The sequence below is a fragment of the Thalassospira sp. UBA1131 genome, from assembly GCF_002311515.1.
GTDB lineage: Bacteria > Pseudomonadota > Alphaproteobacteria > Rhodospirillales > Thalassospiraceae > Thalassospira.
The window spans coordinates 77986-127493 of the sequence record NZ_DCAO01000036.1 but is presented as its reverse complement, the minus strand read 5'-3'; the positions used below and the strand labels follow the sequence as shown (position 1 = coordinate 127493).

General features: G+C 53.2%; 44 protein-coding genes. 11 read left to right on the top strand and 33 right to left on the bottom strand.

All coding sequences use genetic code 11. The features are described 5' to 3' along the window. Positions 1–345: 345 nt before the first annotated feature. Together B3Z49_RS05690 and B3Z49_RS05685 are read right to left on the bottom strand one after the other, a co-directional pair. Positions 346–1377 (bottom strand): FecR family protein, encoded by a 1032-nt coding sequence (locus B3Z49_RS05690; RefSeq protein ID WP_296988780.1) that lies wholly within the window; start codon positions 1375–1377, stop codon positions 346–348. Between the two features lie 81 nt (positions 1378–1458). Next, on the bottom strand, positions 1459–2028 hold the full coding sequence (locus B3Z49_RS05685; RefSeq protein ID WP_296988778.1) for an RNA polymerase sigma factor: 570 nt from the start codon (positions 2026–2028) through the stop codon (positions 1459–1461). 135 nt (positions 2029–2163) lie between these two features. On the opposite strand from B3Z49_RS05685, the gene B3Z49_RS05680 reads away from it, so the two are divergent. Further along, the gene (locus tag B3Z49_RS05680; protein WP_296988775.1) at positions 2164–2994 is read left to right on the top strand and encodes a 4'-phosphopantetheinyl transferase family protein; all 831 of its coding nucleotides are present in this window, start codon (positions 2164–2166) and stop codon (positions 2992–2994) included. 210 nt (positions 2995–3204) lie between these two features. Here the strand turns inward: B3Z49_RS05680 and B3Z49_RS05675 are convergent, their stop codons facing one another. Continuing rightward, positions 3205–4131 carry a LysR family transcriptional regulator gene (locus tag B3Z49_RS05675; RefSeq protein WP_296988772.1) on the bottom strand — a complete coding sequence of 309 codons (927 nt, stop codon included), beginning with the start codon at positions 4129–4131 and terminating at the stop codon, positions 3205–3207. A gap of 201 nt (positions 4132–4332) precedes the next feature. On the opposite strand from B3Z49_RS05675, the gene B3Z49_RS05670 reads away from it, so the two are divergent. The 6 genes from B3Z49_RS05670 to B3Z49_RS05645 all read left to right on the top strand — a co-directional run bounded on the left by B3Z49_RS05670 (position 4333) and on the right by B3Z49_RS05645 (position 10861). After that, positions 4333–5328, top strand: a complete 996-nt coding sequence (locus B3Z49_RS05670) for a Bug family tripartite tricarboxylate transporter substrate binding protein (RefSeq protein ID WP_296988771.1) — start codon at positions 4333–4335, stop codon at positions 5326–5328. 73 nt (positions 5329–5401) lie between these two features. After that, positions 5402–5896 carry a tripartite tricarboxylate transporter TctB family protein gene (locus tag B3Z49_RS05665; protein WP_296988769.1) on the top strand — a complete coding sequence of 165 codons (495 nt, stop codon included), beginning with the start codon at positions 5402–5404 and terminating at the stop codon, positions 5894–5896. A 3-nt stretch (positions 5897–5899) separates the two neighbouring features. Then, positions 5900–7411, top strand: a complete 1512-nt coding sequence (locus B3Z49_RS05660; RefSeq protein ID WP_296988766.1) for a tripartite tricarboxylate transporter permease — start codon at positions 5900–5902, stop codon at positions 7409–7411. Beyond that, complete coding sequence (locus tag B3Z49_RS05655; RefSeq protein WP_296988764.1) at positions 7408–8262, top strand: shikimate dehydrogenase family protein; 855 nt, start codon at positions 7408–7410, stop codon at positions 8260–8262. The genes B3Z49_RS05660 and B3Z49_RS05655 overlap by 4 nt, the downstream gene beginning before the upstream one ends. Next, on the top strand, positions 8259–10148 hold the full coding sequence (locus B3Z49_RS05650; RefSeq protein WP_296988762.1) for a bifunctional sugar phosphate isomerase/epimerase/4-hydroxyphenylpyruvate dioxygenase family protein: 1890 nt from the start codon (positions 8259–8261) through the stop codon (positions 10146–10148). Before B3Z49_RS05655 ends, B3Z49_RS05650 begins: the two co-directional genes overlap by 4 nt. Positions 10149–10465: 317 nt before the next feature. After that, a complete protein-coding gene (locus B3Z49_RS05645; RefSeq protein ID WP_296988759.1) occupies positions 10466–10861 on the top strand; it encodes a hypothetical protein in 396 nt (131 codons plus the stop codon). Positions 10862–11327: 466 nt separating this feature from the next. Here the strand turns inward: B3Z49_RS05645 and B3Z49_RS05640 are convergent, their stop codons facing one another. The 7 genes from B3Z49_RS05640 to B3Z49_RS05610 all read right to left on the bottom strand — a co-directional run bounded on the left by B3Z49_RS05640 (position 11328) and on the right by B3Z49_RS05610 (position 18906). After that, on the bottom strand, positions 11328–12374 hold the full coding sequence (locus tag B3Z49_RS05640; RefSeq protein WP_296988758.1) for an aldo/keto reductase: 1047 nt from the start codon (positions 12372–12374) through the stop codon (positions 11328–11330). A gap of 97 nt (positions 12375–12471) precedes the next feature. Further along, positions 12472–13107 (bottom strand): dihydroxyacetone kinase subunit L, encoded by a 636-nt coding sequence (locus B3Z49_RS05635; RefSeq protein WP_296988756.1) that lies wholly within the window; start codon positions 13105–13107, stop codon positions 12472–12474. A 12-nt stretch (positions 13108–13119) separates the two neighbouring features. Continuing rightward, positions 13120–14121 (bottom strand): dihydroxyacetone kinase subunit DhaK, encoded by a 1002-nt coding sequence (locus B3Z49_RS05630; protein ID WP_296988753.1) that lies wholly within the window; start codon positions 14119–14121, stop codon positions 13120–13122. 11 nt (positions 14122–14132) lie between these two features. Next, on the bottom strand, positions 14133–15179 hold the full coding sequence (locus B3Z49_RS05625; RefSeq protein ID WP_296988750.1) for an ABC transporter permease: 1047 nt from the start codon (positions 15177–15179) through the stop codon (positions 14133–14135). Next, on the bottom strand, positions 15176–16723 hold the full coding sequence (locus B3Z49_RS05620; RefSeq protein WP_296988747.1) for a sugar ABC transporter ATP-binding protein: 1548 nt from the start codon (positions 16721–16723) through the stop codon (positions 15176–15178). Before B3Z49_RS05620 ends, B3Z49_RS05625 begins: the two co-directional genes overlap by 4 nt. Before the next feature lie 94 nt (positions 16724–16817). Beyond that, positions 16818–17828, bottom strand: a complete 1011-nt coding sequence (locus tag B3Z49_RS05615; RefSeq protein WP_296988745.1) for a substrate-binding domain-containing protein — start codon at positions 17826–17828, stop codon at positions 16818–16820. Positions 17829–17880: 52 nt separating this feature from the next. Beyond that, the gene (locus B3Z49_RS05610) at positions 17881–18906 is read right to left on the bottom strand and encodes an ABC transporter permease (RefSeq protein WP_296988742.1); all 1026 of its coding nucleotides are present in this window, start codon (positions 18904–18906) and stop codon (positions 17881–17883) included. Between the two features lie 186 nt (positions 18907–19092). Here B3Z49_RS05610 and B3Z49_RS05605 point away from each other — a divergent pair, with 186 nt between their 5' ends. Next, positions 19093–20130, top strand: coding sequence for a LacI family DNA-binding transcriptional regulator (locus B3Z49_RS05605; protein ID WP_296988739.1), 1038 nt, complete (start codon positions 19093–19095; stop codon positions 20128–20130). 83 nt (positions 20131–20213) lie between these two features. On the opposite strand, the gene B3Z49_RS22075 is transcribed toward B3Z49_RS05605, so the two are convergent. After that, a complete protein-coding gene (locus tag B3Z49_RS22075) occupies positions 20214–20477 on the bottom strand; it encodes a hypothetical protein (RefSeq protein WP_414716245.1) in 264 nt (87 codons plus the stop codon). 144 nt (positions 20478–20621) lie between these two features. On the opposite strand from B3Z49_RS22075, the gene B3Z49_RS05600 reads away from it, so the two are divergent. Continuing rightward, entirely contained in the window at positions 20622–21443 is an 822-nt protein-coding gene (locus B3Z49_RS05600) for a M55 family metallopeptidase (RefSeq protein ID WP_349676364.1), read from the top strand. Between the two features lie 101 nt (positions 21444–21544). Here B3Z49_RS05600 and B3Z49_RS05595 read toward each other — a convergent pair whose 3' ends face one another. From B3Z49_RS05595 to B3Z49_RS05575, 5 genes are all read right to left on the bottom strand, one after another. Continuing rightward, on the bottom strand, positions 21545–22582 hold the full coding sequence (locus tag B3Z49_RS05595; protein ID WP_296988737.1) for a P1 family peptidase: 1038 nt from the start codon (positions 22580–22582) through the stop codon (positions 21545–21547). Positions 22583–22606: 24 nt separating this feature from the next. Beyond that, on the bottom strand, positions 22607–23509 hold the full coding sequence (locus B3Z49_RS05590) for an ABC transporter permease subunit (protein ID WP_296988734.1): 903 nt from the start codon (positions 23507–23509) through the stop codon (positions 22607–22609). Between the two features lie 9 nt (positions 23510–23518). Continuing rightward, positions 23519–24439: an ABC transporter permease subunit gene (locus B3Z49_RS05585; RefSeq protein ID WP_296988731.1), complete on the bottom strand. Its 921-nt coding sequence runs from the start codon at positions 24437–24439 to the stop codon at positions 23519–23521. Between the two features lie 67 nt (positions 24440–24506). Then, positions 24507–26048, bottom strand: a complete 1542-nt coding sequence (locus tag B3Z49_RS05580; protein WP_296988728.1) for a glutathione ABC transporter substrate-binding protein — start codon at positions 26046–26048, stop codon at positions 24507–24509. A gap of 77 nt (positions 26049–26125) precedes the next feature. Further along, complete coding sequence (locus tag B3Z49_RS05575; protein ID WP_296988726.1) at positions 26126–27955, bottom strand: dipeptide ABC transporter ATP-binding protein; 1830 nt, start codon at positions 27953–27955, stop codon at positions 26126–26128. 343 nt (positions 27956–28298) lie between these two features. On the opposite strand from B3Z49_RS05575, the gene B3Z49_RS05570 reads away from it, so the two are divergent. Next, positions 28299–29249: an isoaspartyl peptidase/L-asparaginase family protein gene (locus B3Z49_RS05570; RefSeq protein WP_296988725.1), complete on the top strand. Its 951-nt coding sequence runs from the start codon at positions 28299–28301 to the stop codon at positions 29247–29249. A gap of 34 nt (positions 29250–29283) precedes the next feature. Here B3Z49_RS05570 and B3Z49_RS05565 read toward each other — a convergent pair whose 3' ends face one another. Then, on the bottom strand, positions 29284–30180 hold the full coding sequence (locus tag B3Z49_RS05565; RefSeq protein WP_296988723.1) for a LysR family transcriptional regulator: 897 nt from the start codon (positions 30178–30180) through the stop codon (positions 29284–29286). 709 nt (positions 30181–30889) lie between these two features. On the opposite strand from B3Z49_RS05565, the gene B3Z49_RS05560 reads away from it, so the two are divergent. Beyond that, the gene (locus tag B3Z49_RS05560; protein ID WP_296988721.1) at positions 30890–31837 is read left to right on the top strand and encodes a cyclase family protein; all 948 of its coding nucleotides are present in this window, start codon (positions 30890–30892) and stop codon (positions 31835–31837) included. Between the two features lie 103 nt (positions 31838–31940). Here the strand turns inward: B3Z49_RS05560 and B3Z49_RS05555 are convergent, their stop codons facing one another. The 16 genes from B3Z49_RS05555 to B3Z49_RS05480 form a co-directional block, all read right to left on the bottom strand. Beyond that, complete coding sequence (locus B3Z49_RS05555) at positions 31941–33095, bottom strand: iron-containing alcohol dehydrogenase (protein ID WP_296988720.1); 1155 nt, start codon at positions 33093–33095, stop codon at positions 31941–31943. Between the two features lie 21 nt (positions 33096–33116). Next, a complete protein-coding gene (locus tag B3Z49_RS05550; RefSeq protein WP_296988719.1) occupies positions 33117–34592 on the bottom strand; it encodes an NAD-dependent succinate-semialdehyde dehydrogenase in 1476 nt (491 codons plus the stop codon). Positions 34593–34610: 18 nt separating this feature from the next. Continuing rightward, a complete protein-coding gene (locus tag B3Z49_RS05545; protein ID WP_296988718.1) occupies positions 34611–35765 on the bottom strand; it encodes an iron-containing alcohol dehydrogenase in 1155 nt (384 codons plus the stop codon). Between the two features lie 47 nt (positions 35766–35812). After that, on the bottom strand, positions 35813–36475 hold the full coding sequence (locus B3Z49_RS05540) for an ABC transporter ATP-binding protein (RefSeq protein WP_063089116.1): 663 nt from the start codon (positions 36473–36475) through the stop codon (positions 35813–35815). Next, positions 36472–37248 carry an ABC transporter ATP-binding protein gene (locus B3Z49_RS05535; protein WP_296988715.1) on the bottom strand — a complete coding sequence of 259 codons (777 nt, stop codon included), beginning with the start codon at positions 37246–37248 and terminating at the stop codon, positions 36472–36474. Before B3Z49_RS05535 ends, B3Z49_RS05540 begins: the two co-directional genes overlap by 4 nt. After that, complete coding sequence (locus B3Z49_RS05530) at positions 37245–38192, bottom strand: branched-chain amino acid ABC transporter permease (RefSeq protein ID WP_008889929.1); 948 nt, start codon at positions 38190–38192, stop codon at positions 37245–37247. Before B3Z49_RS05530 ends, B3Z49_RS05535 begins: the two co-directional genes overlap by 4 nt. A 1-nt stretch (position 38193) precedes the next feature. Next, positions 38194–39093 (bottom strand): branched-chain amino acid ABC transporter permease, encoded by a 900-nt coding sequence (locus tag B3Z49_RS05525; protein ID WP_008889930.1) that lies wholly within the window; start codon positions 39091–39093, stop codon positions 38194–38196. Between the two features lie 94 nt (positions 39094–39187). Beyond that, entirely contained in the window at positions 39188–40501 is a 1314-nt protein-coding gene (locus tag B3Z49_RS05520) for an ABC transporter substrate-binding protein (RefSeq protein ID WP_063089113.1), read from the bottom strand. Between the two features lie 21 nt (positions 40502–40522). Continuing rightward, positions 40523–41860, bottom strand: coding sequence for an ABC transporter substrate-binding protein (locus B3Z49_RS05515; RefSeq protein ID WP_296988713.1), 1338 nt, complete (start codon positions 41858–41860; stop codon positions 40523–40525). A 244-nt stretch (positions 41861–42104) separates the two neighbouring features. Then, positions 42105–43475, bottom strand: coding sequence for a sigma-54-dependent transcriptional regulator (locus B3Z49_RS05510; RefSeq protein WP_197146669.1), 1371 nt, complete (start codon positions 43473–43475; stop codon positions 42105–42107). Then, complete coding sequence (locus tag B3Z49_RS05505) at positions 43444–45198, bottom strand: sensor histidine kinase (RefSeq protein ID WP_296988712.1); 1755 nt, start codon at positions 45196–45198, stop codon at positions 43444–43446. The genes B3Z49_RS05510 and B3Z49_RS05505 overlap by 32 nt, the downstream gene beginning before the upstream one ends. Before the next feature lie 112 nt (positions 45199–45310). Beyond that, complete coding sequence (locus B3Z49_RS05500) at positions 45311–46933, bottom strand: acyl-CoA dehydrogenase family protein (protein WP_296988711.1); 1623 nt, start codon at positions 46931–46933, stop codon at positions 45311–45313. Positions 46934–46944: 11 nt separating this feature from the next. Then, the gene (locus tag B3Z49_RS05495; RefSeq protein ID WP_296988710.1) at positions 46945–47406 is read right to left on the bottom strand and encodes an acyl-CoA thioesterase; all 462 of its coding nucleotides are present in this window, start codon (positions 47404–47406) and stop codon (positions 46945–46947) included. A gap of 22 nt (positions 47407–47428) precedes the next feature. Further along, the gene (locus B3Z49_RS05490) at positions 47429–47908 is read right to left on the bottom strand and encodes a MarR family winged helix-turn-helix transcriptional regulator (protein WP_158586134.1); all 480 of its coding nucleotides are present in this window, start codon (positions 47906–47908) and stop codon (positions 47429–47431) included. A 26-nt stretch (positions 47909–47934) separates the two neighbouring features. Continuing rightward, the gene (locus tag B3Z49_RS05485; RefSeq protein WP_296988709.1) at positions 47935–49257 is read right to left on the bottom strand and encodes a TRAP transporter large permease; all 1323 of its coding nucleotides are present in this window, start codon (positions 49255–49257) and stop codon (positions 47935–47937) included. After that, positions 49254–49508: TRAP transporter small permease subunit (locus tag B3Z49_RS05480; protein WP_296988708.1), on the bottom strand; the 255-nt coding region annotated here is incomplete at its 5' end. The genes B3Z49_RS05485 and B3Z49_RS05480, both read right to left, overlap by 4 nt.

The following is a 49508-nucleotide window of genomic DNA, read 5'->3' as shown; positions in this document are numbered from 1 at the left end:
CGGATGCTGCGTCACTTTGTGTTTCTGTATTTTGCTGTGCGGCTGCAGGCGTGGATACTCCAGCAACAAAAATACCCGCAGCCAATGCGACCAAGCTGACACTATGTGCCAGACGATGGCCAAACCCGTTTACCAATCCAGCTTTGCCGGTTTTTATTACCTGCATTACGCAGACCCCCATTCTCGAAAGTTTTTTCCCAAAACGCAAATGATTGTCATTTGCTTGTGTTGGGTGAGACGGGATTTGCGTTCAGACTCAGTAAGATAAATTTCAGTTTTTTTGATTTTTGTGTCGATAAAGACCGGAAACCGAAGAAATCCGGGCTTTTCAGATTGCTGCTATGCTCAGTAAATAACGGTCATTAGGGGTGTTATCGAGATATTTTGGACACCAAGTTCCCGTGAAATCAGTTCAAGTCCAGCCTGAGGATCGGTCATATCGAAGACACCACTGACAAGCTTGCGTGCCGCAGCCTCGTTCGCAATCATGATTTTGCCGCGCTGATACCGTGAGAATTCCGAGACAACTTCGCGCAGAGTAACGCGATCAAATATCAGCTTGCCTTTTTGCCAACTAAGCGCCCTTTCAGGATTGATTGTCGAAACTGGGCTGATTGAACGGCGGTTATAACGAGCGGCCTGATTTTCCGCCAAAATCGCTATTTGTTTTGATGTTGCCGAGTTCGGTTTGACTTCAACCTGATGTTCCAGCACGGCCACATTGGTGTGGCCATCAAAACTGTTAACGATAAACCGTGTGCCCAAAGCCTGCACCTGGCCATGCGGCGAGGTGACGGTGAAAACACGCTTGTCCGCATGTTCCACCGGGACCGCTTGAAAGTCTGCAAGTCCGCTAATCAATGCGATATTTCGGGTTTGATCGGTAAACTGAACCGCTATTGCACTATCGGGTCCCAGGGTGACGATGCTACCATCCTCAAGTGTAATGGCCCGAACTTCCCCAACAGCAGTGTGGTAATCAGCACTTAGGAAAACGATCAGGTCACCAACCATAACGCGGGTTGAAGCAATCGCCAGCAGAAAACTTGCGGCAAGTGCGACGTAGCCCCAGCGACGATTCTTTGCCAGCGAGGCTTTGGATGGCGGTTTTGCCAGATGCTTAAGCTCAACAACCTCTGATGAAGGACTCTCGGTTGTGCGATCTGTCGATTTGATCGCATCATCCATTACAGCAAGCGCGTTATTGGCCTCTATGAAAGCTTGCTGGTTTTCCGGCGCTGCATCCAACCAAACATTGAGCTCTTCATGCTCAAATGCGCTGAGGTCGCCATTGACCAGTTTCGCAACCCAATTGGCCGCGGTCAGATCAATGTTTTTCTGTGTTTCTCGCATTTGGCTCACGTTACCAACCTGCATTTGCCGACAATTCGGACAAAGCGTCCTTATCTGTTGGACGATAAAACTGCAAGAAATGCGTAAAAACTTTGTGCAGTTTCATTATCGGCCTTCCCGCATGCGCTTCATCACATGGGCAATTGCGCGCGCGACATGTTTCTGAACAGAACTGTCAGAAATAGCTAGTTGTTCGGCCGCTTCGCGATAGGTCAGCCCTTCAATGCGTACAAGAGTAAAGATTTTACGCGTTTTGTCAGGTAGCTCATCAAGCGCGCGACGTACATATTCAAGTTCCGATTGCCCCCCAACGATCTGTTCTGGCGAGGGTGAATTATTGGGAATGACATCAAGGGGAATGTCTTTGGCGCCTGCGACCGGGTTTCGCTTTTGTGCCCGGACATGATCAATCGCAAGATTATGGGCAACGCGGTACAGATAGGAACGGACATGGGTGACTTTGTTTGCCTTATCGGGGCTGGCATGTTCTGACACACGCAAAAATGTCTCCTGTGTCAGATCCATTGCTGTATCCGTATCACGCAAAAGACGCGTCAGATAAATCTGCAATTCCCTTTGGTGAGACTGGAAGAGTTTTTTGAGGTCAGTTATTGCCAAGTCACATACCTGACTAAGGTGATGGGTTTTTAAGGAGTTATCAAAAATAATACTCATTCGCAATTAATTAGTTGTGCTGGGCGTATGAAGTTTGCATCCTGCACCTGTGTGCAGAGAATGTGTGTGGTTCCCTGAATAAAGCTTGGGAAAGCAACCGTTTGCGTCGGCCCATACAGAAGCAGTCTGAAAAGTATGAAGTTAAACACCATGTTTCCGGAAAGCTGCGTCGTGCAAAAACTGGCATTAACTCGGGATGGATCTTTCGGAAGCTTTGGTGCCACGGACATTTTGAAAGCGACCGTTGCGATAATATATAGGCAACGCCTTGGTCAGGAGGAAATCGAAAGTCTGGCGAACAGATATCTGCACACACAGGAACAGCAAATACGGCTGGCCTTCGAGTTTCCTCAACGACGCGACAGTTTCACGATAGGACGATTGGCTGCGAAGCTTGCTTTGGAATGTCATTTGGATGATGTGTCACCAAATGATGTCGCCATAGGCAGTGGTGTCTTTCACCAGCCTATTATTATGGGCGCATCTGTCAGATGTTGTGAACTTGGTGTTTCGATTTCTCATTCGGACCAGATTTGTGTTGCCGTTATTCACCATAAAGGCCACCCGATCGGCGTTGATGTTGAAAACCTGGCTGAGGCCGATGTTGTGCCCGTGTTGAGTGATGTTAACGCGCGTTTAAGGCAGCACTTCTTCAAACTGTCTCTGAATGAATATGAGGCTGCATCAATACTTTGGGTCGGACGGGAAAGCTTGGGAAAGGTACTGACAACAGGTATGACTGTGCCGCCAAAACTGTATGAGCCGAGCTCAGTATCGGAAGTGGGAGCAGGGTTCAAATTGAGCTACAAGACCTTCACGCAATACCAGACCCAAGTTATGGCAATTGACAAAGCATGGTTGGCGATGACGTTTCCGGCACAGACAAAAATTGATTTCGGGTGGCTGGGGGCACTTACTGGTTGGCGTAACCCTAATATCTCTTCCCGAAGCGCGAAACGGCTCTAGGCTGGAGGAAAGGTGCCAGACTTTATTGTACGTGACAGCAGTGTTTACAGAATGTCATCACTGCTCCATCGCTCTTCATCTTCCCCTCCAAAATCAGTCAGAAGTACTTACTCGCCTGAATTGTCATAATTCGGGGGTATGCATTTGGGTAATTACCCATAGCTCCGGCAAAGACGTGTTCGTCAGGATATAGGATGAACAATCGCCATCTTAGTCTACCGAGAAAACGGCGGCCATTTCCTGTCTGAGGATGTCAATATAGGTTTGCGAGAAGCTTGATATTTCGATGTCGTCGCGCCGTGCAATCCATGTGGAAAAGATCGTTTTTTCCTTGATCGGGATCACACGGAGTTCTGCGGCGCGAGCTTCCAGTCCGTCAACAGTGAAACAATCCAGAACGGCCACGCCAAGGTTCTGCTGTACAAGGCCCAAAACGGTGGTGCCGAACCGGGCACGAATTTCAATCTGATATTCAAGACCGTGCTCATCAAAAATTTGCGACAAAACCCTGCCATAGGGATCATTGGTGTCGATGCCGATTAGGGGGCATTGCGCGATCTGAGCCGCCGAAACTGAAGCATATTGGGCCAAAGTATGATCCTGATGACACACGCACACCAGATGACCCTCGGCAAGCGGTTCAAACGTGATTGACGGATGGTCGAAGCGATAGCTCATACATACGAAATCACCTTTACCCAAAAGAAGAAAGTCGATTGCTTCTTCGATTTTGAGGATTTCGATATTCATCCGGATGTCGGGATAGCGACGCTTGAGCCCGGCAGCAGCACGCGGGACCATGACATGGGCGATGCTTGGGACCGAGGCCAAAGACACATTAACGTCATGCCCCCGTTCGAGCTGTGAAATCGAAAAATTCAGATCCCGTAGTTTTTTGTCGATTTCCTGCATCTGCATGAAAACCTGCTGTGCAGCGGGGGTTGGGACATAACGGCCGCCCGTGCGGGTAAACAGTGCAACCCCCAAAGAGGTTTCAAGATGCTTCATCGTGCGTGAGATGCCCGGTTGGGAGACATTAAGCATTTTTGACGCACCGGTAATCGAACCAGAAATCATCACGGCACGCATCACCTCAATCTGGCGAAGGGTTAGACTGGTTTCGGATCGTTTGTTCATGACAGTTAAACCGGTAATGATGCTCAAATTATAACCAAAAGTTATGTTTTTCTTCCAAATTGGTATTTGCGTTAATGTCTCGAAATTGTCAAATTCTAATAAGTCTCAACTGCGCGTCAGAAAATTAAAAGCAAGACGCAGACAGACAGTGGGAATTCAAACGATCACATCGCGGCACCAGTGTGCCGACGGGAGGAAACTATGAAAAAATTACTTCTGGGAGCGGTTGCCGCTCTTTCAGTCATGTCGTCTGCTGCCTTTGCGGCCGATTATCCGGAACGCGAAGTCCTTGGCGTTGTTATGTGGGGTGCAGGCGGTGCGACCGATACGGTTGCACGTGCCGTTAACCCGGCAGCCGAAGAAGCCCTTGGTAAACCGATTGTCGTGCTGAACAAATCAGGGGGTGCAGGTGCGCTTTCGACCTCGTTCGTAAATGCTGCACCGTCGGATGGTTATACCCTGTTGTACGGGGCGGAAAACCCGCAGCTTCATCCGGTAATGGGCCTGACCAATCTTGATTATGCGTCGTTCTATCCGGTGAATATTCTGGGCCGTGGCGTTGCGGTGATTACGGTTCCGCAGGATTCAAAGTACCAGACCATGGAAGACCTGTTGGCTGATATTAAAGCCAATCCGGGCAATGTCGTTATGGGATCAACCGGTCCCGGTGGCCTGCCGAGTACCGTTGGCGCATTGATCAAAAACGCAACCGATTTTGAAGTGATCGGCATTCCGTTTGATGGTGAAGGCCCCGGCCTGACCGCGATGCTCGGTGGTGAAGTTGACTTTATGCCAGCGGGTATTTCGGCGGCTGCGGAGCAGATCAAAGCGGGTAAAATGCGCGCACTTGCCGTCGTGAATACGGAGCCGGTTGATGCACTTCCGGGTGTTCCGGCAATTACCGATGCGGTTCCGGAAATGGAAAAGTATCTGCCATGGGGGCCGTTCTATGGCGTATTCATCAAGCGTGACGTACCCGAAGATATTCGCAACAAACTTGTCGATGTCTATGCCAAGGCAGCCGACGCAGAAGAATTCAAAACCCTGATGCGCAATCGCGGTAATGTTATGATGAACATTTCCGGTGATGAAGCAGATGCCTTCCTTAAAAAATGGCAACAGGTTACCTCGTGGGTACTGTTTGACACCGGTGCGGCAAAGATCAGCCCGGAAGAACTGGGCATTGATCGTCCGTAAGCCAACGCCCAAGACCATCCCCGGTGTTAAAAGGTGCCGGGGGTTGTCTTATCCCTGACTTTGGGAGGTCTTTATGTCAAACGCACCCTCAGAACGCCCCGCTGAGCTGGTCTTTGCGGTTATCATATCCGTATTCAGCGTCGTCGCATTCTGGCAGGCATATGAAATTTCGGGCTTTTCAAGTTCGCATAGCGCGGGCGTTTTCCCGATGCTTGCCGCCGGTACCATGGTGTTGAGTTCATTTATCATTCTGTGCAAAACGGCAACGTCATCTGTGCCAAGTCACCGGACGATTGAAGAGCTGCGCCTTTTTTTCCGACAGGTTTTGCCGTTCCGGCAGTTCGCTATTCTGGTTTTAATGGCGGCCTATCTTTTCAGCATGCCATGGCTCGGGTTTATCGTCAGTTCCGGGTTGTTCCTGCTGATTTCATTTAGCTATTTGTGGGGCAAAGGCATCCTTGCCACACTCAGCGTGACTGCAGCATCCCTTGCCAGCATCTATTTCATTTTCCGTGTGGTGTTTCAGGTCGTTCTGCCCCAAGGCGAGTGGTTCAGAGGATTATTTTAAGCCATGGATATTCTTTCGAATTTTGCCATGTCGTGGATGGATCCGTGGTTGTTGAGCCTGACGGCACTCGGAACTCTAGCCGGGATTTATGTCGGCGCCATTCCGGGCCTTTCGGTCACGATGGCGACCTCCATCCTGATTTCATTTACGTTCAAATGGCCGGTCAACGAAGCCCTTGCCCTGATTGCAGGTGTTTTTGTCGGCGGGGTTTATGGCGGATCGCGCACTGCGATTTTGCTAAATATTCCCGGCGCGCCGAGTGCGATAGCAACTGCCCTTGAAGGATACCCCATGGCCAAGCGTGGCGAGGCCGGGGAAGCCATCGGTCTTACGACGGTTATGTCTGTGATGGGCGGGTTTATCGGTATTCTGGCCCTGGCATTGTTTGCGCCGGTCATTTCCGATTTCGCCATTCTGTTCCAGTCGCGCGACTATCTGTTGCTAGGGTTGATTGGTATTCTTCTGGTGGGAACTCTTTCTGGGGAAAGTTTTGCCAAGGGCGTATTCTCCGGCGCGCTTGGGGTTTTGATCGGAATGGTAGGTCTTGATCCAATGACGGCAGAGGGGCGATTTACCTTTGGGTCGATCGACTTGATGGGTGGCATTCCCTATGTCGCGGCGATGATTGGTTTCTTCGGGGTTGCCGAGGCACTGGTCCAGCTCCATCAGCTTGATCTTAAAGCCGTAAAGCAAAAGATTGACCGGATCATCCCGCGTTTCCGTGACATTAAAAGATACTTCTGGCTGGCCATCCGGACGTCCGGGATCGGGACGATTATCGGGGCCTTACCAGGGACTGGCGGAGATATTGCCGCATTGCTGGCCTATGATCATGCAAAACGCTCGACCAAGAATCCCGAGGTGCCATTTGGCAAAGGGGCAAAAGAAGGCCTGGTTGCCCCGGAAACCGCAAACAATGCGGCGGTTGGTGGTGCGTTCATTCCGATGCTGACGCTGGGCATTCCGGGTGATGCGGTGACGGCTGTCATTATCGGGGCACTGTTTATCCATGGCCTTAAGCCCGGTCCGCTGATGCTGGTGGAAACACCGCACCTGTTCTGGTTTACGGTTGGGAACCTGACGCTGGCCAATATCTTTTTGCTGATCTTTGGCCTGACGGGGATCAAAGTTTTTACCAAGATCGTCGAATGTCCGAAGGCGATCCTTATTCCGTTGATTATCGTGCTGTCGGCGGTCGGGACCTATGCCATTCAGAACAACCCGGTTCATATATACTGGATGCTTTTGTTCGGGGTAGTTGGCTATTTCATGAAGGTTTATGGCTTTCAGGTGGGGCCGGTCATTCTGGGGGTTATTCTAGGCCCGATGATGGACACCAATTATCGTCGGACCATGATTGCCGCCCGTGGTGACCTTGGAAGCTTCCTTTGGAACCTTGTTTCACACCCGATCACGTTGGTTCTGACCCTTTCCCTGATCCTGATGATCCTGTCACAGACACCGCTGAAACGCTGGGTCATGGATTATCTCGCAAAACGAAAAGAAGTCCGATGAACGTTGCCACGCCCACCATCACCGGCACGACGGTTTGTTATCCCCTGTTTGGTCACCCGGTGGCACAGGTCAGCACGCCGCCGACCATCAATGAATGGTTCGTACGCCAATCGATTGATGCGGTGATGTTTGCTATTGATACGCCGCCCGCCGCCGCAGACGAGTTCTTTCGCCTGTTGCGGACTTGGCAAAATTGTGGGGGTTGTTCCATCACGGTTCCCCACAAACAGGCTGCTTTCCGCGTTGTCGATGAGTTGACCGGACGCGCACATCGGTCTTCGTCGGTCAATATTATCCGCCGTCTGGATGACGGGCGTCTGATCGGGGATATGACTGACGGGTTGGCGATGATCGAAGCCCTGAAGCTCAATGGCGTTGGGGTTTCTGGCAAATCGGCAATGCTGGTTGGCGGCGGCGGCGGTGCCGGGGCGGCAATTGCCGATGCCTTATGCGAAAGCGGTGTTGCGACGCTTTATCTCGTCGAACGTGACGAGAAACGCCGCGATTACATATTTGCCGCTCTTACCCGTGTTTATCCAGACGTTTCGGTTGTCCTGACAGCGCCCGATGCACCCGAAAGCATCGATATTGCGATTAATGCGACCGCGCTTGGCATGCAGCAAAACGATCCCTTGCCGTTTGATCCTATCGTCGTGCGCAAGGACGGCATCGTCGCCGACGTTGTGACCAAGCCCGCTGAAACGGCTTTGTTGAGGGCGGCGGAGCGTTTGGGGCGCAAAGTCCAGACTGGCAAGGAAATGGCGACGGCTCAACTTGAATTCCAGATGCGCCATCTTGCACTTTGGCCGGGGGTGCAAAGCTCTGACGCTGTGGGGGGGGAATTGATATGAAAACCTCAATTGCAACCGTCTCAATCAGTGGTGATCTCGGTGAAAAACTGCATGCTATTGCGGCGGCGGGCTTTGACGGGCTGGAGATTTTCGAAACCGATTTTCTGACCTATGACGGAACCCCGGCCGATGTCGCAAAAATGATCCGTGATCACGGGTTGGAAATCTATTTGTTTCAGCCATTCCGCGATTTTGAAGGCATGCCCGACGACCATTGCATTCAGGCGTTCGATCGGGCCGAGCGCAAGTTCGATTTGATGGAGGAACTTGGAACCGACCTTATGCTGGTTTGTTCGAATGTATCACCGGTATCGCTTGGCGGAATCGATCGGGCGGCAAATGATTTGCGTGAACTTGGCGAACGGGCCCAAAAACGCGGACTTCGCATCGGCTATGAAGCCCTTGCATGGGGACGTCATATCAATGATCACAGGGACGCTTGGGAAATTGTGCGCCGTGCCAATCATGACAATGTTGGCCTGATCGTCGACAGTTTTCATACGCTGGCGCGGGGGACGGATGTCAACTCGATCCGGGCCATTCCGGGCGACAAGATTTTCTTTGTCCAGCTTGCAGATGCGCCGCGTATTGATATGGATCTTTTGCATTGGAGCCGTCATTACCGCAACATGCCAGGTGAAGGAGACTTACCGGTCATGGAGTTCATGCAGGCGGTTGCGGCAACCGGTTATGACGGGCCCTTGTCGCTTGAAATCTTTAATGACCAGTTCCGTGGCGGTTCACCCAAGGCGATTGCGGTGGATGGCAAACGGTCGCTTGTTTATCTGATGGATCAGGTCCGCCGACGCGAACCCAATATCAAGATCAGCACGCCTGAAATTGCCGATCGCATCAATGTCAAAGGCATCGAGTTCATCGAATTTACCGCCGATGAAAAAGAAGCCGAAGACCTTGCCGATATTTTCCGCACCCTTGGGTTTGTTTTGTGCGGAAAGCATGTTTCAAAAAACGTTTCGCTTTGGCGTCAGGGGAATATCAATCTTTTGATCAATACCGAGCGCGAAGGGTTCGCCCATGCGGCCTATATCATGCATGGCACATCTGTTTGCGATATCGGGTTGCGGGTCGATGATGCGGCGGCGACGGTCCAGCGTGCCGAAGTATTGGGGGCGTCGATTTTTGAACAGCCACTTGGCCCCGGCGAGTTGAAAATACCGGCGATTCGGGGTGTTGGCGGCGGTTTGATGCATTTCATCGATGATCAGAGCGAACTTGCCCATATGTGGGAAACCGAGTTCAAACCTAGTCGCGAGAATACGGAAGTTTCGCCAATTGGTCTGACGTCGGTGGACCATATCGCCCAGACGATGAATTATGAGGAAATGCTCACCTGGATCCTGTTTTACACATCGATTTTCAATACGCACAAAATGCCGATGGTCGATGTGGTTGATCCGGCTGGATTGGTGCGCAGCCAGGTGATTGAAAATGAAACCGGGTCCTTGCGCTTAACGCTCAACGGGGCGGAAAGCCGCAAGACACTTGCCGGGCATTTCATTGCTGAGACATTCGGGTCCGCCGTACAGCATGTGGCGCTTGGATGTGATGACATTTTCGCGACGGCAAAATCCCTTGTGGTAAAGGGTTTTCATCCGCTTGAGATTTCATCAAACTACTATGATGACGTTGCCGCACGTTTCAGCCTGTCCGAGGATTTTGTTGCAAAACTTCGGCAATATAACGTTCTTTATGATCGTGACGATTACGGCGAATTCTTTCAGATTTTCAGTGCCAATCACGCGGACGGGTTCTTTTTCGAGATTGTTGAACGTTGTGGTGGCTATGGCGGTTATGGTGCGCCAAATGCACCGTTCCGCATTGCTGCCCAAAAGCGTTTGATGAAATCAGCGCCGATCGGCGCATAGTCGCCAACATACGATAACGTGCGATAATTTTTCCGGCACGTGCCGAAAGTGCGTTCAAGCGTTCCGTATTGGAAGCGATGGGAAATTGTCAGATTTTTTGTCAATTCAGCAACTTTATGTCAACTTATGCGTAAATCCATGTCAACCTAATTGGCAATCGGAAATGCTAAGACGTTGATTTTGAAAGAAGTCGAATGGTCACCTTTGGTGGCACGTGACACTTGATATTAACGTGGGAAATTGTCCATAGTTCATGGACAATGGGAAAATTTTTTTTCAAGAGCCAAGTCATGAAAAGCTAGGATATCGTTGTCTTGTTGAAGCAGATCAGCTTGCAAAATGAACTGCGCTTTCAGCAAGGTGATGCATTGAAGGAGAATGATGCTCTCTCGGTCAGGGGGGCAGAATCGTTAGGAATTGACAAATCTGAAATCAGCCTTTCGCTCAATAGGAGCTTGGATTCTGGCCTTGCGTTGAAATATTTGCAACCAGGTCGCCCAGTCGCAAGCAGTCGTGCATTGTGTGATTTTATGCTGAGCGGACTGAAGTATGTTTTTTCGGTGCATCCGGGGCCACTTCTTTGTGGTTTACCGACATCTTTTTATGCCCCTGTGCTGCAGGGGCGGCTGATTTATCAGATAGAATACCAATACGTCTGGCCTCATGCGGAAGGTAACGTTAAAGGACAGGCAATCGAGCCACTGGTCAAATAGGTTCCGTTGGTAGTCGAACGGGACCTATTTCTTTATGAGTGCTCGGCGCTTGTCGATGCGTCAGGATTGGAGTTGCGAGGGAAACACAGCTTGCGCAGAAAATCTTGAGAGAGCGCCTTGGTGTTTAAGCGTTCAGGGTCTATTTCCGCAGAAGTAGCGTTTTTGATTGAACAGATGGTGTAACTTAGGGGCAGCAGCGTCTTTGTAAGCAACTGCAATGCTTCGATACTCTGTGCTTGGCGCTTGCATAGACCCTATGCAATATGGAATGCACATAGCTTTAAGACGAACAGCATAACAACAGGACATGGGGCAGTCATGAGTTGGTGTCTCTAACTGGCAAATTACCCTAGCTTTGCCCTGATCGGACACCGATTCAATTTATCATTGTTTTTATTGATTCGGGCTATAAGTCTTTTGATGGCTGTGTAGCACAACGGCCTCTTCTTCGTCGTCAATTGCTGTACTACTCTCGCTCGTGCAGTGCCCAGTCGCCGTTTGAGAAGCGATCGATGGCGAACTGGTTTTGATGCCAATAGGGGTAGATTAACTCAGGTTGGCTGACTTGATTCAGCGCTTTGAGGTCCTCAGCGTCGAGTTTGATGTCCAGCGCGTGGAAGTTGGCCTTGAATTGGTTGGTATTGCTGCCACCCACGACAAGGGATGAAATTGCCGGGCGCGTGAGTAGCCAAGCCAACGCGATCTGGGCCGCTTCAACACCATGTTTCGCACCCACGGAGATGAGGACGTCAACTATTTCCCACAAACGTTCCTGATCCCGGATGGGTGGTTCGGTCCAGCCCGCAGCCTGACGAGACCCGGGAGCGACAGGCGTCTGACGTGTGTGCTTGCCACTCAGCAAGCCCGCAGCCAGAGGGCTCCAGACCAAAACGCCCAACCCTTGATCTACCGAGATTGGCAACAACTCGTATTCGGCTTCACGTGCCTCAAGGGTGTAATGGATTTGCTGTGTAACAAACCGAACGCGCCTATCGCGCTCAGATGCTTGCAGCGATTTCATGATGTGCCATCCGGAGTAGTTCGAACATCCTACATACCGCACCTTACCTTGAGTAACGAGGGTATCAAGGGCTGCCATCTTTTCCTCGACCGGGGTGACGCCATCCCACTCGTGCATGAAATAGATATCGATATGATCAGTGCGGAGATTTTTAAGTGTCTTTTCGCACTCTCGTATCAGGTGATAGCGGCTTACGCCTTCGTCATTCGGCCCGCCACCGATACGCATGCGAGCCTTCGACGTGACTAAAACCTGATCACGTCGACCATCGAGAACTTCACCAAGGATTTGCTCGGAAAGGCCCGCCGAATACATATTGGCTGTATCGAAGAGGTTCACGCCATGGTCCAGGCAGCAGTCGACAAGTTTTCGGGCATCCGCGACAGTCTGATTTCCGACCATGCCGAAAGGACCCTTACCACCGAATGTGAAAGTACCCATCGAAATGGCTGAGACTTTCAGGCCGGATCTGCCGAGTGTTCTGTATTCCATAACGTTTTCCTACTTTTTATGTTCGTGGCGGCAAAGGGAGTGCGAGGAATACGGCGCGACTTGAGGGAGTGACCAGTCGGAGCTGTATTCCTCGTTTTTAATCGTTGGCGAAGGTTGCAATCGTTGAAATAATCAGCGCAGCTACGGTGCCCCCAGCATCTTGAAGGCCTTTGCTTTTTTCTGCGAAAGCTGCGGCCTTGCCATGTTGCGCGATAAGGTCCTTGGTAGCTTCAAGCGCCTTTTCCGCGGCGTCAAATGCCGCGTTTGTGGCCTCTGGTAGCCCTGCACCGTTATCAGCTGCCTGTTCGAGGCTTTCGGCAATTGGGACCAGCACATCGAGAACGGTTTTGTCGCCAAGTTTTGCGCGGCCACGCTCTGCTATGCCATCGGCATAGGCCCGCCAGAAGGCTGCCATTTCGGTTGTGCCGATACTCTCGGCATCATCAAGGACCTTACCACCACGCATAAAGCCCGTTGCCGTCAACGTACCCATGGTCGAGGGAGCCGCCTTTGCCATTGCAGCACCGGCCATTTTGAATTGTTTACCGAGCGGGTCTTCGCTCATTGAGGCAACTGTGTTGCGAGCCGCTTCAAATGCGGCATTCATTGTAATACCAAGATCGCTATCACCAACCTTGGCATCAAGTGCGATCAAAGTCTCTCGGTTCTCTTCAAACGTTTGGTGAAGTGCTTTGAATAGAGCGGAAATGTCACTGTTCTTTATCTTGTCCATCTGGATCTCGGCTTATTTGGCAAAGTGTTTGAAGAATGGCGTGTTCGCCTTGGCTCCCATAAGGCGGTCCAGCTCTGCATTAAGATGCAGCACGGAAACCGATGCGCCAGCCATTTCCATCGAGGTGGCAAATTCACCAACCCAAACGTGTTTAACGTTAATGTTGCGTTCGCTCATGAGCTGGGACACCCGGCGGAACAGAATGTAGAGTTCTTCAAGGGGAGTTGCCCCAAGACCATTGACCAGTACAGCGACGTCGTCTCCGGCCTTGTAGTCTTGCTCGGCATAGATTTTCGCCATCATTTCATCAATGAGCGGATCAGCCGGGGTCAGCTTTTTGCGACTGATGCCATTCTCGCCATGAATGCCCATGCCGATTTCCATTTCATCCGCGCCGATTTCAAATGAGGGCTTGCCAACTTCGGGGATCGTGCAGCTGCTTAATGCGACGCCGATGGTGCGAGTGCGTTCTTTCGCTTTTTCCGTCACACGCACGACTTCATCAAGTGACATGCCTTCTTCTGCGGCAGCACCTGCGGCTTTGTACAGAAAGAAAATGCCTGCTACGCCGCGACGCTTGTGTTCTTCACCAACAACGGAAGAAGCGACATCATCGTTGCCTACAACGGATTTCACGGTGATATCTTCAAGATCGGAGAGCTCGGTAGCCATGTCGAAATTGATAATATCGCCAGTATAGTTTCCGTAGATGTACAGAACGCCAGCGCCCTGATCGATATGCTTGGTAACCTCAAGCATTTGCTCTGCGCTCGGAGATTGGAATACGCCGCCTACTGCCGTCCCATCAAGCATGCCTTCTCCAACATAGCCAAGGAACAAGGGGAGGTGTCCTGAACCGCCACCGGTCGCAATACCTACTTTGCCCTTCTTGGGATTGGTTTTCACATAGCAACGCTTGTCATCGTTGACATAGGTAACCTCAGGGTTGGCGAGGTAAATGCCTTCGAGCATTTCATCGACGAAATTCTTCGGATCATTGAGAAACTTTTTCATGGCGAACTCTTTTATTTCGTGGGTTTGAATTTACGTTGTCGGGTAACGAAAAAGGCAGCCGCGAGTAGGATGAAGGCGCCAACAAAGACCCGTTGCCAAGTGCTGGGAATTCCGACCATCACAAGAACATTGTCGACAACGACAACCAGTAGAACGCCAAGCATGGTTCCGATGACCGAGCCCGTGCCGCCGGTAATACGCGCACCACCGAGAACGACCGCTGCAATGACTGCAATCTCTGTCCCAACCAGATCGAATGGATTTGCAAGGCGGTTGGCTGTTGCATGAACAATACCTGCAAGCCCGGCGAGGGCTCCTGAGTATCCAAAAAGAAACAGATGGACAATTTTGACATTGTAGCCGAGCCGAGCAGTTACCTCCGGGTTGCCCCCCAATGAGAAGATCGCCCGTCCCATTAGCGTCCGTCGTGTGATCCACCATGTCAGTATGGCGGCGGCTGGCAAAATCAGGAAATACATTGGCAAGCTTACGACTGCGCCGTTCGCAGCCTCAAACTCGAGCAGCGAAACCCTGCCAAAGGTGCCCATTTCGCCGGGCAGTTCCATGATCCATGTTGTACCGATGAAGGCCAGCAATCCGCCCCGAAAAAGGTATTGCGTTCCAATAGTGACGATCAGGGAAGGGGCGTTGAGCGTATAAACGAGGTATCCATTCACAACACCAAGGATGATCCCACCGATCACCGCAACGGCAAACACGAAAATGATCGGCAGTCCCGGCGCACAGGTTTGCACTAATAATGTGACTGCATACATGGTCAGGGCTGCGATGGCGGTAAAAGAGACATCAATTCCGCCCGCCGCGAGAATGACAAATACTCCCAGGGCGAACAGACCGATGACAACGCTGGCGCGCCCGATATCAATCAAGCTGGTCGGCGTTAGAAACGCAGGGTTGGCGATTGAAACGGCAATGCAGATTGCGACCAGCAGGCCCAAGGTTACAAACTCGGGCCGTTTGGATATCAGATTGCCCAGTCGATTTGATGAGTGGCTTTGCGCAGCAAGCAAGTTTTTGGAAGTTTCGGATGAACTCATGCCGCACCTTCCTGTACTGATCCAAGCATGGCTTGATAAATCTCGTCCTCGTTGGTTGATGCACCATCCAGTTCTGCGATCACGTCTCCCGCATTCATTACAAGAATTCGATCGCAGTTCTGCAAAAGCTCGGGAAGGTCATCGCTGACAATTACAAGGCCCATTCCGTCTTCAGCCATTGTTTGAATTGTTTGGTAGATCGCATCTTTCGAGCCCACATCGACGCCAACAGTCGGGCCATGTAACACGAGTATTTCGGGGTTGATGCTGAGCCAACGGCCGATCAAAACACGCTGTTGGTTGCCCCCGGAAAGTGCAGAAACAGGAAGCTCAATATCGGCAGTATTCAGACGCATGTTCTCAGATATATCGCGGGCAATCTGTTTGCCTTTTTGCATATCGAGAATACCGAGTTTCCCCGCGAGTTTTCGAAGAATGAGTGCAATCTCGTTTTGGTAAATCGACTTATTTAGAAACAGTCCCTCGGACAGACGGTCCTCTGGGACATATCCAATTCCTGCACTTATCGATTCCGATGACGATCTGATACTTACAGGCTTACCACCAACTTCGATTGTGCCATTTTCTGCAGGGCGAATGCCTGCAATGGCCAGAGCGAGCTCGTTACGTCCTGAGTCTGACAGTCCGGTAATACCGAGCACTTCGCCTTTGTTGAGCTTGAATGTTACATCGTTGAAGCGCCCAGGGACGGAGAGTCCCGTGATCGACAACAGGGTGTTTTGGGATGGCGCGGCTTTGCGGTAACGCTTCTCGCTGATTTGACGCCCGGTCATCAGTTCGGCCAGATCAGCGCGGGTATAACTCTCGATTGGGCCTTGCGCGACACATTCACCATCGCGAAATACGATTGCATTCCCGCCGATACGGTAACATTCCTCAAGCTTGTGGGTTACGAAGAGCACGGCAACATGTTGCGCGCGTAAGCGCGAGACTACAGCGATCAGGTTTTCAACTTCTCGCCGGGTCAAAGATGTCGTTGGTTCGTCCATGATAACCAAACGCGCTTCACAGGCGATTGCGCGTGCAATTGCGATCAGTTGTCGAATGGCCAGCGGCAATTCCGAGACGATAGAACCCAACAGTTCGTGGTTTACCGGAAGGCCAACTTGTGACAGTGCGCGTGTCGCAGTTTCCTTAAGTCGGGGACGGTCAAGCTTGCTCATCAAGCTGCCATGGCTTTCGACAAGTTGCTCGCTCAGTGCCACGTTTTCCATAACTGTTAAATTCGGGATCAACGACAGGTCCTGATAGACAGTCTCTATCCCGAAATCGAGTGATTGGATCGGAGTGAGTTCTTTGTGGGCTTTGCCATCGAGAATGATTTCGCCTTCACTAGGCGGATGGGCGCCTGCCATTATTTTGATAACAGTGCTTTTGCCGCAACCATTCTCGCCAAGCAGATGATATACCTCGCCCGCGTTCAGAGACATGTCGACGCCGCGAAGCGCATGCACGCCGCCAAAACGCTTGTGAATATTTCGCAGCTCAAGGAAGCAGCGGTTTTGATGATCTAACTCGGTCACCAATAATTCCCTTTCGGCTGACTATGAGTTCAAACATGACTGATCGATCCGGCAGGTTTGATGAACCCTGCCGGACCTTCACGTCTACTTCAGCTTAGAAAAGGTAGTCCTTGTAGGTATCCTTATCGGCTAGAACCATGCCGTTACCCACAATCAGTAGACCCTTGCCTGCGCCTTGCGTGACGGTGACGCTCTCGTAACCTTCAACGCCGAGGTCCATGCCATCAGTGACTTGCTTGCCTTTAAGCATGAGCTTGGCAACAGCATTCATTGCCATGCCTGCTTTCTGAGGATCCCAAAAGCCAATTGCGGTGATGGCGCCAGAGTCCAGATATGCTGCGGACGGGTTTGGAAGGCCAGTACCTACCAGACAAACCTTGCCAGTTAGACCAGCTTCTTCGATTGCGCGACCTACGCCCAAAACATCATTGCCCGCAGAGGTTTGGAAGCCCTTGATGTCGGGGTGTTTGCGCAGGATTTCCTTGGCTTTTTCGTATGTGCCGTTTGCATCATCAAACGACTCATTATTTGGATCGACCAGTTCCATGCCTGGATATTTCTCGGCATTTTCTTCACCGGCACCTACCCACTGCATGTGAGTGCGGCTTCCCAATGAACCAACAAAAGTCGTCCATTTTCCCTCTCCGTCCATGCACTGCGCGAGGCGCTCGTTCAGGGCTGCGCCATAATCACTGTTGTCGAATGCTTCAATGTCAGCATGGGTGTTGGCCTGGTTATCAGCTTCGTGTGTAACGATGATCGTTCCGCGATCCATTGCTCGACCGAGAATGCCTTCGAGGATATCTGGATCCATTGGTACAATCGCTAAAGCATCCACACCGGTAGCGACGAGATCCTGAACGATTTGCAGTTGTTGTGCTGAGTCAGCATTTGCCGGACCTACTTGGCGGATATCCATGTCTGGGTTTTGATCAGCGAATATCTTGACGCCGGTTTCCATGCGGTCAAACCATGGAATACCGCTAATTTTAACGACAGTCGTAATTGCTTTGCTGTCTTGGGCAGATGCAGGTGTTGCAAGACCAACAGCTGAGAGTGCTGCGACTGCAAAGGCTGAGTTCTTTAAGAGAGTAGAGAATTTCATCAGTTTCCTCCCGAAATGGAAATCCTTGTTTAGGCGGACAATGCCCTCGTTATTATTGCTTCTGTGCTTGAGGGCTTTGCACAGAAGATGAGACCGCACGCACTTGCGGACTAAAGAAGTCAATGAGACGGAACCGTCCAATGGCGAGGAAGCCAAGCAGTAGTGCTCCCCACGCGAAGTCTCGAACGAAGTTTGAGAGTTCCATAAAGTTCAACATGCTCGACATCAGCTGAAGTGTAATGGCGGACAGAACAACGCATACGACCCGCCCGTAGCCACCTTCAGGGCGGACGCCAGCCATCACGGCAATCAGAATGGCGACAAGCAGGTATGATGTCCCATAATCCCATTTCACGTTGATGGTTCGCGACGCGATGATGATTCCGGCTAGCGAAGACAGGATCCCGCTAACCGTGTAAGTTGCAACGATCACTTTGTGCTTGGGAAAGCCCGCATATTCGGATGCTTTTGGGTTTGAGCCGGTCATCATCAGCCACAAACCAAAGGGTGTGTAGCGCAGCACAAAGCCGATAAAGCATGCGACCGAAATGAAAAGAAGAAAGCTTACCGGTACCTCGAAGAGATAGCCGTTGCCGATATCGTAGAGAGGGGCAGGGGCTCCTACACGAACAGATCGTCCGTCAGACAGCACAACGGCCAGGCCGATGAAAAACATCTGTGTGCCAAGCGTACACAGAATGGCCGTGATCTTGAGATAAGCGATCAATAATCCATTGAGTAACCCGCCGAGCAAACCAACAGTCAAGGCTGCAAGAATAAAGATAAGAGAGAATGTAGCAGGCTCACCAGAGGCCGAAACAAAGCATGCTGCAACAGTTGCCGCTACGACACCTGACAAGTTTGCGAGAGCAATGCCAGACAATTCAATCCCGCCATTGCCAACAGACATTGCCAGCATGACCCCGATTGCAAGGAGGCCAATCTCTGGTACTTGTCCTGCCATGGATTGCAAGTTGAATAAAGATAGATATTGGCCGTCAGATACGAGTGCTCCCGACGTCATCAAAATTACGATGAGCGCGATCAGGACGGTAAAGTGCCCGTCTTTGGTACGCATAAATCCTCCCTTATGCGTTTAGTAAATTTTTTGATTTGTTGACTAAAATCTAGCAACTGAATTTTATGTTGGCAAGCGGCCTTTTGCAGTTAATGGACTATTCCAGAGTTGCATTGTATGGGGTTGCGTGTTTATTAAACAAAATAAATGACGGGCGTGATGGGATGAGGTGTCAGGGTTAACTGTATGAAAAAACAACAAAAAACTACGATCAAAGAGATCGCTAAACTTGCAGGAGTTTCCCCGTCTACGGTGTCTTTGGTGCTCAATGGAAAAGGTGAGATTTCTGGAGCAACCCGTTCCAGAGTGTTAGAAGTTGTCTCGTCGCTGAACTATGCGCCGCGTTCATCACGAACTCGCAATCCTGAGCAGAAAATCATCAAGTTTCTCAAGCTCTCCAAGCATGGACGCACGGTTAATCGTGATCATAGTCACTTCATTTCTGACTACATCGATGGGATGTCGGCAGAAGCAGCGAGTCGGGGCTATAACCTTCAAGTTGTAAGCAGCGACAACGCGAAGATATCAGATGTTGCTGAGCTGATGATGGTGTCAGATGCGACTGCTGCGATCGTGCTTGGTACTGAGTTAAGTCGAGAAGATGTTCAAAGAATTCAGGAATTGCGCATTCCGGTCGTGTTCATCGATACGTTTTACGATCTGATCGACGCCAATTTCGTCGATATGAACAACGCTGAGGCCGTTCACAAGGTCCTTCATTATTTACATGGACTTGGTTTTACTAAAATTGGCTTTGTTGGTAGCGAAACTGAAACACACAACTTCGAACTTCGAAAGAGAGCCTTCCTGAAGGTTATGGATGTTCTTGGTTTATCCGTTGACCATAAGCACGTTCTTGCGATTGGTTCGACAATCGCAAGTGCTTACGAGGATAGTGTCGCCCTTATTGGGGATGACATCGCTGACGCTTATTTCTGTGCAAATGACATCATGGCCTATGGATTTACAAAGGCCTTGAAAGAGAAGGGATATCGAATTCCCGACGATGTCTCGATCGTAGGTTTTGATAATCTGCCAATGAGCCTTACATTCGATCCACCATTAACTACTGTCGATGTATCAAAGCGAAAAATCGGCAGCATGGCGGTGATGGTGTTAGATGAGTTGCTCAGCTCTGATAAAGACTTGCCATCTACAAAAATCCAGATCGGTGCGGAGCTCGTGCAGCGGGCTAGCACAAAGCCTTATATTGTCAGTAATTGATCATTGGTTAAATCTTGCTCACGCTAGGAGATTGAATTGCTGTCATCGCTTTTCCATAGCCAATAGCAGATTTCAAAGAGTTTTTATTTTGCCGAGCAGACAAGTTGTCGCCACTTTTGGCGATAGCTGTCTAATCCGGGGAACGTGCTTGCCTCAACAGATTTGGGGTCTCGCGGGTTTTCTCTGGTGGAATTCAAGGTGAGCATTGCAGCACCAAAACTGGTACCCGAACTGTCTGTCGTGGTGTAGACCAATTGACTTGGTCTGAGCGCGTTCAGCAGGCTGCAGAGAGTGGCGTTCTTTGTGAAGGGCCCTTCAATAATGATAGGACCTTCACTTTGGACCATCCTCATGTTTGGCTCACTGAGAAATCTGTGACCTTCCGATTACTGTTTTGCCCCGTATAGATCATGTCATATCGGCATTGGCTGTCAGTCTTCGCTATGTCCTAAATTTTACAATAAAGTTGAAATACGATTTCGGAGACAAGAATGCGGATAATGATATCGGTCGACATCGAGGGTGTAGCTGGCGTAAGCGAAACCATCCAAGGTCGCCGCGGAAACGCAGAATATGAAGGGGCGCGGCATCTGATGACGCAGGAAGCCAATGCTGCAATTGTTGGCGCATATGAAGGTGGTGCAACCGATGTGATTGTTGCTGATTCCCACGGCCCGATGCGTAACATCATCGCCGAAGATCTTGATGAACGCGCGCGTCTTGTTTCGGGAAAACCCCGGCCTTTGTCGATGATCCAGGGCATTGATGCAAACCATGACGGTGTTCTGCTGATAGGCTATCACGCAGCCGCATCCAATGCGGGCATTTTGGCCCACACTGTAAGCGGCATGGCGTTTCACTCTATCGAGATCAATGGGATACGTGCCGGAGAACCGACTTTGTTTGGCGGATATGCAGCAGAAATCGGTGTGCCGTTGCTTGCTGTCAGCGGCGATGATTGCCTGGCCGGGGAAATATCCGAACAATTCCCCAATGCGAAAACGATTGTTGTAAAGCAGGCCCTGGGCGCGCATGCCGCCAACAGCCTGTCACCAGCCAAATCACGTGAATTGATTCGCAGGGAAGTAAGTGCGGCCGTCAAAAACGCCAAATCCGCAAAGGTTGAATCCCCTTGCACGGGGGCGCTGAATGTATCGGTGCGTTTTCACAAGTCGCTATATGCCGACGCAGCTTCATTGTTGCCGATGATGACACGCCATGATGCGCACACCGTAAGTTTTGATGTTAAAGGCCATGCAGATGCCATTAGCACAATTTCGGCGTTGTCTCTGATGATTGCAGGGATGCAATAGCCAGACGCCAATTTTTCCAAGCGATGCTGGCGCTTCCAAACAAAATGCCCCGCTTTCAAAGCGGGGCATTTTGTTTAACAAGCCGATATCGAAAAGTCTGATTACTGTTCAAACAGGGCACAGAATTCAGGCAGCTTTTTCCCGTCATAGCCATTACTGGCACGCCCAAACCAAAGGGCATTAAGCACGGCTTCTTCAACCGCCTCAACGGATGCATGGAAAAATTCATTCATGCAGTTTTCTGACAGACGAACAGCATCGTACCTGATGTTGTCCGACCTTGAATGGCTGTTCGCGGTCGAGAATGCAACAGCGATATCGCCGCTTTGATGGCCCCAAAAACTGCCAAGTCGACCAAGGGCGGCACCGCTTCGCTTGCAAACCCGGCCAAGTTGGCGGGAATCAAGCGGTGCGTTTGTCGCCAGTACGATAATGATCGACCCCTTGTCGACGACATCCGGGCAGGCATGATCAAAGGCCGAGAGTTTCTTGCCCATCACCCGCAATTCGGATTTCTGACCGAAATTGGAAAGCACCAAGGCGCCCAGATTGTATTTGGTCTTGTCTTGTAACTTGACGATGCGCGATGCAGACCCAATGCCTCCGGCAAAGCCAAACGTCTTCATCCCGGTGCCGGCACCAACGGTGCCTTGGGCAAAATTGGCACTTGCATGGTCAATGGCAAAATCGACCATTTCGTCGGTGACGTGATATGCCTGAATATCATTCACCACACCGTCATTACATTCCAGAACCAACGGATTAACGGTCGGCATCTTGCGACCGATCTTCGGATTGGCTCGAATGGCCCGTTTGGTCAATGCCTTGCTGCAATCGCCCACAGCAAACGTATTGGTCAAAATGATCGGTGTTTCGATTTCACCAAGCTCGTCGAGTTGGACCAAACCGGCACTTTTGCCAAAGCCGTTAAGCACAGCTGATGCCGCATGAACCGGCCGGTCAAAGAGATCGCCGTTATGGGGCAGGATGGCGGTAACGCCCGTGCGGGCCGTATCGCCTGTGTTGTGGGTATAATGTCCGACGCTAACGCCAGACACATCTGTGATCAGGTTGTTCGGGCCGGTGGGATGAACCCACCAGTCCAACGGCGGAAAGGTATCTCGAAAGTGTCCGGTCATTTCTGCGCACCACCCAAATATGGCTTATTCCCTGTCAAGTTTTGGATCAAGTGCGTCATGAAGCCCGTCACCCAAGATGTTAAAGGAGAGAACGGTGATGAAAATGGCAATCCCCGGGAACAGGGTCAGATGCCATTCACCCGCCATCATGTAATCACGTCCCGTCGACAGCATCGCCCCCCATTCAGCCGTTGAAGGTTCAACCCCAAGGCCGAGAAATGACAGGCTGGTTGCCGTCAGGATCGATGTCCCGATGCGCATGGTGAAATAAACAATCACAGCCCCCAGAACACCTGGCAGGATATGGCGGAACATGATGATCATGTTCGATGCCCCGGCGGCGCGGGCGGCTTCGACATAGGTGCTTTCTTTGTGCGCAAGGGTGCCGGACCGCACAATACGGGCAAATGCAGGGACACTGAAAATCGCAACGGCAATAATGACGTTGGTCAATCCCGGACCAAGAATTGCGACAATTCCGATTGCCAGCAAAATGCCCGGAAAGGCGAACAATACATCCGATATCCGCATGGTGCAGGCATCAAGCCAGCCACCGTAATATCCGGCAAAAAGACCGGCGAGAATGCCAACCACAGCTCCCACAGAAACCGAGGTAAAGCCGATGAACATTGATAGTTTTGCACCATTCATCAAACGGGCAAAAATGTCGCGGCCAAACTCGTCTGTGCCTGCCCAATGCAGGGCGGATGGCGTTTGAAGGGTATTCATGTAGTCAAAGCTGTTCGGCCCAAACGGTAAAATCACCGGGGCAAGAAAGGCAATAACATACATCAGAAGAAGGAAAATCCCCGCGGCAACGGCGACTTTTCGCTTTGAAAAACGCCCCCAGAATTCCTTGAAAGGGCTTGCTGCCGCTTCGCCGGTTGCCGGGGCAGCATCAATGACAATGTCAGTTTGTTGCGTCATGACCGTATCCTAGCTATAGCGAATTTTCGGATTGATGACCGCATAAAGCAGATCGACGAGAAGATTGATCAGCAGGAATTCAAGCGAGAAGATCAGGATTTCCGCCTGAACGACGGCGTAGTCGCGGAAACTGATGGCATCAAGCAAAAGCGACCCCATACCAGGCCAGCGAAAGACGCGTTCAATAACGATGGAACCGCCAAGCAAGAACCCGAATTGCAAGCCCGCCATGGTGACAACCGGAATCAACGCATTGCGCAATGCGTGCTTCCAGATCACAAGCTTTTCGGTCAATCCCTTGGCACGTGCGGTTCTGATGTAGTCTTCACGGATGACTTCAATAACGGCAGAGCGCGTAAAGCGCGCCATGATTGCAGCCACCCCGGCGCCAAGCGTAAGCGATGGCAAAACAAGGTCGGCCGGGGCATCAAAGCCGCTGGTGCCGAACCAGCCCAGTTGGACTGAGAAAAACTGCATCAACAGCAATCCAAGCCAGAAGGGGGGCATCGAAATGCCCGATACGGCGGCAAACATACCGACGTGGTCGCCAACACTGCCACGCTTTACGGCCGAAATGACACCGGAAAGCAGTCCAAAAAGAACCGACCAGCCAAGTGCGCACAGCGCCAACCACACGGTCGGCATAAATGCCCGGCCAATCATGGTGGTGACAGGTTCACGAGTTCGCAGGGAAACACCAAGATCGCCTTGGACGATATTGCTGATAAAATCAAAATACTGTTCGTGGAGTGGCGCATCAAGGTTTAGGGTGCGCCGAACGATTTCAACTTCTTCGAGGGTGGCATTGTCACCGGCAAGGACACGCGCAGGATCACCTGGCAAAGCGTGCACGAACAGAAAAACAAATAACGAAATCAGAAAAAGAACCGGGATCAGGGCAAAAAGCCGTCGCAGAAAATATTGCAGCATTTGATGCTCTTGGTCAAAGCGACCCGGTACCGCACAGGCGATACCGGGTCTTTGTTTTCAGGCAGGCTTATTCTTCGAAAGCCGCGTGGGCATACTGCATGGTGCCATCGGGCATCGGGAATGCACCGGTAAGACCTTTTTTGCGCCCGGCCAAGGCATTTTCGATCGCCAGCCAGACAACAGGCTTGTCTTTCCAGATTTGCTCTTGTGCAATCGCATAGGCCGCAGAACGTTGAATCGGATCTGCCGTTTCAAGCGCATCGTTAACGGCTTTGTCGACGGTCGGATTGGAATAGAACGCTTCGTTATACATGTTCGGAAGCCAGCCTTCGGTCGAATAAACCGGACGCAGATGCCAGTCAGCGTCACCGGTAGACGGTGACCAACCGCCAATCACCATATCAAATTCGGCGGTTTCCGGCGTTACGCTAGAACCGAACAGTTTTTCCGCACGGGTTGCGCCTTCGAGCGGAACGATCTGCACATTGACATTGATCTGCGACAACTGCTGCTTAAGGAATTGCAGCATGCGGACTTCAGTCGAGTTGTTGCGGGCCCAAAGATTGACTTCAAAGCCGTTTTCATAACCGGCCTCTTTCATCAATTCCTTTGCCTTGGCAATATCGGTCGAAAGTTCCGGCGACTGGCTTGCATAGAACTGGGTTGCCGGTGCCAACGGAGAATCCGGGACAATGGCGTGGCCACCATAAACAACCTGCGTGAAGGCTTGCTGGTCAATCGCGAGGTTGAAGGCTTCACGGACCCGAATATCCTGGAATTCCTTGCGCATCATGTTCATCGCCATGACCCACACCGAGATACCGGGCTTTTCAATAACTTCGTAGGTGTCAGACTCGCTAACCCGTTTCATCAGCTCGGCCGGCAGGATCGGCACAAACTGAACTTCATCGGACATCAGCATCGAAACGCGGGTGCCGTTTTCTGCCACCGGATAGAAGGTAACCTTATCAAGCTTCGGCCACTCGGCATCCCAGTAATTGTCATTCTTTACAACAACCAGTTTTTCACCCGGGATCCACTCTTGAAATTTAAACGGGCCTGTGCCGACCGGATGCTTGGAAATGTCTTTGCCATATTTCTCGATGGCAGCCGGGCTTTCCATCACGACAGACGGGTGTGCCAGGGTGTTGATCATTGCGCCAAACGGCTTGCTCAGCTTGATGACAACGGTGTAATCGTCCGGGGTTTCAACCGATTCAATCAGCTTGAACAAGCTGTGCTTTTTCAGGTTCAGGCTCGGGTCTGCAAGACGATCAAGGTTGAACTTAACAGCGGCTGCGTTGAAATCGGTGCCGTCCTGGAATTTCACACCTTTGCGCAGATGCAGGGTAAATACGGTTGCGTTTTCATTGCCTTCCCACCCCGTTGCAAGCTGCGGAGCAAGCTTCATATCGCCGTCAAATGCAATAAGGCGCTCATAGATGCCATTCGCGACGGAATAGTCGACATTGTAGTTTGAATCCTGCGGGTTCAGCCCCTGCACAATCTGGTTAAGTGCAATTGACAGTTCTGCTGCCTGAGACTGAAATGCCCCAAAGGTTCCAGCCATAATGGTGGCGCTGAAAAGTGCGGTTTTCAATAGCTTCATGTTTGATGCCTCTTTGCTGATTAGGGTGGTCGTTCTTGTTTTTTGACCTGACCATTCGGGATAGATGGATTGGACGTTTATTCCGCGGTAATGAAATGCCCGGGCGAAATTTCGCGCAGGGCATGCCGTGTAGGAGGATTGTTAATCGACCTGACAGGACTTGGTACTTCGCCGGTGATAAGGGGGCGCTGTTCGATGCGCAGCGACGGATCGGGGATTGGTGCGGCATCCATCAGGCGTTGCGTGTATGCATGACCGGGATGTTCAAACACATTGCGTCGTGTACCGGTTTCAACAATTTGCCCCAGATACATCACGGCGATGCGATGGCTGACCCGTTCAACGACGGCCATGTCGTGGGAAATGAACAGCCATGCCAGGCCGAATTTTTCCTGAAGGTCCATCATCAGGTTAATCACCTGGGCCTGAACCGAAACATCAAGGGCCGAAACCGCTTCGTCGGCGATGATCAACTTAGGATCCGTCCCCAGTGCACGCGCAATAGCAATGCGTTGACGTTGCCCGCCTGAAAAAGCATGCGGATAGCGTTTGGCATGTTCAGCAGAAAGACCAACCTGCTCAAGCAGCCAGACGGCTTTGTCCATCGCGTTTTTCGGGTTTTCAAGACGGTGGATCAACATCGGCTCGCAAATCGAATAACCGACTGTCAGGCGCGGGTTCAGCGATGCATAGGGGTCCTGAAAAACAAACTGGATTTGCCGACGCAGTTTTTGCAGGTCAGTATTGGACATGGACGACATGTCCTGACCATCAAACAATAGCCGCGATGACTGTGATTGCACCAGTTTGAGGATCGAGCGCCCGGTTGTTGACTTTCCGCATCCGGACTCGCCTACCAGTCCAAGCGTTTCCCCCGGCCAGATGTCGAGATCAATGCCTTCGACGGCATGGACTCGTTTGGTGGTTTTGGCAAACAGACCTTCTTTGATGTCGAAACGCGTCGTAAGGTCACGGACCGACAATAGCGGCGATTGGGTGTAATCAATCTTGGTGGCAGGGGCTGCCTGTTCTCTTGGTTCTTCACCGGGAATGGCAAAACGGCTCGGAAGTTCGGTTCCCTTCATTGAACCCAGTCGCGGTACAGCCTGCAAAAGCGCCTTGGTATAGGGGTGCCGCGGTTTGGCAAAAATGTCCTTGACCGGACCTTCTTCAACCTTCTCGCCACGGAACATTACGATCACCCGATCAGCAATTTCCGAAACAACGCCCATATCATGGGTAATAAACAGGACCGACATGCCATTTTCGACCTGAAGATCATGTATCAGGCGCAGAATCTGTGCCTGAATGGTGACATCCAATGCCGTTGTCGGCTCATCCGCAATCAACAACTGTGGGCGGCAGGACAGGGCCATCGCAATCATCACACGTTGGCGCATGCCGCCTGAAAGATGATGCGGATAGCGTTTCATCAGATTGCGCGCATCGGGAATGCGCACTTTTTCAAGCATCTCGATGGCAATCGCTGCGGCGTTCTTGCGGCTGCGTTTCTGATGGGTCGCGATCGCCTCAATCAACTGCTCGCCGATCGTGAAAACCGGATTAAGTGACGTCATCGGTTCCTGAAAAATCATCGAGATTTCATCACCGCGCAGTGTCCGGGCGCTTTCGTCGTCAAGCTTGCAGATATCGGAAGTCTTGCCGTCACGCCGTACAAGGTTGATCGACCCGTCGACGATATTGCCGTTGCCAAACTCAATAAGGCGCATCATCGAAAGAGCCGTAACCGATTTACCGGACCCTGATTCGCCGACAATGGCGACGGTTTCGCCCTTGCGCACATCAAGATCAAGGTTCCTTACGACCGTTGGGGACATTTTGTCTTTGCCAAAGGCGACAGTCAGATTGCGTACGGATAAAAGCGACGGGCGCGTTTGTTCTGGCATTCAAAAATCCCTGATATCGATCGCGGTCATTGTGCCGCGGAGTTCTCTTGCTTGTGACGGGACGTTAACGAGGAGGTCAAACTTCGGCCAAAGCTGATTTGGCAACAACTATGCTGATTTGGCATAGTTCCCGATAAAGGGCTGATTGAACAAAAGACCGTCCCTACCGAATTAGGGGCACAAACGCATTTGGTTGCGCGCCATATCGGCCTTGGGCGTTATGCCAAGCAGGTATGATCGCGTTTCCCGATTAAAATCGGCGAGTTGTCATGGGGGGCTTAGGCGATAATATTTGCCAAAATGATATCGGAATTCCACCCGCCTTATCGCAGGAGCCTCCATAATGACTAATCGATTTTCGTTGGCAGTGCACGGCGGTGCGGGCACTATTTTGCGTCGTCAAATGACCGCAGAAAAAGAAACGGCCTATCATGCGGGTATCAAGTTGGCGCTTGAGGCTGGCTATGCGGTGTTGGAAAAGGGCGGCGATGCTGTTGATGCGGTCGTCGAGGCCGTCTGTGCCCTGGAAGATAATCCATTGTTCAATGCCGGGCGGGGGGCTGTTTTTACAGCTGACGGCAAACATGAAATGGACGCGGCCGTGATGGAAGGCACAAATCGTCATGTTGGGGCAACGGCCGGCATTTGTGGCCCGCGTAACCCGGTCAGAGTTGCCCGCCTGATTATGGATCAGTCGGAACATGTTTTCTTTGGTGCGGATGCCGCCATCAAGATGGCCCGTGACGCTGGGTTACGCTTCGAAGAAGATGACTATTTTCATACAGAGGTCCGCTGGCATGCTCTTCAGGAAACATTGAAGCTTCGTGCCGAGGGTAAGGAAAGCGATGATCCGGCACGGCGCCATGGCACGGTCGGGGCGGTTGCATGTGATGCCAACGGTAAACTTGCCGCAGCGACTTCTACCGGCGGCATGACGGCAAAGGCCCCGGGCCGGATCGGGGATTCACCGGTCATCGGCGCGGGCACCTTTGCCGATAATCAGACATGTGCCATTTCGGCCACCGGCCACGGTGAAGTTTTCATTCGGTATTGTGCGGCACATGAAATCGCAGCGCGCATGCGCCATCGGGGTGAAAGCCTTGCCGTGGCTGCTGATCACATTGTGATGGAAGATTTGGGTAAAAATGACGGATCAGGTGGCCTTGTCGCGGTGGATGCCAACGGCAACGTTTCCATGCCGATGAATAGCGAGGGCATGTATCGCGGTGTTGTGACCCAGGATGGCCGGTTTGAGACCTTCATCTATCGAGATGACGAACCGCATCAAGGTTAAATCACCTGTCCCTGATCGAGGGCCTTTGACACGGTCAACTCTCGGTCAGGGTTTCCCATAGCTTGCGGGTGATCAAACGTTTGGTGTCGCTTTTCCGGTAAATCTGAATGTCGAGTTCGTGGGTCCAGTTTGGGGCATCAATCTGAACCAGTTCCTTACGATTTAATTCGGCTTTCGCGCAGCTTTCAGGAACCAGGGTCAGTGCCTCAAATTCAATGGCCATGCGTTTTACAAATTCAGATGTCGGGCTTTCGCTAATGCGTTTTAACCGTTTTGCTGTGCCGGGATTTTCCCCGAAAATCAGGGACTCAATCTCCGAAAAATAGCCGTTTTTCGAATAGCCGACATATGGCACCGGACCGCTTTGGCCGGGGTGCGCAACCGGATCGCCATTTGCATCGCACGGGGCAACCAGAATCATCTTTTCGCGTGCGAGCGTTAAGGCGCGAAACTGCGTTGTATCAAACAGAACCGGAACACTCGGGCTGCAATATTGCAGAACAAAATCAATGTCCCCATCAGCAAGATGTCGCACCATATCGTGGAAATTTTCCGTCATGATATTGGAGGTAAATGGACCGATGGATTGCTGAATTTCTTTAAGCCAGGCTGGAATGAAGCTGATACTGAGTGTGCTCGCTGCGGCAATGCGGATATCGGGGCGCGCGGCATGTTGCAATTGATGAAACTGCGCACGGTCACGGTAAATATCGTGCAGCACAGTTTCTGCCGTGTCGCGAAATAGCCTGCCTTCTTCGGTCAATTGTATCGGATATGTTCGCCGATCAATCAGATCGGTTCCGATCCAGTTTTCAAGGGCGCGAATGCGGCGACTAAAAGCCGGCTGTGTCACATTGCGTTCTTCGGAAGATCGCGAAAAATTCCGGGTTCTGGCGAGCGAAACAAAATCTTCAAGCCATTTTATTTCCATCTCGAGGCCCTTGATAAAGCGATTAAAGAGGGGACTGCACAATTGTCATCACAATAACAGCGATCAGGCTGAAAGGGGAACACTGCATGTTGGACGGGATGATTGGATCGTTCTGAATTTTTTCAGTTTTTTAGTCCAGAGGTGAGGGTGCATTTCGAGAAATCATGAAGGGGGAATGCAATGTCCTCTGACTGATGTGTCTATGAGGTGCCGTCTTAACCGAGCACGTTTCATAATGCTCGCTTCCAACGACTAGTTTAACTTTTCTTTTGGCCTCAAGAATGTTGTTAACATAAATTTTGATGCTGGTAGCTAGTGGAGCGTACGATCAGAAATATTTAGAAAACCGTTCTGTGAAACCATGTGGTATTCGAAAAATCGAGTATCAAAATATAAAGAATATCTCGGAAAAGTATTGATACTATTGATTGTTACATGTCCTCAAAATCTGTTTCACTTAGTGATTGGGAGTTCGATTCTCCCCGGGGGGCACCATCGCTTTTCCCAAAAGATAGAATGACAAAAATTGCGAACTTGGTGAGACAGGCTGATCGCCTGCATGTTTTGCCGGAGCGGCAACCGATCATGTCAGGTGTTCGATTGATCGGTTGCCGCTCATATTCCTTTTGACGATCGCCGTTTTAAGCCATTTTTTTGTTGGCATTAGAATTGCTGTTCCCTGAGTCCTTATCAACTTAGGGAGGAAAAAATGCAAAAAGCAAAAATGCTTGTCTCTGCATCCATGATGCTTGGTCTTATCGGCGCAATCGGTACCGCTTCGGCCGATGACCGGTTCACATCACCGTTTGGACCTGATGATCAAATCGGGGCAGCGAACTATCTCACTTCGGAAGTAACACTTGCAGCCAGTAAGCTGATTTCCGAAGGCAAGGTCTATTCACTGGGGATGGAAATTTCACGTGATACGCCGGCCTTTGCACCACGTGGTGTCGCTGTGACGGTTTTCTCGCCCGGACAAAGTGGTAACAAAACAATCGGCAGCAATGCGGGAACCTATAACGATGACATGTTCACCGGCTGGCTCGGTGTCGGGACACAGATTGATGGTCTGGGCCATCTGGGTGATCATCATACCTATTATAACAATAACCACGCCGAAGACATGGTCGCAGCCACCGGCCTGACCAAGTTAGGCATCGAACATGTGCCGCCGATGGCAACACGTGGTGTCTTGCTCGACGTTGCTGCGGTAAAGGGGACGGATCGTCTTGAAGGCGGCTATGTCATCACCCTTGAGGACATCATCGCGGCTCAAAAAGCTGCGGGTACCGAAATTCGCAAGGGAGATGTGGCTCTGATCCATACCGGATGGCTTGATTTGGTCGGGAAGGACAATGAGCTTTACGGAACGACCGAACCGGGCCTTGGTCTGGAAGCAGCGGAATGGTTGGCAAATCAGGGTGTTGTGGCCGTTGGTGCCGATACATGGGGGCTTGAAGCTGTTCCCCATGAAGATCCCAGTGCTTTCTTTCCGGTCCATGTGAAGCTTCTGGCAGAAAACGGTGTCTATATTCTTGAAAATATCGTCACCCGGGACCTGGCCGCAGACCGGGCGCACGAGTTCCTGTTCGTTCTCGGGCAGGCCAAGCTTAAGGGCGCTGTACAGATGATCATCAACCCGGTTGCCATTCGTTAAGCCGATCTGATCATTTTGATAACTTTAGAACCGGCGGCCAAGCGACCAAACAGGCCGCCGGTTCTTGTGCCACGATACAAACCGAAGTTTGCAAACGGGCAAATTAATAAACGCTGCGATAAATCGCCTCGATTTCCTCGGCGGTCATGTCGCGCGGATTGCTGTCGATCAGGCGATGGATCTTGGTAAAGACTTCCTCGGCCATTTCCGGCAGGGACTCTTCGGTGACGCCAAGATCGCGCAGGCGGATTTCAAGACCGCTGGCCGGGACCATTTCCTCGATCCTTTTGACGAACGCCTCGGCGGCGGCGTCTTCGCTGTCGAAATCGACCTCTTCGATCAGGCACGGGGCGAGTTCGGCATACAGCTTTTTCGCGGCTGGCAGGTTAAAGCGGATCACCTGCGCCATGACCAGTGCATTGGCATGACCATGCGGGATGTGGAAACGTGCGCCCAGCGGATAGGCCAATCCATGAATGGCGGCAACCGATGCATTGGCAAAGGCCATCCCGGCAATCAGCGATCCCTGCAACATGGCAGAGCGTGCTTCCTTGTCACCCGGATTTTCAATCACCTTCATAAGGTTTTTGCCCAGCAGCGAAAGGGCGGTGACCGCCATGCCATCGGCAATCGGGTTCTTGCGCGTCCGGCTGGTATAGCCTTCGATTGCATGGACCATGGCATCAAGGCCCGTGGCCGCTGTGACCTTTTTTGGCAGGCCATAGGTCAGTTCCGCATCAAGAAGGGCGATATCGGGCATCAGTTGCGGGGTGTAGACAACCTGTTTGAGGTGGTCGTTATCGGTAATCACCGACACCCATGTAACTTCCGATCCGGTCCCGGCGGTGGTCGGGATCTGGATCAACGGCAGGCGATCACCGGTTGCCTTGTCCACCCCATAGATCTCTTCGATGGCCTGATCGCTGTTGGCAAGCAATGCAACCAGCTTGGCACTATCAAGCGAGCTGCCGCCGCCAAGACCGATTACGCCATCCGCCTTCCAGTCACGTGCACCGGCAATGGCGGCTTCGACAATTTTCTGGGGCGGGTCGGCTTCGACCTCGGAAAAGACCTGAACCGCGATACCGGCGGCCTCAAGTGCATCTTGCGCTTTTTGCGCAAAGCCCAGTTTGACGATGCCGGGATCGCAGACAATGGTGACACGGCTGGCGCCGAGTTCCTTCATCAGGATACCGGTCTTGGCAATGCCACCGGCTTCGCAGACGATGCGCGGCACGCTTCGGAACATGAAACTCATGATGTGTCTCCTTATCCGGGATCAGTTGGCATTCCCGGCGAGACCGCCGAGGCACATATATTTAATCTCGACGAAGTCATCGATGCCGTATTTCGACCCTTCGCGGCCGATACCGGATTCCTTAACCCCGCCAAACGGTGCTGATTCGGTCGAAATGATGCCTTCGTTGATGCCAACGATGCCGTATTCAAGCGCCTCGCCAACCCGCCAGATGCGGCCGATATCACGGGCATAGAAATAGGCCGCCAGACCAAATGGCGTGTCATTGGCCATGCGAATGGCGTCGTCTTCGCTGCTGAACTTGAACAGTGGTGCAACCGGACCAAAGATTTCCTCGGAGAAAATCCGCATATCCGACGTAACCCCGGTCAGGATGGTCGGGGTAAAGAAGTTGCTGTCCGGTTTGGCCCGATCACCACCCAGAACAGCCTTTGCTCCACGAGAAACCGCGTCTTCGACCAGTGCTTCGACCTTTTCAATCGCCTTGGCATTGATCAGCGGGCCCTGTGTGATGCCTTCTTCCGTGCCCAAACCGACACGCAATTTGCCAACTGCCTCGGCCAGTTTGGCGGCAAATGCGTCATAGACACCTTCCTGAACCAGAATGCGGTTGGCACAGACGCAGGTCTGACCGGCATTGCGGTATTTCGAGGCAATCGCGCCTGCAACGGCCGCATCCAGATCGGCGTCGTCAAAGACAATAAACGGCGCATTGCCGCCAAGCTCCAGGCTGACTTTTTTGACGGTATCAGAACATTGACGCATCAAAAGTTTGCCGACTTGGGTAGAGCCGGTGAAGGACAGCTTGCGCACGATCGGGTTGGCAGTCAGTTCACCACCGATTTCCGCCCCGTGTGATGCGGTGACGATATTGATTACGCCATCGGGGAACCCGGCGCGTTTGGCCAGCTCGACCAGTGCAAGCGCGGTCAGCGGGGTATCTTCCGCCGGTTTGATGACGACCGTGCAACCGGCGGCAAGGGCCGGGGCACATTTGCGCGTGATCATTGCCATCGGGAAGTTCCATGGCGTAATCGCGGCAACAACACCAATCGGTTGTTTGACGGTGATGATGCGTTTGTCCGCCCCATGCGACGGGATAACATCGCCATAAATGCGTTTGCCTTCTTCGGCAAACCATTCAAGGAAGGACGCGCCATAGGCCACTTCGCCGGATGCCTCGGCCAGGGGTTTGCCCTGTTCGCGGGTCATCAGCAATGCTAGGTCGGCCTGTGCCGCCATGCAGAGGTCAAACCATTTGCGCAATACATTTGCACGTTCCTTGGCGGTTTTGGCCCGCCAAGTTGGAAGGGCGGCATTGGCGGCATCAATCGCACGATTGGTTTCGGCCGCGCCCATATCGGGCACATCGGCAAGATGTTCGCCGGTGGCCGGGTCAACAACCGCAAAGGTCTTGCCGCTGTCGGATGCAACCCATTTGCCGTCGATATGCCCCTGGGTTTGCCAAAGGCCAGTATCATTTAGCTGGATGGTCATGGTGGCTATTCCTTTTCGTTACAGCACGGCGGCATAGATCGCGCGTGCGGCGTCGAACGTCATTTCACGCGGATTGTTGATCAAAAGGCGTTCCACCTTCATCGCATCGGTCGCCAGCATGTCGAGATCGCTCTCCGCCACGCCGACTTCGCGCAAGGTGCGGCTGAACGGCATGCGTTCGACCATGTCGGTCATGAAAGCAATGAAGCGATCACAGGCAGCATCGTCATTAGCGAACTTTTCATCCGGCAGAATGGCGCGGGCGAGTTCGGCATATTGCGATACGGCCGCATCCCGGTTGAATTTCAAAACCTCGATCAGGACCAGCGCATTGCTGTGTCCATGCGGGACATGGAAATGCCCGCCGAGAGGATAGGCAAGGGCATGAACCGCTGCGACCGGGGCATTGGCAAAGGCCATTCCTGCCAGCATGGACCCCTGAAGCATGGCTTCACGGGCTTCGCGTGACGGGGTGGCAGAAACCGCATCATCGATATGGGCGGTCATCAGCTGCATCGCGCGGATGGCAAGTCCGTCCGACAGGGCATTTTTCTTGTGCTTGGTGGTGTAGGCCTCGATGGCGTGCACCATGGCATCAATGCCGGTCATGCCCGTGATCGGGGCCGGAAGGCCCATGGTCAGTTTGGCATCAAGCAGTGCGATATCGGGATAAAGCAGGCTGGACACCACGCCCTTTTTCTCGTGCGTCGGCGTAGTAACGATCGAAATCGGCGTGACTTCCGAACCGGTACCCGCCGTGGTTGGCACCTGAATAAGCGGCAGGCGCGGGCCCGTCGCCAGACCGATGCCATAGATCTCGTCAAGTTTCTGATCCTTGCCACACAGAAGGGCGACCAGTTTTGCGGTATCAAGCGATGAACCGCCGCCAAGGCCGATGACGATATCGGCCTTGAAGTCACGGGCACCTTTGACCGCGGCAAGAATGCTTTCCTCGGGCGGGTCTGCCTGAACATCAGTCCAAAGCAGGGTTTCAATCCCGGCTTCCTTAAGTGCTGCATAAGGGGCGTCGGTCAGGCCAACCTTCTGCAAGCCCGGATCGGATAGAAGAACGGCGCGTTTCGCGCCGAACTCCTTGCACAGGGTGCCGAGTTGCAAGGCACCGTCGAACTCGCAGATGACGCGAGGGGTGGTTTCAAACACAAAGTCTGACATGGGGACCTCATCTTTTGACATGTCTGTTGTCGGGGCTGTCGTCGGGATCAGGCGGTTTCCAGTTCAGCCTTGGAAACGGTGCCACGTTCGATGCGATAACTGCCCGCCACCAGATCGGCGGAGTGGCTGTCATCAGACTCAGAGATCAGAACGCACAGCCCGCTGCTGCCAAGATCGGAAATGACTTCCGACAGGCGGCGTGACAGGACCGGTGCAACTCCTTCGAACGGTTCATCGAGCAACAAAAGATTGCGACCGGGCATCAATGCACGCCCGAGCGAGACCAGTTTCTGCTGACCACCGGAAAGCTGCAGCGCGCGGCGATCCCGGAACTGGGCGATTTCCGGCAGCAGATCATAGACCCATTTCAACCGTTCCGCGGCGTCCGCAATACCGTTGGTCCAGGCCGGAAGAAGAATGTTTTCCTCGACCGTCAGGGACGGGATCAGACGGCGATCTTCGGGCATATAGCTGATGCCGGCTTTGGCACGGGCAAAGTCAGCCATCTTGCGCAGGTCCTGCCCATCAAAGGTGATGGTGCCCTGATCTGCGTCCAGAAGGCCCATGATGGCGCGCATCAGCGTGGTCTTGCCCGCCCCGTTATGGCCGATCAGGCCAAACATCTTGCCGGACGGCACCGAAAGCGAGACATCGCGCAGGATCGGAATATTACCGATCGATACATCGAGATTACTGATTTCCAGGGTCATGATGCGCCATTCCCTTGTTTGGTGGTGGGACGATGGCCGGTCACAAGATCGCGGACCTGCTGATCGGCCAGAACAGCCGCAGGTTCGCCATCAGCAATGATTTCGCCGCTATAGAATGCCAGAACGCGCGAGACATAGCGTTCGACCACATCCATGTCATGTTCGACAAACAGCACGGTTACGCCATGCTGACGCACGGCATTCATGACCGTATCCATCAGGTCGGTTTTTTCATCCACGCTGACACCACTGGTCGGTTCATCAAGCAGCAGCATCTGAGGATTGCCGATCAACGCCATGGCGATATCAACCAGTTTACGCGCACCCTGCGGAACGGCGGTTACCAGTGAATCGCGATAATTGTCGACACCGAATTCCTTAAGGATTTCCTCAGCTCTGGCGATGCGGGCATCGCTGCGAAGGGGGCTTAGGAAACTCGGACGGGCGCTTTCGGCCGCAGCCAGCGCGACAATCAGGTTGTCGAGCACGGTCATTTCCGGGAACAGCTGCGCAACCTGGAAGGAACGCGCCATGCCGGCCCGGGTGATCGCACGCGGGGAATGGCCCATGATGGATTTGCCATTAAACAGGATCTCGCCGCGCGTCGGCTTGAGATAGCCAGTCACCATGTTGATGAAGGTCGTTTTGCCAGCCCCGTTGGAGCCAATCACACCAACCACTTCACCCTTGTTGATCTGAACGTTCAAATCCTTTGCGGCGATGACCGCGCCGAATTCCTTGTTCAGCGAACGTGTTTCAAGAATGCAGGTCATGCCCGTTCTCCTGTTTTTTCACGGCTGACCAGGCTCCACAGCCCTTTGGGCAGGAAGATAATGACCGCAAGCAGCGTGAAACCGAGGATCATCTGCCAGGTATGGGGAACGAATTCGATGGCGTAGGTCCGCACGAACGAGAACACGATGGCCGCAATAAACGGTGCTGCCACGTGGCCCAAACCACCCAAAAGCGCGATGAAGACAAATTCACCCGACGTGGTCCAATAGGCCATCTCCGGATCAACGTGGCCGGTGGCAAGGGCCGTCAGACCGCCGCCAAGGGCCGATACCGCCGCCGCAGCAACATAGTTGCCATAAAGCAACCAGCGCGGTGACAGACCAAGATATTCAACACGGACTTCATTTTCGCGAACAGCTTCGCAAATGACGCCAATGCCTGCCTTGGTATAACGATGGATCAGAACAGCAACGATCAGACCAGAGACCACAGTCATGGTAAAGACGGTGTGCTGGCTGCCAGCGCCTGCTTCGGGGGCCCAGCCAAACAGGGTCCAGTCATGAACGTTAAAGCCGTCCGTGCTGCCCAGTTCCTGACTTTTGACAAGGATGCCAAACAGGATCATCGAAAATGCCAGCGACAGCATGGCAAAGAAGATTTCGCGATAGCGCGTCAGCAACAGACCCAACAGCATGGCAACAACGATTGCGACAAACATGCCAAGTGACAGGGCGGCAATCGCATCATGAATGCCAAAGAACTGACCGCCCATGCCAACGGTGTAACCACCGATGCAATAGAACAGGCCCTGACCAAAGGATACGAGGCCGGAACGCATCTGCATGACGACGCCCTGGACGACAAGTGCCTTGGCCAGTGCGATGGTCAAAAGAAAGATCAGCCAACCCGGCGAAACGAAGCCGAACAGAACGCAGGCAAGCGCGATCAGTCCGAGCGAGATTTCAGTTTTATCAAGACGCATGTCAGATTTTCCTCGCCAAAGTACGACCAAACAGGCCCTCGGGACGGAACGCCAGAACCAGTGACATCACGCCATAAATGACGAACAGTTCGAATTCAGGGGCATAGTGAACGGCGGCTGCACGGCTTAGCCCGACCAAAAGGGCACCAACAGCGGCCCCCCCGATGCTGCCAAGGCCACCGATAACCACCACGGCAAAGGCCAGAACGATCACCTCGATGCCGATCCCCGGCACGACAGAGATCGCAGGTGCAGTCAGCGCACCGGCAAGTGCGCCCAGTGTGGTGCCCAGAACGAAGGTGATGGTGAACATCAGTTTCACGTTCACGCCCATGGCAACCGCGATTTCGCGGTCATGGATCACTGCACGCAGGACCTTGCCCTGGTTGGTGCGTTCAAGCCACGCCCACAGGCCAAGCCCGAGCAATGCGGATACCCCGACCAGGGCGACGTCGTAATTGGAAACCTTAAGCAAGCCGAGCGATGTTCGCCCAAGCTCGGAATAAGGCTGATAGGCGAAATACGGGCTGACACCCCAGACGATTTTCATACCGTCTTCAAGGATCAGAAGAAGGGCATAGGTAATGATCACCATCAGGATTTCGTCGCGGCCATACATGAGGCGCAGCAATCCGCGTTCGACGATCACACCGACAATCAGACCGGCAACCAGCGCGGCACCAACCAGCAACAAATAGCTGACCCATGCCGGGCCCATGCCGTTGTTGAAATACCAGCCAACCAGTGACGCTGCCGAATAGGCGCCGATAGCATAAAAGCTGCCATGCGCCATGTTCAGGATGCGCATCACCCCGTAAATCACGGTCAGGCCGGCAGCCACAAGAAACAGCCACGATGCATAGATCGAGCCATCAATCAGGACGGCAAGAAGACTTGTCATCACAAATATCCAGTGTGCAGGGAAAGGGGCGGACATCCCAAGGTAGACGGGATGTCCGCAGGATCAGGAAGCTCTGTGAAACAGAGCGGGCAACTTAGTTACATTTAGCGCCCGGGAAGCCGTCTGCGATCCAGTCCGCAGCAGCAACACCTTCCGGGGGTGTTACGCATTCGCCATCAAACGAAACAGCGTTCTTGATCGAGGCAACGCCATCTTCGTAGTGGTATTCACCATAGGTGATACCCTGCATGGCCTGATGACCATTGCCGCGTGCCATTTCAACCGTGCCCGAAACCGACTCAAAGGTTGCACCTTTCATCGCAGCAGCAAGTTGCTCTGCCGACGGGATTTCCTTATCGGCGACACCGGCATTCTCGGCGGCATACTTCAGACCCAGGATCGCCTGGGCCATCTTGGTTGCCGGATAGACCGGCTCAAGGTCATAGGCGTTCTGATAGACACCCTCAAACCAGGTGTTCAGTTCGTTGTCCGGGGCAAATTGGCCAAACGGGCCACGTGCACCGATGATCATGCCGTTCGGGGCCTGATCCTTGTAGGTAGCAAAGGATGCTTCACCGCAGGTCAGAAGGCCGGTGGCGTCTTCAAGCAGGCCACGGGCATTTGCCTGCAGAACCAGTGCTTCCATGTCACCACCCCAGAAGGAGCTGTGAACGATTTCCGGGCGTTTCACGGACAGGGCAGAGATTTCAGCACCGTACTGGCCCTGATAGATTTTCGGGAACTGTTCTTCGACAACTTCTGCTTCAGGGAGGAGTGCCGATGCAGCGGCGGTGAAGTCAGCCCAGCTGTCCTGACCCCAGGAATAGTTCTGCTGGATGCCGGCAAGACGGGTAACGTCCGGGCGGGTCGCGGCAAGGTAACGAACAGCACCGATGTTATCGACCGATGCGTCAAGGCCGGTACGGAACATGTAGGCCGCGTCCGGGTTATCCGCAAACAGACGGGGAGTACCGCAATCATATGCGATGGTGAAGGTTTTCAGTTCTTCGGCAACCGGCGCAATTGCCAGGCAGTCACCCGACGAAACATAGCCGATGACAGCATCGACTTTCTGACGCTGAACAAGGTTGCGGTATTCTTCAACCTGCTTGGTTGCACCACCGGCTTCGTCGATGATCACGGCTTCGATTTCAGCACCATTGATGCCGATCTTGTCGTATGGTGCGGGCAGGTTCCCCTTGTTCAGCTCTTCAACAAGAACCTTGGCGGCATTTGCCGACGGAACGCCGAACGGACCAGCTGCCGGACCGGACAGGAAGGTCACGATCCCGACGCGGAATTTGCCGTTCTCAGCAGCCGATGCAGAACCGGCTGCGCCAGCTGCAAGGGCAAGCGCTGCGACGCCCGATACAAGGTATTTGCTGAATTTTGATTTATTGTTCTTCACTATTTCCTCCCTTGGGAAAGGTCATGGAGTTGGCGGTGGAACTGCCTCCGACCCGCCGGCCACGGCATCGCGGCGACGTTTGACCATCTCTTTTGATGGTTTGAGGTCTTCGGCATCGTAGATCGCCCAGTTCCCCACCATCAGTTTCGATGGCGGAAAGTCTTCGTTGTGGACGACCGTGCCCACGGCTTGCGCCTGGACAATCTGGTGAGTTTCGGGATCGATATAGGATGCAAATCCCGGCGGATCTTCGGGCAGGGCCAGTTGCAATCCTTCAAGTGCGGCGATGAGCGCGCGGTCATCATCCACGCCGCCAGCCTTTTCAATGGCGCGTGCAATTGCGATGATCCCGGTATAGGCGCCTTCGGCCGCATAGGTCGGATAACGCCCGGTCATGTCGTGAAACTGCTTGACGAACCGCTTGTTACGTCCGGTGTCGGGCCAGTTATTGTGATGGCGCGCTGACAGGATCAAACCCGGATAGGGCTGATCGCCAAGGGCCATCATCACATCGTAATTTGCACCGGTATCGAAATTGGCCAGACGGGTGGTTTCAAAGAAACGGGTTGATGCCGCCTGCTTGATAAAGGCGATGAAATCCCCGCCCCAAAGGGCTGTTACGACCACGTCGGCCTTCGCCGATTGCAGGGCGTTGATGTAAATCGAATAATCAGGCTCATAAAGCTTCGGCCACAGGTCGCCGACGGTCTCATATTCGACACCCAGTTCATCAAGGGCGAGTTGCAGATCCGTCCAGGAAACATGGCCGTAATCGTAATCCGGTCCGACAAAGGCAAGGCGTTTCCAGCCGGTTTCCTTTTGCAGATCGCGTAAATAACGCGCACCGGCGGCCATCGACGTCCAGCTGTCATTGGTGACGCGGAAGTAATAATCGTGGCCGGCCTCGATGCTGAGCCGCGATGACGCATGATCGGTGCCGACCATGATGATCTTTTCGTTCTTGGCAAGATCGCTCACGGCGTGGGCCACACCCGATGACACGATGCCGCAGAAGAACTTGGCATTGTCATTGGTGATGAAATCCTGTGCCAGCCGGACTGCATAGGATGCCTTTGATCGCGGGTCATCGGCGATGACGCGCAGATTGGGCACATCCAGGCCGGATTTTGCTTCGGCTTCGAGGTCCTGAAGGGCGATTTTGATGCCGGAAATACTGTCGCGGCCATAGGTGGCCGACCGTCCGGTCATCGGGTACAAACAGCCGATGACAGCATCTGCGTTCTGTGCAGATGCGCCCAGCTCAAAACGTTCTGCCTGTGCGGTATTGGCCGCAAACAGTGCGAACGTGGCTACAATAATGGTGATGCACCCGGAAACCGGGTGTTTGAGCATCTCCATGACTTTCCTCCCTGCGAATGGTTGTTCCATCCGCGTTTGTACCTTTGTCTCGGTATTCCGCAAAGGCTGTGCCAGTTGCGAAATTTCGGTGCAAAGTCAGGAAAGCCGCACGATTGACCGTTTTGGGCCAAAATCATTGAGCGGTTTTGAGCGCGAATATGAGCGTTAGGCGCTCAAACAGCAAAACACCCTTGAGCGGAAACCGCTCAAGGGTGCGTCGGAAATGCTTCGGGTTGGGGGTAAGTTATTGCAGCCCCAGCCTTTGTAGTCGGCGTTTCAGGGCATGACGTGAAATACCAAGTATTTCTGCCGCACGGCCTTTGTGACCGTCGGCCTGATCAAGCGCATCTTGCACCAGATGACGCTCGGTGTTGTCCATGCGGTCCTGCAATTGCGCATTGCCATCCGAAACTCCGCCATGCCGATCATCCGGGTTATCATCCGTTACGTGGAATTCAGCCGGCAGCAGATCCGTTGAAATCTGTTTGGACGGATAAAGAATGGTCAGACGCTCAATCAGGTTTTTAAGTTCGCGCACATTGCCGCGCCAGCGATGATGGCGCAGCAGATCAAGGGTTGCATCGTCAAAATGGATCGGATGGCATCCTTCGGCCTTTGCCTGATGATCGGCGAAATGGTCGACCAGTTTGATAATGTCCTCGCCGCGGTGGCGCAGTGCCGGGATATCAATGGTGATGACGTTCAGGCGGTAAAACAGGTCTTCACGGAAATTGCCCAGACGAACTTCCTCGGCAAGGTCGCGGTTGGTCGCGGCAATTACGCGGACATCGGCCGATGCGGAATGTTCGCTCCCGACCGGGCGATAGTCGCCGTTTTCAAGGAAGTGCAAAAACTTCGCCTGCAGCGCCAGCGGCAATTCGCCGATTTCATCCAGAAACAGACTGCCGCCATCGGCAAGACGGACAAGGCCGGTGCGTTTCTGATGCGCACCGGTGTAGGAGCCCTTTTCGGCGCCAAACAGTTCGCTTTCGATCAGCTGTTCCGGCAGGGCGGCACAGTTGACTTCGATAAAGGCGTTGGAAGCACGCGGGCTTTGGCCGTGAATGGCACGCGCAACCAGCGCCTTGCCGGTCCCGGACTCCCCTTGCAACAGGATGCGGCTGGCACTGCTTTGTGCGACACGGTCGATCGTTGTGCGCAATTCGCGCATCGGCGCGCATTCGCCAATCAGACCGTTGGTCGGGACATTGCGCTTGCGGTGGTAATCAAGCTCAAGTGCGGTGCGGTTCTGATCAAGGGTGGTGTTGATCGTGTGGATCAGCTCATCAAGTTCGAACGGCTTGCTAAGGTAATCGGCCGCACCGAGTTTGACGGCCTTCACCGCTGCACGCGTGTCACCATGGGCCGAAATCATGATGACGGGCACGTCGATATCAAGTTTGCGGATGCTATCAAGGACCTCCATGCCATCGGCACCGGGCAGGCGCAGATCAAGCAGGATGATATCGAACTTGTTTTCACGGACTTGCAAAAACGCATCTTCACCGGAATGGACGCCGGTGACATCCATGCCTTCGGTACGAAGCGCAAAGCTTAGTGATCGGACGAATGATTCCTCATCATCAACGATCAGAATCCTGATCTGGCGGGGCATTTTTCGATGTTTCCTCCTTTGAAGTTTCCGATTTCGTTGCCGGGAACTTCAATGTGATTGTCGTGCCCTCTTGCGGGGCACTTTCAATATTGATTGAACCGTTATTTGACTCGACCAGTTGTTGGCTGATTGTCAGGCCAAGTCCGGTTCCTTTGCTTTTCATGGTAAAAAATGGCTGCACGACGTCAAGCAAATGCTCTTTGGGGATGCCCGAACCATCATCGGTGACGCGGATCTCGACCTGATCCTGGTGGCGTTCTGCGCGCAGGCTCACCGTGCCGCGGGGCTGGCAGGCCTGAATGGCGTTGATCCCGATATTCAGCAGGATCTGCAGCACCTGATCCGGATCGACAAAGATCGTCAGGCGGGAATCGCCGCTGGTGTAAAACCGCACCTGGGCCTCTTCGGCGACCGGGGTCAGGACGCGCGATGACTGTCGGAACAGATCCCGTATTTCGGTTTCCTGCGGGCAGGCTTCACCGGGTCGGCCATAGGCCAGAAGATCATTGACCACGCGTGACAGCCGATCAATCTGGTGGCCCATATCATCCAAAAGTGTTTTGCGTTCGGCATCGGGTTCCTTGCGCACAAGGGCCTGAACGGTGGTTTTCATCGTGGCCAGCGGATTGCGGACCTCATGCGCCACACCGGTGGCAAACTGGCCCAGAACGGCAAGCTTTTCAGCGCGCACTGTCCGATCAATCAGGTCTTTAAGCTGCCAGGCCATGGTATTGAAGGCCTTGGCGACCGTGCTGATTTCATCGCGACGGCGACCTTCTGGCAGGCGGTAATACAGATCGCCTGATGCAATACTGTGTGCCCCCTGAACAAGTGTATCGACCCGTCGGCGCAGGCTGCGCGACAGGGCAAAAAAGATCGCCAAAATAACCACAATGATGACGGCGGCTGTCACCGTCAGCCAAAAGCGGGTTTCATCAATCGGTTGCAGGATGGTGCCCGGTCGAACACTCATCACAAGGTTCCAGCCCGGAAGGATGCTTGGACCTTCGATCAGTTCGCTAGTGACCTCGGTCGGGCGCCCGGTGGCATCAAGAACAATACCGCCCGGCGTGCGCAAAAGCGGATCAATCACGCCCGATACCCCGGCACTTGCCAGAAGCTCGGTCAGGGATGCCAGGCGCACATGCAGGGCGACAGACGTGTTCTGCCCCAAGCCGGTATCGCGAATGTGTGCGCGCATCAAGATCCAGCCGGAATTGCCATTTTCAGGCAATTTGGGGCCGATAAACTCAATGCCTTCGTGCTCGACACGCGGCAGGCCGGAAATATCCCAGCCGTTTTTCGACCAATAAGGCGGGCCGGATGCGGCTTGGCCGGCGACCAGACGATCAAGATTGTCGTACCAGTCAAAAAACAGCACACCATAAAGGTCAGGCGAATCTGCCTCAACGCGAAGTAGGGTCAGGGCCTCTTCCGCCTGCGGGGAGTTCGGCGCTTCAATAAAGGCCGGCAGAGCCGGGTGGTTTGACAGCGTAACCAGCTGATAGATGCGCGCATCAAGAAAGGCAGAAAGCTTGTTTGATGTCGCCGCGACCTGCGCACTGAGCCGTTCGCCTGTCAGACGGTCAATCAGTTCATTGGAAAAGCGCTGATAAAAGAAACTGAGTGCCAGAAGCGCGCACACGACAACACCGACCGATAACAAGGTATATCGGCCAACAAGGCTTAGTCGTTGATTTCGGGACCAATGAAATCCGGCCAAAAGCGTTCCCTTGAATTAGGACTCGGTTCTCGAACTATAAATTGGCCCACGTGCCAAAGAAATGTCTTTAATTTAGATGCTCGAGTTTGACAGCAAAAAGGCATCCAGAGATTTAGCGATGCGCCATGCGTGCCTGACAGCAGGCGCGTGTGACACGGCCCCATTCCATTACTTGCGCCAGACATTTCTCATAGCGGCTGGTTTGATCGGCTGAAAGTCGATCCGCGAGTTCCGTCCAAAGTGCCACGCCATAGGTTGCAGCGCTGATTTGCATATAGTCTTGGGCGAATTTTTCAGGCGTGTCGCTGGCGATGATTTCTGATGTCATCTGTTGCCAGTATGCCAAAAGCTTCTTTGCTAGCTCGGTATCACCGCGAGAGCCCGCGATCAGGTCGCTGATCAGGGCCTCGAACGCCTTGGCACTTGCGCCGTCCTTGTGGCGGGTCAGGCGACCGGCAAGGGTCAGGGCATGAATGCCGTTTGTGCCTTCGTAAATTTGGCAGATGCGCGCATCGCGCAGCGTCTGTTCCACCCGGTATTCGCGCAAATATCCGTATCCACCAAGCACCTGTATGCCGATCTGGGCGGCTTCAACCCCGGCATCGGTGCAGAACGATTTGCAAATCGGGGTCAGGAATTCGATCAGGTCGGAATTTGTACCCGTCTCCATCAACGCAAAGGTCTTATAGGCCATCAACCGACCGGTCATCGCCAGCATGTCCTGGCGGGCCAGCATGCGCGCAACGTCGTGATGCTGATCGATGGAAATCGGTTGGCCGGTTTTTCTGTCGCGGCCCTGCTTGCGCTCCGCGGCATAGCTTTGGGCGATGTGATGGGCGCGGGTAGCGTGCGCCACCCCCTGCAAGGCGACATCAAGGCGGGCATGGTTCATCATGGTAAACATGCACATCAACCCCTTGCCAACCGGGCCAATCGGGGTGGCGGTTGCACCGTCAAACGCCAGTTGGCAGGTGGGGGAGGCATGCAAACCCATCTTTTCTTCGATCCGGGTGACCGTGACGGCGTTGCGTTCGGTCTCGCTCGAATGTGACGGACAGAGAAAAAGCGTCAGCCCCCGAACCCCGTCTTCGCGAGTACCGGTCCGCGCCAGAACCAGATGCAGGATTTCATCACTCAGATCCTGATCCCCACCGGAAATAAAGATCTTCTCCCCGGTCAGCACCCAACTGCCATCTTCTTGCTGGCTTGCGACCGTGCGGATATCTGAAAGGTCTGAGCCTGCTTGCGGTTCGGTCAGGCACATGGTGGCAAGGTGGCTGCCCGACGCCAGTTTGGGAAGCCAGGTCTGGCGTTGGTCATCGGTGCCAAATTGTGCAATCAGCCTGGCGGCACCGGGGACAAGTCCGGTGACCATCTGAAAGGAATGACAGGCCCCGGCCAGTATTTCGCTGATCGCGCCACAGACGGTGGCCGGGGCACCCTGACCACCAAATTCCACGGCCAGGGAAATCGACTGCCATCCCTGTTCGACATAGGCCTGATAGGCGTTGATAAAACCCGATGGCATCCGGACCCGGCCATTTTCGATCCGGCAGCCTTCCTGATCGCCCGGCTCGTCAATCGGGGCGATGACGTCTTCGGCAAAGCGGGCAAAATGATCCAGAATTTCGCGGGTGATTTCCGCATCAAAGCCGTGTTCTGCGGCGTGGTTTTCATCGCCGGTCACTGACAGGGCAAACAGAATATCGTCAATCGGCGCTTTGAAGGGGATCACGACGGCGTCTCTTAAGCTTGCGTTTCCTGATGGAGTGTCAGGCGAATAACCTTGTCTTCTGACAAGGCGGCCTTGACCGCATCGGGCACGGCAACCGCAACCAGACTTGCCGGATTGTCCGGGTTGGCCTGCCCCCAGACGCGGGTTTGCGATCCTTCAAGCAAGGTGGTTTCACCCAGCGTAAAGCGATGCGAAAGGTCAAACGATTTGCCGCCCCAGCGTGATACTTCGACGTGATGCACGATCAAGTCCCCGACCCGGGCCGGCGCCATAAAACTGGCATCACCACGCACAAGTGGCGTTCCGCGAAAATCCGCATCCTTTGCGATCATGGTGGCAAGGTCGAACCCGGCAACCGAAAGCAAGGCCAGAAGGCCGCCTTCCATCCAGTCATAAAAGTTCGGGTTATAAACAATCCGGGCCGGATCGCAGTGACCCCATTCAACACGGATTTCACGGGACAGTCGCAACATGGAACCTTACCTGATCAAAGCGTTATTTTACCTGCTGAATACGGATCAGCATCTCTACAAGGTGTGCGCGTTCTTCGGGATCAAACCCTTCCAGAAGCTTGTCTTCGTGCTTTTGAACCGCGCGGCTGGCCTCAAGGAAAAGCTCAATCCCCTTTGCAGTGGTGCGCAGCGCATAAACACGACGATCGGTTGGCACCTTGTTGCGCACAATTAATCCGCGCGCCTGAAGTTCATCGACCATCACGACAATGTTTGACCGTTCCATGGCAAGAGCCCGCGCCAGATCGGTCTGACTGATGTCTGGGTTTTCATTGATGATGGCAAGCGCGCTGTAGGTCGTCGGCTTCAGATCAAGATGCGTCAGGCTGGCGACAAAATCGCTATGGATCGACATATAGGCACGCTTGAGGTTATAGCCGACAAAGCCGCGCAGCGGACTGTCGGGCGACAATCCCGCAATACCGGTATCCGTATCGTTTTTCTTCTTTTTGTTTGCTTGCAACGGTGTCTCCATCTTTTTAGACGCGGCTATCCTGTGACGATATCCACCAGCCAGAATGTCAGTACCGGGAACGCGACAATGATCGCGATGCGCAGGCACTCGACCAGCAGGAACGGCACCGCCCCGCGGAAAATCTTGCGGGTCGGAATATCGGGTGCCATCGCCGATATCATAAACAGATTAAGCCCGACCGGGGGTGTGATCATCCCCAGTTCAACAACAATCAGGGTGATGATACCAAACCACAGCGCCTGATGGGTCGGGTCCATCCCGAAATCCATCGCCATAAAGGCCGGGAAAAACACCGGCACGGTCAAAAGGATCATCGACAGGCTGTCCATGATGCACCCCATGACGATGTAAAACAGGATCACCACCATCAGAACCGTCATCGGCGCGATCCCGGCCGTGCCGACCCACTCGGCGGCCATGGTCGGCACCCGCGTCAGGGCAAGCGCGACATTAAAAAGATCCGCGCCAAAAATGATGGCAAAGATCATCGCCGTGGTTCCCGCAGTCTCGATCACGCATTCAAAAAGGCCCTTGATCGACAGGCTGCGCATCAGAAAGCCGGTCAGCGCGATTAGCACCACACCAACAGATGCCCCTTCGGCCGGGGTGAAAACACCGCCATAAATGCCGCCCAGAACGGCAATGAAAACAAGCGCAACATGCCAGATCCCGCCAAGCGACCTGATGCGTTCGCGCATCGGAAGTCCCGCGTGGGCCGGGCCTTCTTCAGGGAACAGGCGAACATAAACGCCAATCGCCAGGATAAAGCCAAGCACGGCCAGAAGTCCCGGAATGGTCGCGGCCAGGAACAGTTTGACAATGTTCTGTTCGGTCAGAAGCGCGTAAATAATCAAAACCACCGACGGCGGAATCAGAATGCCAAGCGTGCCACCCGCGGCAAGTGTTCCGGCCCCAAGTGCGCCGGAATATCCGTGGCGCCGCATTTCGGGCAAGGCCACCCGGCCCATGGTGGTTGCGGTCGCAATCGAGGACCCGCAAATCGATCCGAACGCCGCACAGCCGGCAACCGATGCCATGGCAAGTCCGCCCCGCCAATGACCAAGCCAGGCGTTGGACGCGGTAAAGATTGCGCGGCTGATGCCCGTCCGGGTGGCGATCTGCCCCATTAGGATAAACAGCGGAATGACCGCAAGGTCATAGGAAATGTACTTATCGACAATCGCGGTCTTGAGATAAGCCGACAGCGGCATCCATCCCGACAGGACCACATATCCGCCCGCCCCGACAACGGCCATCGCCAATGCAATCGGCATGCGCAGGAAAATAAGCGCCAACAGGATGACGACCATAATGATGCTGATTTCAACCGGGCTCATTGTGGGGCATCCGTTTGCGATGGGGTGGTCGGGCGAACAAACTGTTCGATGACGTTCGACAACGCGGTCAGGGCTGAAAGCCCAAGTCCGAACAGTGCGAAGCCGTAGATAATCCAGGTGGGCATTCTCAAAAGCATGCTGCGGTCGTTATAATCAAACATATCAATCAGGCCGTAAGCGACCCGCCAGGAAATAATCACCCAGCCACAACAGAACAGGATCTCCCAAAGTTGATCCAGAATGGTGCGGGT

Coding starts and splice junctions, on each gene's coding strand:
- B3Z49_RS05690 (WP_296988780.1), bottom strand. CDS start 1,377: ATGCAGGTTGGTAACGTGAGCCAAATGCGAGAAACACAGAAAAACATT.
- B3Z49_RS05685 (WP_296988778.1), bottom strand. CDS start 2,028: ATGAGTATTATTTTTGATAACTCCTTAAAAACCCATCACCTTAGTCAG.
- B3Z49_RS05680 (WP_296988775.1), top strand. CDS start 2,164: ATGAAGTTAAACACCATGTTTCCGGAAAGCTGCGTCGTGCAAAAACTG.
- B3Z49_RS05675 (WP_296988772.1), bottom strand. CDS start 4,131: ATGAACAAACGATCCGAAACCAGTCTAACCCTTCGCCAGATTGAGGTG.
- B3Z49_RS05670 (WP_296988771.1), top strand. CDS start 4,333: ATGAAAAAATTACTTCTGGGAGCGGTTGCCGCTCTTTCAGTCATGTCG.
- B3Z49_RS05665 (WP_296988769.1), top strand. CDS start 5,402: ATGTCAAACGCACCCTCAGAACGCCCCGCTGAGCTGGTCTTTGCGGTT.
- B3Z49_RS05660 (WP_296988766.1), top strand. CDS start 5,900: ATGGATATTCTTTCGAATTTTGCCATGTCGTGGATGGATCCGTGGTTG.
- B3Z49_RS05655 (WP_296988764.1), top strand. CDS start 7,408: ATGAACGTTGCCACGCCCACCATCACCGGCACGACGGTTTGTTATCCC.
- B3Z49_RS05650 (WP_296988762.1), top strand. CDS start 8,259: ATGAAAACCTCAATTGCAACCGTCTCAATCAGTGGTGATCTCGGTGAA.
- B3Z49_RS05640 (WP_296988758.1), bottom strand. CDS start 12,374: ATGGAATACAGAACACTCGGCAGATCCGGCCTGAAAGTCTCAGCCATT.
- B3Z49_RS05635 (WP_296988756.1), bottom strand. CDS start 13,107: ATGGACAAGATAAAGAACAGTGACATTTCCGCTCTATTCAAAGCACTT.
- B3Z49_RS05630 (WP_296988753.1), bottom strand. CDS start 14,121: ATGAAAAAGTTTCTCAATGATCCGAAGAATTTCGTCGATGAAATGCTC.
- B3Z49_RS05625 (WP_296988750.1), bottom strand. CDS start 15,179: ATGAGTTCATCCGAAACTTCCAAAAACTTGCTTGCTGCGCAAAGCCAC.
- B3Z49_RS05615 (WP_296988745.1), bottom strand. CDS start 17,828: ATGAAATTCTCTACTCTCTTAAAGAACTCAGCCTTTGCAGTCGCAGCA.
- B3Z49_RS05610 (WP_296988742.1), bottom strand. CDS start 18,906: ATGCGTACCAAAGACGGGCACTTTACCGTCCTGATCGCGCTCATCGTA.
- B3Z49_RS05605 (WP_296988739.1), top strand. CDS start 19,093: ATGAAAAAACAACAAAAAACTACGATCAAAGAGATCGCTAAACTTGCA.
- B3Z49_RS22075 (WP_414716245.1), bottom strand. CDS start 20,477: ATGGTCCAAAGTGAAGGTCCTATCATTATTGAAGGGCCCTTCACAAAG.
- B3Z49_RS05600 (WP_349676364.1), top strand. CDS start 20,622: ATGCGGATAATGATATCGGTCGACATCGAGGGTGTAGCTGGCGTAAGC.
- B3Z49_RS05595 (WP_296988737.1), bottom strand. CDS start 22,582: ATGACCGGACACTTTCGAGATACCTTTCCGCCGTTGGACTGGTGGGTT.
- B3Z49_RS05590 (WP_296988734.1), bottom strand. CDS start 23,509: ATGACGCAACAAACTGACATTGTCATTGATGCTGCCCCGGCAACCGGC.
- B3Z49_RS05585 (WP_296988731.1), bottom strand. CDS start 24,439: ATGCTGCAATATTTTCTGCGACGGCTTTTTGCCCTGATCCCGGTTCTT.
- B3Z49_RS05580 (WP_296988728.1), bottom strand. CDS start 26,048: ATGAAGCTATTGAAAACCGCACTTTTCAGCGCCACCATTATGGCTGGA.
- B3Z49_RS05575 (WP_296988726.1), bottom strand. CDS start 27,955: ATGCCAGAACAAACGCGCCCGTCGCTTTTATCCGTACGCAATCTGACT.
- B3Z49_RS05570 (WP_296988725.1), top strand. CDS start 28,299: ATGACTAATCGATTTTCGTTGGCAGTGCACGGCGGTGCGGGCACTATT.
- B3Z49_RS05565 (WP_296988723.1), bottom strand. CDS start 30,180: ATGGAAATAAAATGGCTTGAAGATTTTGTTTCGCTCGCCAGAACCCGG.
- B3Z49_RS05560 (WP_296988721.1), top strand. CDS start 30,890: ATGCAAAAAGCAAAAATGCTTGTCTCTGCATCCATGATGCTTGGTCTT.
- B3Z49_RS05555 (WP_296988720.1), bottom strand. CDS start 33,095: ATGAGTTTCATGTTCCGAAGCGTGCCGCGCATCGTCTGCGAAGCCGGT.
- B3Z49_RS05550 (WP_296988719.1), bottom strand. CDS start 34,592: ATGACCATCCAGCTAAATGATACTGGCCTTTGGCAAACCCAGGGGCAT.
- B3Z49_RS05545 (WP_296988718.1), bottom strand. CDS start 35,765: ATGTCAGACTTTGTGTTTGAAACCACCCCTCGCGTCATCTGCGAGTTC.
- B3Z49_RS05540 (WP_063089116.1), bottom strand. CDS start 36,475: ATGACCCTGGAAATCAGTAATCTCGATGTATCGATCGGTAATATTCCG.
- B3Z49_RS05535 (WP_296988715.1), bottom strand. CDS start 37,248: ATGACCTGCATTCTTGAAACACGTTCGCTGAACAAGGAATTCGGCGCG.
- B3Z49_RS05530 (WP_008889929.1), bottom strand. CDS start 38,192: ATGCGTCTTGATAAAACTGAAATCTCGCTCGGACTGATCGCGCTTGCC.
- B3Z49_RS05525 (WP_008889930.1), bottom strand. CDS start 39,093: ATGACAAGTCTTCTTGCCGTCCTGATTGATGGCTCGATCTATGCATCG.
- B3Z49_RS05515 (WP_296988713.1), bottom strand. CDS start 41,860: ATGGAGATGCTCAAACACCCGGTTTCCGGGTGCATCACCATTATTGTA.
- B3Z49_RS05510 (WP_197146669.1), bottom strand. CDS start 43,475: ATGCCCCGCCAGATCAGGATTCTGATCGTTGATGATGAGGAATCATTC.
- B3Z49_RS05495 (WP_296988710.1), bottom strand. CDS start 47,406: ATGTTGCGACTGTCCCGTGAAATCCGTGTTGAATGGGGTCACTGCGAT.
- B3Z49_RS05485 (WP_296988709.1), bottom strand. CDS start 49,257: ATGAGCCCGGTTGAAATCAGCATCATTATGGTCGTCATCCTGTTGGCG.